Source organism: Arthrobacter sulfonylureivorans, from assembly GCF_047607445.1.
In the GTDB taxonomy this organism is placed as follows: Bacteria; Actinomycetota; Actinomycetes; order Actinomycetales; family Micrococcaceae; genus Crystallibacter; species Crystallibacter sulfonylureivorans_A.
In genome coordinates this window covers 1-56,931 of record NZ_JBLKRT010000024.1, presented here as the reverse complement: position 1 = coordinate 56,931, position 56,931 = coordinate 1, and the positions used below count along the sequence as shown (strand labels likewise).

General features: G+C 66.7%; 52 protein-coding genes and 1 riboswitch (1 of these 53 only partly in view). Of the genes, 24 read left to right on the top strand and 28 right to left on the bottom strand.

Annotated elements, in window-relative coordinates; all coding sequences use genetic code 11:
• Both ACMX2H_RS12565 and ACMX2H_RS12560 read left to right on the top strand, forming a co-directional pair.
• Positions 1-278 carry the 3' portion of a YciI family protein gene (locus ACMX2H_RS12565; protein WP_414960818.1) on the top strand. The gene continues 166 nt to the left of window position 1, outside the view, so 278 of the gene's 444 nt are visible here — the last part of the coding sequence; its start codon lies beyond the left edge, outside the window; its stop codon occupies positions 276-278.
• Positions 279-423: 145 nt separating this feature from the next.
• Positions 424-1,680 (top strand): RNA polymerase sigma factor, encoded by a 1,257-nt coding sequence (locus ACMX2H_RS12560; RefSeq protein ID WP_414960830.1) that lies wholly within the window; start codon positions 424-426, stop codon positions 1,678-1,680.
• Positions 1,681-1,720: 40 nt separating this feature from the next.
• On the opposite strand, the gene ACMX2H_RS12555 is transcribed toward ACMX2H_RS12560, so the two are convergent.
• Genes ACMX2H_RS12555 through ACMX2H_RS12545 form a run of 3 tightly spaced genes read right to left on the bottom strand, consistent with a single transcriptional unit; the run spans position 1,721 to position 5,301 of the window.
• The gene (locus ACMX2H_RS12555; protein WP_414960817.1) at positions 1,721-2,626 is read right to left on the bottom strand and encodes a MaoC family dehydratase; all 906 of its coding nucleotides are present in this window, start codon (positions 2,624-2,626) and stop codon (positions 1,721-1,723) included.
• The gene (locus ACMX2H_RS12550) at positions 2,623-3,963 is read right to left on the bottom strand and encodes a 3-oxoacyl-ACP reductase (protein ID WP_414960816.1); all 1,341 of its coding nucleotides are present in this window, start codon (positions 3,961-3,963) and stop codon (positions 2,623-2,625) included. The genes ACMX2H_RS12555 and ACMX2H_RS12550 overlap by 4 nt, the downstream gene beginning before the upstream one ends.
• Entirely contained in the window at positions 3,964-5,301 is a 1,338-nt protein-coding gene (locus ACMX2H_RS12545; RefSeq protein WP_414960815.1) for an acetyl-CoA C-acetyltransferase, read from the bottom strand.
• Between the two features lie 80 nt (positions 5,302-5,381).
• Between ACMX2H_RS12545 and ACMX2H_RS12540 the strand changes: the two genes are divergently transcribed.
• The 7 genes from ACMX2H_RS12540 (at position 5,382) to ACMX2H_RS12510 (ending at position 16,451) form a co-directional block, all read left to right on the top strand.
• Positions 5,382-6,152 (top strand): TetR/AcrR family transcriptional regulator, encoded by a 771-nt coding sequence (locus ACMX2H_RS12540; RefSeq protein ID WP_414960814.1) that lies wholly within the window; start codon positions 5,382-5,384, stop codon positions 6,150-6,152.
• Positions 6,153-6,228: 76 nt separating this feature from the next.
• On the top strand, positions 6,229-8,337 hold the full coding sequence (locus tag ACMX2H_RS12535; RefSeq protein WP_414960813.1) for an acyl-CoA dehydrogenase family protein: 2,109 nt from the start codon (positions 6,229-6,231) through the stop codon (positions 8,335-8,337).
• A 128-nt stretch (positions 8,338-8,465) separates the two neighbouring features.
• Entirely contained in the window at positions 8,466-9,929 is a 1,464-nt protein-coding gene (locus ACMX2H_RS12530; protein ID WP_414960812.1) for a DUF3375 domain-containing protein, read from the top strand.
• On the top strand, positions 9,926-10,849 hold the full coding sequence (locus ACMX2H_RS12525; protein WP_414960811.1) for a DUF4194 domain-containing protein: 924 nt from the start codon (positions 9,926-9,928) through the stop codon (positions 10,847-10,849). The genes ACMX2H_RS12530 and ACMX2H_RS12525 overlap by 4 nt, the downstream gene beginning before the upstream one ends.
• 2 nt (positions 10,850-10,851) lie before the next feature.
• Positions 10,852-14,178: an ATP-binding protein gene (locus ACMX2H_RS12520; RefSeq protein WP_414960810.1), complete on the top strand. Its 3,327-nt coding sequence runs from the start codon at positions 10,852-10,854 to the stop codon at positions 14,176-14,178.
• Positions 14,179-14,280: 102 nt separating this feature from the next.
• A complete protein-coding gene (locus ACMX2H_RS12515) occupies positions 14,281-15,780 on the top strand; it encodes a sensor histidine kinase (RefSeq protein ID WP_414960809.1) in 1,500 nt (499 codons plus the stop codon).
• Positions 15,777-16,451 carry a response regulator gene (locus ACMX2H_RS12510; protein ID WP_136786770.1) on the top strand — a complete coding sequence of 225 codons (675 nt, stop codon included), beginning with the start codon at positions 15,777-15,779 and terminating at the stop codon, positions 16,449-16,451. Before ACMX2H_RS12515 ends, ACMX2H_RS12510 begins: the two co-directional genes overlap by 4 nt.
• Positions 16,452-16,505: 54 nt before the next feature.
• Here ACMX2H_RS12510 and ACMX2H_RS12505 read toward each other — a convergent pair whose 3' ends face one another.
• Positions 16,506-18,482: an APC family permease gene (locus ACMX2H_RS12505; protein WP_414960808.1), complete on the bottom strand. Its 1,977-nt coding sequence runs from the start codon at positions 18,480-18,482 to the stop codon at positions 16,506-16,508.
• Between the two features lie 155 nt (positions 18,483-18,637).
• Between ACMX2H_RS12505 and ACMX2H_RS12500 the strand changes: the two genes are divergently transcribed.
• On the top strand, positions 18,638-19,084 hold the full coding sequence (locus tag ACMX2H_RS12500; RefSeq protein ID WP_414960807.1) for a protein-tyrosine phosphatase family protein: 447 nt from the start codon (positions 18,638-18,640) through the stop codon (positions 19,082-19,084).
• Here the strand turns inward: ACMX2H_RS12500 and glgA are convergent.
• Positions 19,063-20,259 carry a glycogen synthase gene (gene glgA / locus ACMX2H_RS12495; RefSeq protein WP_414960806.1) on the bottom strand — a complete coding sequence of 399 codons (1,197 nt, stop codon included), beginning with the start codon at positions 20,257-20,259 and terminating at the stop codon, positions 19,063-19,065. The two genes, ACMX2H_RS12500 and glgA, sit on opposite strands and share 22 nt — an antisense overlap.
• 101 nt (positions 20,260-20,360) lie before the next feature.
• On the opposite strand from glgA, the gene glgC reads away from it, so the two are divergent.
• The 3 genes from glgC to pepN all read left to right on the top strand — a co-directional run bounded on the left by glgC (position 20,361) and on the right by pepN (position 25,583).
• Positions 20,361-21,650: a glucose-1-phosphate adenylyltransferase gene (gene glgC / locus ACMX2H_RS12490; RefSeq protein WP_414960829.1), complete on the top strand. Its 1,290-nt coding sequence runs from the start codon at positions 20,361-20,363 to the stop codon at positions 21,648-21,650.
• A 24-nt stretch (positions 21,651-21,674) separates the two neighbouring features.
• Complete coding sequence (locus tag ACMX2H_RS12485) at positions 21,675-22,793, top strand: YeiH family protein (protein ID WP_414960805.1); 1,119 nt, start codon at positions 21,675-21,677, stop codon at positions 22,791-22,793.
• Positions 22,794-22,955: 162 nt separating this feature from the next.
• Positions 22,956-25,583 (top strand): aminopeptidase N, encoded by a 2,628-nt coding sequence (pepN, locus tag ACMX2H_RS12480; RefSeq protein WP_414960804.1) that lies wholly within the window; start codon positions 22,956-22,958, stop codon positions 25,581-25,583.
• Positions 25,584-25,610: 27 nt separating this feature from the next.
• Here pepN and ACMX2H_RS12475 read toward each other — a convergent pair whose 3' ends face one another.
• The 7 genes from ACMX2H_RS12475 to ACMX2H_RS12445 form a co-directional block, all read right to left on the bottom strand.
• Positions 25,611-26,672, bottom strand: coding sequence for a lipoate--protein ligase family protein (locus tag ACMX2H_RS12475; RefSeq protein ID WP_414960803.1), 1,062 nt, complete (start codon positions 26,670-26,672; stop codon positions 25,611-25,613).
• 332 nt (positions 26,673-27,004) lie between these two features.
• Positions 27,005-27,340 (bottom strand): DMT family transporter, encoded by a 336-nt coding sequence (locus ACMX2H_RS12470; RefSeq protein ID WP_414960802.1) that lies wholly within the window; start codon positions 27,338-27,340, stop codon positions 27,005-27,007.
• Positions 27,341-27,350: 10 nt separating this feature from the next.
• The gene (locus tag ACMX2H_RS12465) at positions 27,351-27,665 is read right to left on the bottom strand and encodes a DMT family transporter (protein ID WP_414960801.1); all 315 of its coding nucleotides are present in this window, start codon (positions 27,663-27,665) and stop codon (positions 27,351-27,353) included.
• Positions 27,666-27,675: 10 nt separating this feature from the next.
• A riboswitch (guanidine-III (ykkC-III) riboswitch) is annotated at positions 27,676-27,741 on the bottom strand.
• Positions 27,742-27,883: 142 nt separating this feature from the next.
• Positions 27,884-28,465: a TetR/AcrR family transcriptional regulator gene (locus tag ACMX2H_RS12460; RefSeq protein WP_414960800.1), complete on the bottom strand. Its 582-nt coding sequence runs from the start codon at positions 28,463-28,465 to the stop codon at positions 27,884-27,886.
• The gene (locus ACMX2H_RS12455) at positions 28,452-29,633 is read right to left on the bottom strand and encodes an ABC transporter ATP-binding protein (RefSeq protein ID WP_414960799.1); all 1,182 of its coding nucleotides are present in this window, start codon (positions 29,631-29,633) and stop codon (positions 28,452-28,454) included. Before ACMX2H_RS12455 ends, ACMX2H_RS12460 begins: the two co-directional genes overlap by 14 nt.
• Positions 29,630-31,225, bottom strand: coding sequence for an ABC transporter permease (locus tag ACMX2H_RS12450; protein WP_414960798.1), 1,596 nt, complete (start codon positions 31,223-31,225; stop codon positions 29,630-29,632). The genes ACMX2H_RS12455 and ACMX2H_RS12450 overlap by 4 nt, the downstream gene beginning before the upstream one ends.
• A 4-nt stretch (positions 31,226-31,229) precedes the next feature.
• Positions 31,230-32,279: an iron ABC transporter substrate-binding protein gene (locus ACMX2H_RS12445; protein WP_414960797.1), complete on the bottom strand. Its 1,050-nt coding sequence runs from the start codon at positions 32,277-32,279 to the stop codon at positions 31,230-31,232.
• 241 nt (positions 32,280-32,520) lie between these two features.
• Between ACMX2H_RS12445 and ACMX2H_RS12440 the strand changes: the two genes are divergently transcribed.
• Positions 32,521-32,847 carry a hypothetical protein gene (locus tag ACMX2H_RS12440; RefSeq protein ID WP_414960796.1) on the top strand — a complete coding sequence of 109 codons (327 nt, stop codon included), beginning with the start codon at positions 32,521-32,523 and terminating at the stop codon, positions 32,845-32,847.
• 3 nt (positions 32,848-32,850) lie between these two features.
• On the opposite strand, the gene ACMX2H_RS12435 is transcribed toward ACMX2H_RS12440, so the two are convergent.
• The 5 genes from ACMX2H_RS12435 to ACMX2H_RS12415 all read right to left on the bottom strand — a co-directional run bounded on the left by ACMX2H_RS12435 (position 32,851) and on the right by ACMX2H_RS12415 (position 36,358).
• Complete coding sequence (locus tag ACMX2H_RS12435; RefSeq protein ID WP_414960795.1) at positions 32,851-33,348, bottom strand: hypothetical protein; 498 nt, start codon at positions 33,346-33,348, stop codon at positions 32,851-32,853.
• A gap of 219 nt (positions 33,349-33,567) precedes the next feature.
• Entirely contained in the window at positions 33,568-33,825 is a 258-nt protein-coding gene (locus ACMX2H_RS12430) for a type B 50S ribosomal protein L31 (protein ID WP_414960794.1), read from the bottom strand.
• A gap of 149 nt (positions 33,826-33,974) precedes the next feature.
• The gene (locus ACMX2H_RS12425) at positions 33,975-34,781 is read right to left on the bottom strand and encodes a TrmH family RNA methyltransferase (protein ID WP_414960793.1); all 807 of its coding nucleotides are present in this window, start codon (positions 34,779-34,781) and stop codon (positions 33,975-33,977) included.
• The gene (locus ACMX2H_RS12420; protein WP_414960792.1) at positions 34,778-35,554 is read right to left on the bottom strand and encodes a sulfite exporter TauE/SafE family protein; all 777 of its coding nucleotides are present in this window, start codon (positions 35,552-35,554) and stop codon (positions 34,778-34,780) included. Before ACMX2H_RS12420 ends, ACMX2H_RS12425 begins: the two co-directional genes overlap by 4 nt.
• A gap of 15 nt (positions 35,555-35,569) precedes the next feature.
• On the bottom strand, positions 35,570-36,358 hold the full coding sequence (locus ACMX2H_RS12415; RefSeq protein ID WP_364647777.1) for an ABC transporter ATP-binding protein: 789 nt from the start codon (positions 36,356-36,358) through the stop codon (positions 35,570-35,572).
• Between the two features lie 107 nt (positions 36,359-36,465).
• Between ACMX2H_RS12415 and serB the strand changes: the two genes are divergently transcribed.
• Together serB and ACMX2H_RS12405 are read left to right on the top strand one after the other, a co-directional pair.
• Entirely contained in the window at positions 36,466-37,359 is an 894-nt protein-coding gene (gene serB, locus ACMX2H_RS12410; protein ID WP_136786825.1) for a phosphoserine phosphatase SerB, read from the top strand.
• Positions 37,360-37,521: 162 nt separating this feature from the next.
• Positions 37,522-39,408, top strand: a complete 1,887-nt coding sequence (locus ACMX2H_RS12405) for a transketolase (protein ID WP_414960791.1) — start codon at positions 37,522-37,524, stop codon at positions 39,406-39,408.
• A gap of 408 nt (positions 39,409-39,816) precedes the next feature.
• Here ACMX2H_RS12405 and ACMX2H_RS12400 read toward each other — a convergent pair whose 3' ends face one another.
• Together ACMX2H_RS12400 and fabG are read right to left on the bottom strand one after the other, a co-directional pair.
• Complete coding sequence (locus ACMX2H_RS12400; protein ID WP_414960790.1) at positions 39,817-40,569, bottom strand: SDR family oxidoreductase; 753 nt, start codon at positions 40,567-40,569, stop codon at positions 39,817-39,819.
• Positions 40,570-40,830: 261 nt separating this feature from the next.
• On the bottom strand, positions 40,831-41,553 hold the full coding sequence (gene fabG / locus ACMX2H_RS12395) for a beta-ketoacyl-ACP reductase (RefSeq protein ID WP_414960789.1): 723 nt from the start codon (positions 41,551-41,553) through the stop codon (positions 40,831-40,833).
• 131 nt (positions 41,554-41,684) lie between these two features.
• Between fabG and ACMX2H_RS12390 the strand changes: the two genes are divergently transcribed.
• From ACMX2H_RS12390 to ACMX2H_RS12380, 3 genes are read left to right on the top strand one after another with little or no spacing between them, the layout of a single operon-like run.
• Positions 41,685-42,263, top strand: coding sequence for a DUF3099 domain-containing protein (locus ACMX2H_RS12390; protein ID WP_414960788.1), 579 nt, complete (start codon positions 41,685-41,687; stop codon positions 42,261-42,263).
• Positions 42,260-42,511, top strand: coding sequence for a hypothetical protein (locus tag ACMX2H_RS12385; protein WP_136786791.1), 252 nt, complete (start codon positions 42,260-42,262; stop codon positions 42,509-42,511). Before ACMX2H_RS12390 ends, ACMX2H_RS12385 begins: the two co-directional genes overlap by 4 nt.
• Positions 42,512-43,414 (top strand): SURF1 family cytochrome oxidase biogenesis protein, encoded by a 903-nt coding sequence (locus ACMX2H_RS12380; protein WP_414960787.1) that lies wholly within the window; start codon positions 42,512-42,514, stop codon positions 43,412-43,414.
• 108 nt (positions 43,415-43,522) lie between these two features.
• On the opposite strand, the gene ACMX2H_RS12375 is transcribed toward ACMX2H_RS12380, so the two are convergent.
• Complete coding sequence (locus ACMX2H_RS12375) at positions 43,523-45,121, bottom strand: ABC-F family ATP-binding cassette domain-containing protein (RefSeq protein ID WP_414960786.1); 1,599 nt, start codon at positions 45,119-45,121, stop codon at positions 43,523-43,525.
• A gap of 146 nt (positions 45,122-45,267) precedes the next feature.
• On the opposite strand from ACMX2H_RS12375, the gene ypfJ reads away from it, so the two are divergent.
• Positions 45,268-46,170 (top strand): KPN_02809 family neutral zinc metallopeptidase, encoded by a 903-nt coding sequence (gene ypfJ / locus ACMX2H_RS12370; protein WP_414960785.1) that lies wholly within the window; start codon positions 45,268-45,270, stop codon positions 46,168-46,170.
• 139 nt (positions 46,171-46,309) lie between these two features.
• On the opposite strand, the gene ACMX2H_RS12365 is transcribed toward ypfJ, so the two are convergent.
• From ACMX2H_RS12365 to ACMX2H_RS12335, 7 genes are all read right to left on the bottom strand, one after another.
• Entirely contained in the window at positions 46,310-47,101 is a 792-nt protein-coding gene (locus ACMX2H_RS12365) for a Pr6Pr family membrane protein (protein ID WP_414960784.1), read from the bottom strand.
• A 167-nt stretch (positions 47,102-47,268) separates the two neighbouring features.
• Positions 47,269-47,598 carry a metal-sulfur cluster assembly factor gene (locus ACMX2H_RS12360; RefSeq protein WP_127512512.1) on the bottom strand — a complete coding sequence of 110 codons (330 nt, stop codon included), beginning with the start codon at positions 47,596-47,598 and terminating at the stop codon, positions 47,269-47,271.
• 2 nt (positions 47,599-47,600) lie between these two features.
• The gene (sufC, locus tag ACMX2H_RS12355) at positions 47,601-48,362 is read right to left on the bottom strand and encodes a Fe-S cluster assembly ATPase SufC (RefSeq protein WP_414960783.1); all 762 of its coding nucleotides are present in this window, start codon (positions 48,360-48,362) and stop codon (positions 47,601-47,603) included.
• 58 nt (positions 48,363-48,420) lie between these two features.
• Complete coding sequence (locus tag ACMX2H_RS12350; RefSeq protein WP_414960782.1) at positions 48,421-48,780, bottom strand: non-heme iron oxygenase ferredoxin subunit; 360 nt, start codon at positions 48,778-48,780, stop codon at positions 48,421-48,423.
• Positions 48,780-50,063, bottom strand: coding sequence for a Fe-S cluster assembly protein SufD (gene sufD, locus ACMX2H_RS12345; RefSeq protein WP_136786798.1), 1,284 nt, complete (start codon positions 50,061-50,063; stop codon positions 48,780-48,782). Before sufD ends, ACMX2H_RS12350 begins: the two co-directional genes overlap by 1 nt.
• A complete protein-coding gene (sufB, locus tag ACMX2H_RS12340; RefSeq protein ID WP_205754503.1) occupies positions 50,063-51,547 on the bottom strand; it encodes a Fe-S cluster assembly protein SufB in 1,485 nt (494 codons plus the stop codon). Before sufB ends, sufD begins: the two co-directional genes overlap by 1 nt.
• Positions 51,547-52,317 (bottom strand): helix-turn-helix transcriptional regulator, encoded by a 771-nt coding sequence (locus tag ACMX2H_RS12335; protein ID WP_414960781.1) that lies wholly within the window; start codon positions 52,315-52,317, stop codon positions 51,547-51,549. Before ACMX2H_RS12335 ends, sufB begins: the two co-directional genes overlap by 1 nt.
• 223 nt (positions 52,318-52,540) lie before the next feature.
• Here ACMX2H_RS12335 and ACMX2H_RS12330 point away from each other — a divergent pair, with 223 nt between their 5' ends.
• From ACMX2H_RS12330 to ACMX2H_RS12315, 4 genes are all read left to right on the top strand, one after another.
• Complete coding sequence (locus tag ACMX2H_RS12330) at positions 52,541-53,491, top strand: ABC transporter ATP-binding protein (protein WP_414960780.1); 951 nt, start codon at positions 52,541-52,543, stop codon at positions 53,489-53,491.
• Complete coding sequence (locus tag ACMX2H_RS12325; RefSeq protein ID WP_414960779.1) at positions 53,488-54,234, top strand: ABC transporter permease; 747 nt, start codon at positions 53,488-53,490, stop codon at positions 54,232-54,234. Before ACMX2H_RS12330 ends, ACMX2H_RS12325 begins: the two co-directional genes overlap by 4 nt.
• Positions 54,235-54,238: 4 nt before the next feature.
• On the top strand, positions 54,239-55,174 hold the full coding sequence (locus ACMX2H_RS12320; RefSeq protein WP_414960778.1) for a COX15/CtaA family protein: 936 nt from the start codon (positions 54,239-54,241) through the stop codon (positions 55,172-55,174).
• Between the two features lie 507 nt (positions 55,175-55,681).
• Entirely contained in the window at positions 55,682-56,545 is an 864-nt protein-coding gene (locus tag ACMX2H_RS12315) for a neutral zinc metallopeptidase (protein WP_414960777.1), read from the top strand.
• Positions 56,546-56,587: 42 nt separating this feature from the next.
• On the opposite strand, the gene ACMX2H_RS12310 is transcribed toward ACMX2H_RS12315, so the two are convergent.
• The coding region (locus tag ACMX2H_RS12310) for a hypothetical protein (protein ID WP_414960776.1) at positions 56,588-56,931 on the bottom strand (344 nt) is incomplete at its 5' end.

Sequence of the window (56,931 nt, the reverse complement as noted above, 5' to 3'; positions counted from 1 at the left end):
CCTTCGTCGTTGACTTCTCGGAAGAGCCGCCGATCGTCACCGACGGCCCGTACGGCGAAACCCATGAGCTGTTCAATGGCTTCTGGATTGTCCAGGTGTCGTCCAAGGAAGAAGCTGCGGAGTGGGCGAGCCGCTGCCCGCTGGGCCCCGGCTCCAAGCTGGAGGTGCGCCGCGTGACCGAGGCCGCAGACTTCGCTGAGTTCTCCGACAACGAATACATCCAGAAGGAGGAGGGCTGGCGGGAACAAGAAGCGAAACTGCGCGCGGAGAACGCCTAGCATCCGCGCGGCGGGAGGGTCAGCCGTGGCAGGGACGGAGAAGGCGCGGGCCGAGGCTGCCGAGCGGGAGGAGGCTGCCGATCGCTCGGCGACAACCGAACGCTCGGCAGTGCTCGAGCGGGAGGCTGCGACTGAGCGCTCGGCAGTGCTCGAGCGGGAGGCCGCGACCGAGCGGGCAGCTGCGGTCAGGCGCCGTCTGGATGCCGTGTGGCGCATCGAAGGTGCCCGGATCGTCGCAGCGCTGGCCCGGGCCACCGGGGACGTGGGGGTTGCCGAGGACCTGGCGCAGGAAGCCGTCGCCGATGCGCTGCGCCAATGGCCAGACGCCGGCGCGCCGCGCAATCCCGCCGCCTGGCTGACCGCGGTGGCCAAGCGCAAAGCCATTGATGGCTGGCGGAGGGCCGACCGCCTGGACGAGCGCTACCAGGAGCTGGCCCGCGGGCTGCAGGACGAAGACGCCCCAGGCTGGGACCCGGTTCCCGACGACGTGCTGCGGCTGGTCTTCACCGCCTGCCACCCCGTGCTCTCCCGGGAGGCGCAAGTGTCGCTGACCCTGCGGATTGTCGGCGGCCTGTCCAGCGAGGAAATTGCCCGGCTCTTTGTGCTCCCGGTGGCCACCGTCCAGCAGCGCATTGTCCGCGCCAAGAAAACCCTGGCCGCAGCGAAGGTCCCGTTCGAGGTGCCGGAACCGAATGAATGGGGACCGCGGCTAGGCGGCGTGCTGCGGGTGATCTACCTGATGTTTACCGAAGGCTATGCTGCCACCTCCGGGGAACGCTGGATCCGGCCGGACCTGGCCGGCGAGGCCCTGCGGATCGGGCGGGTCCTGGTGTCGCTGGTGCCCCGGGAACCCGAGGCGCACGCACTGGTTGCCTTGATGGAACTGCAGGCATCGCGCTTCGGCGCCCGCACGCGGCCGGACGGCACCCCCGTCCTGTTGGCCGATCAGGACCGCACCCGGTGGGACCGTGCCCAGATAGGCCGTGGCCGCGCCGCGCTGGCGCGGGCGGACCGGCTGGGCCGCGGTCGCGGCAGCTATGCGCTGCAGGCGGCCATCGCCGAGTGCCATGCGGTGGCGCCCAGCGTCGAACGAACCGACTGGGCGCAGATCGTGCTGCTCTATGAGGCGCTCGGACGGATTGCGCCCAGCCCGGTGGTCGAACTCAACCGGGCCGTGGCCGTCTCCATGGCCACCGGGCCGGCCACGGCACTGGCCATCGTCGATGACCTGGCTTCGGCGGGGGCGCTGCCCGGATCGCATCTGCTGCCCAGCGTCCGGGCCGAGCTGTTGGCCCGGCTCGGCCGGTCGCACGAGGCGCGGGCCGAGTTCGCCGCCGCAGCCGCCCTGGCCAGGAACGACCGTGAACGCGAAGTACTCGAACGCAAGGCGGCCGCCACCTGAGTTGTTGGTGCGCTGAACCGGCGCTTGCACGGATCGTGCGCTAGCTGTCTTCCGCTGAGAGGGTGTTGACGCTGCCGGTGAAGTGAAGCCGGTGGCTGCGCTCTCCCCAGCCGGAGAACTCGGATGATTCCCACGACCCGTTTCGTTCCGTGTCATGGATCCGTACGGCCACCGTGGCGGGGAGGAAGACCGGAGCAGCGAAGTCGATGCGCCAGCTGAAAGGTTCGCTGGCCGTGGCCTCCACGCTGGTCAGTACCCGCGATGCCAGATACATGCCGTGCGCGATGGACCGCTTGAGCCCCAGCATCTTGGCCGATACCGCGCTCAAGTGGATGGGGTTGAAGTCGCCGGATACACCCGCGTACTCACGGCCCGCCTCGGGTCCCAGGCGCCACCGTGCCGTCGGCTGCGGCGGGATGAAATCGGTGCGTTCCGGCCTGAAGGCCTTGTCCAGGCCGGGCAGGTACACCGCCTTGGCCAGATAGTCCGAGACGCCCTCCCACACGGTTTCGCCTCCGGCCTCGATCCGGGTGTGAAGTTCCACCTGGGTGCCGGCGTGGTGGCCGCGCAGGCCTTCGGCCCAGGCCGTCACCGTCAATGGTTCGGTGAAGTGGACCGGCCGCAGGTGGTTCACCCGGTTGGCCAGGTGCACCATGCCCAGCAGCGGGAGCGGGAAGTCCTGCCGTGTCATCACGCTCATCGCCACCGGAAAGGCAACGGAGTGCAGGAACACCGAGGGCAAGGTGTCCCGCACGGTGCCGTGCATCAGTTGCTGGAAGCCGCTGACCCGTTCCGGGGCGATGTGCACGCCGTCAACGGTGTGCCGCACCGCGGGGAGCTGCTCGGTCTGCTGGCCGACGCCGAGCTTGTGCCGCGCCGCTGTGGACGCTGCCGTCAGGTACAGCCGGGAGAGCGTGGGCATCTCCCCCAGGATGACCTCGCTCATGCGCCCACCATGCTCTGGCCGCAGACGCGCAGCGTCTGGCCGTTGATCCCGCCCGCGGCATCGCTGGCCAGGAAGGCAACGGCTTCGGCCACGTCCAGCGGCCTGCCGCCCTGCTGCAGCGAGGACAGCCTGCGTGCCACCTCGCGGGTCAGGAACGGCATCCGTGCGGTCATGTCCGTCTCGATGAAGCCGGGGGCCACAGCGTTGATGCTGCCGCCGGCGTCGGCAAAGGCGGCCGCCGATGCGCGGACCATGCCGATGATGCCTGCCTTGGAGGCGGCGTAATTGGTCTGCCCGCGGTTGCCGGCGATTCCGCTGGTGGAGGCCAGCGACACCACCCGCGGAGCTTCGCGGAGGACGCCCGAGGCCAGCAGTTGCTCGTTCATCCTCAGCTGGGAGGAGAGATTGACCGCGATCACCGAGTCCCATTTTGCCTGGTCCATGTTGGCGAGCAGTTTGTCCCTGGTGATGCCGGCATTGTGCACCACAATATCCAGCCCGTGGTTCCGCTCCGCCGCATGCGCGGCGATCTTCTCGCCGGCGTCCGGCGCGGTGATGTCCAGTTGCAGGGCGGTGGCACCCACCCGGTTGGCCAGGTGGGCCAACTGTTCCCCGGCTGCGGGAACGTCGACGGCGATGACCTTGGCGCCGTCACGGTGCAGGGTCTCGGCGATGGCTGCCCCGATCCCGCGGGCGGCACCGGTAACGACGGCGACCTTGCCAGCCAGCGGACGGTCCGGCTCCGCCGGCAGCGCGGCAGCGCCTACGCCAACCGCCAGGAACTGCCCGTTGACGTAGGCGCTTCGGCCGGAGAGCAGGAAGCGCAGGGCCCCGAGGACGGCAGGAGCGCCGGCATCCACGCCCTCGCTCAGCAGGATCCCGTTGCCGGTGGCTCCGCCGCGCAGCTCATGGGCCAGCGACCGCAGGGCACCGTCCACCGCCTGGCGGGCGGCGGCTCGGGCGGGCTCGCCGGTGCCGGAAGCGGGGCGCGAGACCGTGACGACCCGGCCGCCAGGAGCCAGGGCACGCAGGCTGGCGCCTGCGGTGAGCATCGGGTCCGAGAGTTCTTCCGGCGACTCAAGTTCGTCGAGCACCAGCACTATGCCGCCGAGCCGTTCCTTCGGCGCCACGTGCCGTCGGACATCCAGATCCCAGCCGAGCATTTCCTTGGCCAGCACGTCGGCGCCGGCCCCGGAGCCCAGCACCAGGACGGGCCCGGGCAGCAACGGTGTGCCCGGCCGGTAGCGGCGCAGCACGGCTGGCTGGGGCAGTCCCAGTTTCTTGGCCAGGCTTTTCAACGGCCCGGCGTTGACCAGGTCCAGGTAGCGGTCCGCCATTTAGTTTGCCTCCAGAATGGCTACCACGCCCATGCCACCGGCGGCGCACACGGAGATCAGGCCGCGGGTGCCGCGGGACTCGGCGTCGGCCTTTTCGCGCAGCATCTTGGCGAGGCTGGCGACCAGCCGGCCGCCGGTGGCGGCGAACGGGTGTCCGGTGGCCAGCGACGACCCGTTGACGTTCAGCCGGGTCCGGTCGATCGGGCCCAGCGGCTTCTGCAGGCCCAGCTTGTTCCGGCAGAACTCTTCGCTCTCCCAGGCCGCCAGATGGCACAGCACCGTCCCGGCGAAGGCTTCATGGATCTCGAAATAGTCGAAGTCGGCAAAGGTCAGGCCCTGCCGGGCCAACAACCGCGGCACGGCGTAGGCCGGCGCCATCAGCAGGCCCTCCTTGCCGTGCACAAAATCAACGGCCGCGGCTTCGGAGTCGACGACTTCGGCCAGCACCGGAAGGTCATTGCGCCGCGCATAATCCTCCGAGCCGAGCAGCACGGTGGAGGCGCCGTCGGTCAGCGGGGTGGAGTTGCCGGCGGTCATCGTCGCCTCGGCACCCAGGTTCTTGCCAAAGACGGGCTGCAGCTTGGCCAGTTTCTCCAGCGTGGTGTCCGCCCGCAGGTTGGAGTCCTTGGCCAGGCCGCGGTACGGCGTCATCAGGTCGTCGAAGAACCCGCGCTCATAGGCGGCCGCCAGGTTGCGGTGGCTTGCCAACGCCAGTTCATCCTGCGCCCCGCGGCTCACGTTCCACGCCGCCGTGGTGAGAGCCTGATGCTCCCCCATCGACAGGCCGGTGCGCGGTTCGGCAGTACCGGGCGCGTTGGGCGCCAGATCCTTGGGACGCAGTTTGGCCAGAGCGGTGAGCTTCTGCTGCACCGATTTGGCGCGGTTCAATTCCAGCAGCACCGCCCGGAGCCCCTCGCTGACGGCGATCGGCGCATCCGAGGCGGAATCCACGCCGCCGGCGATGGCGGATTCGATCTGGCCGAGCTTGATCTTGTTGGCCAGACCCACCACGGTTTCCAAGCCGGTGGCACAGGCCTGCTGCAGGTCATAGGCGGGCGTTTCCGGAGACAGCGCGGAACCGATGACCGCTTCACGGGTGAGGTTGAAATCGCGGGAGTGCTTCAATACAGCGCCGGCGGCCACCTCGCCGATCCGTTCGTCCTGCAGTCCGAAGCGCGCCACCAGGCCGTCCAATGCTGCCGTCAGCATGTCCTGGTTGCTGGCCTGGGTGTAGGCCCCGTTGGACCGGGCAAATGGAATGCGGTTGCCGCCGATGACGACTGCCTTGCGCAGGACGGTGGCGGGACGGGTGCCGGTGGCGTCGGGTGAAGCGGCCATGAAGGCTCTCCTCGTGAATCGGGTGCAGGTCGGATCGAAGTCAGTTACCGTTACCAAGCGTACCTGATACGCTGGGTAACGTGAATAGCGCCACAGTCCGCCCCGCGGCTTCGCCCGGGCCCGACGGCCGCTCCGCCCGCTGGGACCGCCACCGGACCGAACGCCGCCGGGAACTGATCCGTGCTGCCCGCCATGCCGTGCACCGGCTGGGCCCCGACGCTTCGATGGAGGACATCGCAGCGGCTGCCGGGACTTCGAAGCCGGTTTTCTACCGCTACTTTGGCGACAAGGCAGGGCTGCAGCAGGCCATGGGCGAGGTGGTGGTGGGCCGCATGCAGGCCAGGCTGCAGGAAGCCGCTGCCAGTGCGACCACACCGCAGGAAGGCCTGACCGCCATGGTCTCCGTCTACCTGCAGATGGCGGAATCCTCGCCGCACGTGTACGCGTTCGTCACCCGGGATGCACCCTTTGACCCGTCGGTTCCGCAACCGCTGCACGGCGAACCAGCGCCGCCCGCTGCTGCCCCGGAGACCGGCAGCTCCGCAGTGCTGCACGATTTCTTCGCCAACGTGACGGCGATGATCGAAGCCCCGCTGCGCGGTCACCTGAGCGCCTCCGCGGACAGCGCCGCGGAACTGGCCGCGGCATCCTACTGGCCGCGGGCCGCCATCGGCATGGTGCGCGCCGCCGGCGAACGCTGGCTTGCCGCACCCGATGACGGCAGCAAACCAAGCCGGGAGCTGATGACCACCATGCTCACCCAATGGCTGCTCCGCGGAGTGGCTCCCGGCCGGACGGAGCCGACAGCGGCGTCCGGTCCCCCGGCAGCAGCCGGCCATTCCGCACACTGAGCTGCGATGCTGCCGCCGGTACCGTTGCAGCCACTTTGACCATCCGACCCTATCCGTGACCACCGAAGGAACCCCGATGACGTACACCCCCACTGCCGAAACGCCGGAACCGGTTGAAGACAGCGGCGCTACCGTTGACGTGGCCGGGCTCGGCGAAGCTCTGCTGGGCCGCTGGGCCGAGGTCCGCAAAGCGGCCCGTGACCTCGCCGGCCAACCGGAGCTCCACCGGATCGACGGACTGCCGATGGATGAGCACCGCGAACGGGTGGTGGGCCAGTTGAAGTACCTGGTGGACGCCGGGGCCGTGCACCGCGCGTTCCCGCGGCGGCTGGGCGGCGAGGACAACCACGGCGGCAACATCGCCGGTTTCGAGGAACTGGTCACCGCCGATCCCTCGCTGCAGATCAAGGCCGGCGTGCAGTGGGGCCTGTTCGGCGCCGCTGTGCTGCATCTGGGCACCCGGGAGCACCACGACCGCTGGCTGCCGGACATCATGAGCCTGAAGACGCCCGGCGCTTTCGCCATGACCGAGACCGGCCACGGATCAGACGTTGCCAGCATCGCCACCACCGCCACCTACGACCCGGCAACGCAGGAATTCGTCGTCCACACCCCGTTCCGCGCAGCGTGGAAAGACTACCTGGGCAACGCCGCCAACGACGGCCTCGCCGCGGTGGTGTTCGCCCACCTGATCACCCGCGGGGTGGACCACGGCGTCCATGCGTTCTACGTCCCCATCCGGGACGAGCAGCGCGCTTTCCTGCCCGGCATCGGCGGCGAGGACGACGGGTACAAGGGCGGCCTGAACGGCATCGACAACGGACGGCTGCACTTCGACCAGGTCCGGATTCCGCGCACCAACTTGCTGAATCGGTACGGCGACGTGGCCGAAGACGGCACCTACTCCTCCCCCATCGCCAGCCCCGGCCGCCGCTTCTTCACCATGTTGGGCACCCTGGTGCAGGGCAGGGTCTCGTTGGACGGCGCCGCGGTGGCTGCCAGCAAGGTGGCACTGGCCATCGCCGTCCGCTACGCCACCGAGCGGCGGCAGTTCAACGCCTCCTCGGACACGGCCGAAGAGGTGCTGCTGGACTACCAGCGCCACCAGCGCCGGCTGCTGCCCCGGCTGGCCACCACCTACGCGGCGTCGTTCGCCCATGAACAACTGCTGCAGAAGTTCGACGACGTGTTCTCCGGTGCGCATGACACCGACGAGGACCGGCAGGATCTGGAGACCCTGGCGGCGGCACTGAAGTCGCTCAGCACCTGGCACGCCCTGGACACGCTGCAGGAGTGCCGCGAGGCGACCGGCGGCGCCGGCTTCCTGGCTGAGAACCGGTTCGCCGCCCTGCGCGCCGACCTGGACATCTACGCCACGTTCGAGGGCGACAACACGGTGCTGCTGCAGTTGGTTGCCAAGCGCCTGCTGGCGGACTACGCCAATGAATTCCGTCATGCGGACTTCGGTGTCATGGCCCGCTGGGTGGCGCACCAGGCGGCCGACGTCACCCTGCACCGCACCGGGCTGCGCCAGGTGGCCCAGACCTTCGCGGACAGCGGATCGGAGCGCAAGAGCGCCAACTACCTCAAGGATCCGGAAACCCAGCGCCAGCTGCTCACCGACCGGGTCTCCACCATGGTGGCTGGCATCGGCGGCGCGTTGCGCAACGCCACCCGGCTTCCGCAAAAGGAAGCCGCGGCGCTGTTCAACGAGCACCAGCATGAACTGATCGAGGCGGCCCGCGCCCACGCCGAACTGCTGCAATGGGAAGCCTTTAGCGCCGCGATCGCCGAGATCGAGGACAAGGGAACCCGGCTGGTGCTGACCTGGCTGCGGGACCTCTTCGGGTTGTCGCTGGTGGAAAAGAACCTGGGCTGGTACCTGATGTACGGCCGGCTGTCGGCGCAGCGCGCCCGGATCCTCGGCACCTACATCAACCGGCTGCTGTCCCGGCTCCGCCCGCACGCCCGTGACCTGGTGGATGCCTTCGGCTACGGCCCGGAGCACCTGCGCGCGAAGATTGCCAGCGGCGCGGAGCAGGAACGCCAGCACGAAGCCATGGCGTACGCCCGCACACGGCGCGCCAGCGGCGAAGCCCCGGTGGACGAAAAGGTGCTGATCGCCCGGCGCAAGGCAGAGCAGAAGCTCAGCAAGAACCGGCAGAAGCTGGAAGCCAAGAACTAGGACAACGACGGCGGGGCTCCCCCTGGGCGACACGGCTCGCCTTGGCGGGGCCCGCCGTCGTGAGCGGAGCTGGACCAGCTAAGATTTTCTGGGCCCGATCTTCCCTTCCGCGGGCGGAAAGCATTTCCATGTCCTTCACCCAGAATGCCCTTGCCCGCTGGCAGGAGTTGCAGGCGCTGGCCGCCACGCCCGGGCTTAAGCTCGCCTCCGCCAGTCCATGGGTGCCGGCGCTGTTCAGGACCGCTTTCACCCGCTCCCGCCCGCAACTGCCGTTGGAAGAGTTTCACCGCAGTACCGACTCGTTCCTGGCCGAGCTGCGCCGGGCCGGGGTGGAGCTGCGCGCGGACTGGTCTGCCCGCCAGTACGCCGACGACTGGGTGGCCCGGCGCTACCTGTCCCGGCTGCGCGAGGACGGCCGGTTCGTATACGAACCCACCGAGACCACGGTGCGGTTCCTGGAGTACCTGGACGGCCTGACCGGGACTTCCTCGTCTTTGAACAGCTCCCGGCTGGCCACGCTGCTCACCCGCGTCGAAGCGCTGGCGCATGAGACCGACCCCGACCCCGAGGCCCGAATCGCCGTGCTCCAGGCCGAAATCGCCCAGCGCCAGGAAAAGATCCGCGCGCTGGAAGCCGGCGAAGCACCGGCGTCGCTGCCGGACGCCACCGCGGTGGAGGCCGCCCGCGATGTTTTGGCGCTGGCCGCCGGCCTGCCGGCCGATTTCAAGCGGATGCGCGACGGCCTGGAGCTCATGCTCCACACCCTGCGCGCCGAGATTGTGGAGTCCAACGCCACCAAGGGCATCACCATGGGCGAGGTGCTCGAGGCGGACAAGCGGCTGCGCGGCACCAGCGAAGGCCGGACCTACGAGAGCTTCACGGCCTTCCTGAACGACGAGGAGCAGCAGCAGCGCTTCCGGCAAGCCATCGCCGAGGTGCTCGAGCGGGACTTCGCCGGCGCGCTGGAGGCCGAGGACCGGCGGGCGCTGCAGCGGCTGATGCCCCAACTGCGGGCGCAATCGGCGGAGATCCACCGCATCTACGGGCGGCTCTCGGAGAGCATGCACACCTTCGTGCAGTCGGACGACGTCCGTGAATCGATCCAGCTGCGGCAGACCATCCGGGCAGCCGAGGCCGCCATCCTCAAGTCCCGGCGCAGCCTGCCGGGCCGCCGAGCCGTGATTCCCGCACCCGAACTCTTCGGCTCCGGCTTTGAATCGGTCAGCATGGTCCGGCTCTACGATCCGCAGGACCACCAGGCCCCGGCAAAGCTGCCGGAACCGCCTGCCTTCACCGAAGCGGATATCCACCGCGCGCTCCGTACGCCGCAGGCGGACGCGGCGACCCTCGCCCACGCCGTGCGCACCGCCGTCGAGGCCCGCGGGCCGGTGTCGCTGTCCGAGGTCTATGCCGAGTTGGAACCGCAGCACCGGCACCTCAACAGTCTGCGGTGGCTGCTCCAGCATGCGCTGAATTCCGGGGGCACGCTGAACCCGCAGGCCACCGACACCGTGACCCTGATCCAGATCGACGGCAGCGAACGCACCGCACTGCTGCCCGCCGTCACCTTCACGAAAGCTGCCGAATCATGAACGAGATGACCGAGGCCCGCGTTGCACCCGCCGGAGGCCCGTCCGACGGCGACTGGCCGGACGAATCCCCGGAGCTTCAGGAGTCTGACGGGCTGGACGACGGGCTGGACGCTGGGTTGGATGACCAGGACGGACTGGACGACCAGGACGGGCTGGACAACCAAGAGGGGTTGGACGACCAAGAGGGGTTGGACGACCAAGAGGGGTTGGACGACCAGGAAGGGCTGGAGGACCAGGCTGAACCGGATGCGCCCGCCCGGGACGAGGTCCGGGACGGGCCCGAATTGTTCGACGGCGATACCGGCACCCTGCCGCTGAAACTGCGCCAGGCCCTGATCAGGCTGCTGCGCGGCCCCTACCTGGACGCCTCGTCCACGGACCGCGTCTACGACACCGTGGTGGAACACCGGCGGATCCTGGCGTCCCGGCTCAGCGAACTGTTCCTGCAACTGGTCATTGACGAAGACCGGAAGGTTGCCATGCTGCGCCCGGTACCGATGGCCGAACCGCACACCACCGCCCTGCAGCGACAGCGGGATATGACCCGGGAAGAAACGCTGCTGCTGCTGCGTATGCGCCTGGTGCAGGACCGTCACGCCGGCACCGGAACCGAGCCACTGCTCAGCCGGGCCGACGTCATCGATGTGCTGCAGGACTACGTGGATCCGGAGCAGCGCGATGCCAAGCACGTAGAGGACCTGGCCGACGCCTCGTTGCGCAAGCTGGTCAACGAGCGCCGGCTGCTGCAGGCAACCGAACTTCCGGATGTGTGGGTCATTTCGCCGGCGCTGCCGCTGGCCTTGCCGTTCGAGAACATCGGCGACATCCCGGCGGTGATCAACTCGCTGGCCGGCGATGACCTGCCGGCAGGCAGCGGGCCGGAAACGGATCAGTTGGCTTTCGACGGCGGGGAGGCCTGAGCATGAGCATTGAGACAATCCTGCCGCTGGACGGGCTGCTTAACCCGGGCCAGCACCGGCTCACGTCCGTGCAGTTGGTCAACTGGGGCACGTTCGACGGCGCCCACACCATTCGCGTGGACCGCGCCGGCACGCTCTTGACCGGCGGCTCCGGGGTCGGCAAATCCACCATCTTTGACGGCATGCTGCAGGTGTTGGACGCCCGGCCCAAAATGAATGAGGCCGCGCAGACCAGCTCCGGCCATGCATCCGAGGAACGGCGTACCGCGTTCAGCTACATGCGCGGGCGGCTGGGTGCGACTCCGGCCGACGGAGATGCTTCGCAGACCGCCACGTTCTACCAGCGCCCCGGCGCCATCTGGTCTGCGGTCTGCCTGACCTTCGACAATGCGCTGGGCCAGACCACCAGCCTCTCGGTGATGCTGGACCTGCCGGCCAACGGCACCGAACACAATGTGGGCCGTTTCTACGTCCTGCACAACAAGCCGCTGGACATCCCCCGCCTGGAGTCCGGCATGGCGGGCCGGTTCAGCAAAACATCGCTGGAGGCGCTGCTGCCGGGCAGCCAGGTCTTCGATTCGCACAAGGCCTTCGCGGAACGTTTCCGGCAGGCGCTGGGCATCGACCAGGAAAAGGCGTTCGGTCTGCTGCGCACGCTGCAGACCGGCAAGGGCCTGGGCGGCACCGTCAACGACTTCTTCCGCAACCACGTGTTGGATACGCCGCGGACGCTGGCGGCGGCCGAAGAAGCAGTGCAGGACTTCAGCCATCTGCGCAGCATCAGGCGGCAGCTGGAACGGGTCCGGCAGCAACGCGACCTGCTCGCTCCGGTGCCGCGGCTGCACCAGCTGCTGCAGGAGACACAGTCGCAGCTGGATCGCAACATCCTCTTGGCCGACGTCGCGCTGCCGCTCTACCGGCGCCGTCTGGCACTGGAATGCCAGGACCGGCAGATCGAGCTGTTGGGCGCGCAGGCGGCCACCGCAACAGCGGAGCTGGCAGAGACCGAAGCGGCACGCGCCGCGCTCAAGGAGAAAACGGCCCGGCTTTCCGCGCGGTACGGCAGCGAAGGCGGCGCCGCCGTCGCCACCTTGGAGCGCGAGCTGGCCGCAGCGCAGTCCGAACTGCGCGCCCGCCAGTCGATCGAAGATTCCTTCCGGGCCGAAGCTGAGGCCGCGGGCCTGGACGCCGACTTCAGCCCCGGCGGGCTGGCGGCAGCGCGCAGCCGTGCCGCGGTGCTGGTCAAGGAGCTGCTGGCAGAAGCCGAGTCCGTCCGGGAACGCAGCAACGACGCCCAAGGCGAAGCCTGGAGCCTCAAGGGACAGATCCGGGCACTGGAGCAGGAAATTGAGTCCTTCCGCCGCCGCACCAGCAACATCCGGCCGGAAAGCCTGGAACGCCGGCGCCAGATCTGCGCCGCGACCGGCATCACCGAAGAGGAACTGCCTTTCGCCGGCGAGCTGATCGATCTTGACCCTGCCGAGGCCCGCTGGCGGCCGGCAGCCGAGCGCGCGCTCCGCTCCCTGGCTTCGGCGCTGCTGGTGCCCGGCGACCGGATGAACGCCGTCACCCGGTACTTGAACGAGCACAATATCCGCGGCTTCCTGCGGATCATCGATGTCAGCGCTCCGCTGGACGGAAAGGCCGAGGCCGAGGCGGACGACCTGGTCACCAAGCTGGTTACCAAGGACACCGCGATGGGCCAGTGGGTCCGGCGCAAGATCACCGCGCATTACGACTACGTCTGCGTCGAGGGGCCGGAGCAGCTCGCCGGTGTCTCCCGCGGCGTGACCTTGGGCGGTGCGGTCAAGCGCAGCAGCAGCACCACCGAGAAGGACGACCGGCACACCGGGGCCTCCGACCACCTGCTGGGCTTCGACAACCGGGACAAAATCGCCGCACTCGCCACCCGGCTGCTGGAACTGCGGGACACCTACGGCACCGCGGATTCAGAATCGGCCGAACGCGCCCGCGAGCAGCAGGACCTTGGCCGGCGGCTGGCCGCGGCCAAAGCAGTCGCTGCCGACACCCGGAGCTGGGAGGAGATCTCCGCCGCTGCACATGCCGCAGCAGTGGCTGCGGCGGCGGAACGCTTGGAGCAGGCGAGGGACGCCAACACGGACCTCGAACAGTTGCGGTTCGAACTGGAAACGGCGGAGCTGGACCTCACGGCCGCGACGGAGAAGATCGGGGTGCTCAAGGGCGAAGCCGCCCGCTTGTCCACCGGGCTGGCTGCCGCGCGCCAGCGCCGCGACGGCTTGGCCGGCAGCGGCGAACCTGCCGGAGCGTTGACCGAGGAACTCGCGTCCGAACTTGGCGCATTGTTCGCCCCGCATGGCGAAGTGACCGACCTGGAGTTCCTCGGCGATGTCTGTACCAGGGTGGAGCGCGAACTGCTGACGGCCCGCGGCACGCTGGAACGGACCAAGCTGGAGGCCGGCAACCAGTTGGTGAAGATCTTCGAGTCGTACAACCGGCAGTGGGGGTCGGACTATGGGACCTCACTGGACGCCGCCGCCGACTATGAGGCCCGCTACCACGACATAGTGGGCGAAGGCCTGCCGCAGCGCGAGGCAGAGTTCCGCGAGTACTTCAACAACCGCACGTACGAACGCTTCAGCGACCTGCTGCAGTTGCTGGACGAAGAACGCCGGAGCATCGCATCCCGACTGCAGCCGCTGAACCAGATCCTGCGGCGGGTGAACTATCACGCGGACAGCCACCTGCAGATCGAGATTGCGAACGCAGTTCCGGACGCCTCGCACAAATTCCGGACCGACCTGAAGAACGCGCTGCCGGTCATGGGCCGGCGGCAGACCGGCGATGACATGGACGCCCGCTACCTGGCCCTGGACCGCATCGTTGAGCGGCTGGCGTCGGAGGACGAGCGCCGCTGGCGTGCCGAGGTCTTGGATGTGCGGTCGCACGTGGACATCACCTGCACCAACGTGCTGGCGGACGGCCGCGCGTACACCAACCTGCAGGCCAGCCTGATGTCCGGCGGCGAGGGCCAGCGCTTCACCGCGTTCATCATGGCCTCCGCCCTGGCCTACCAGCTTGGCATTGCCGGCCAGGGCTTCAGCACCTTCGGCACGGTCATGATGGACGAGGCGTTTGTGAAATCGTCGCTGGCGTTCGCCGAGGCCAGCATCAACGCGCTGCACGAGTTCGGTTTCCAGCTGCTCTTGGCGGCTCCGGAGGACAAGGTGGACCTGGCCCGCTTCCTCGGCTCGGTCACGGAAGTCCTGCGCGACGAATCCGCAAACCGCTCCGGCATCCTGGAACGCGGCCGTTCACTCGCCCGACCGGTGGACATCGTCCTGCGCTGATCCCTCCGGCTGGGGCTACGCGCCTGAACGACGACGGCGCATCGATCATGCGTTCCGCCCGGGAACCGGCGTTGCCGGACGGCGCGGTGGTATGACTAGGGCATGTCGAAGGTGAATACGGGAATGCCCGGCTGGCCGTCTCCCCGGTCGCTGAGCGTCCGGAGGGTGGTGGCCGGCCTGGTGCTGGCCGTTGTGCTGCCCGCCGGCCTGCAGTTCCTGCTGCTCCAGGTGTGGCACGCCAATCTGACCACCGCGTCGCTGGTCCAGCTCACCGGAACTGTCGGCGTGGCGCTGGTGGGCGGCATCTGGCCCGCGCTGTTGGCCGCCCTATGGAGCAGCCTGCTGCTGAACTTTTTCATGACTGAGCCCACCGGCCAGCTGTTGATCCATGACACTGCCATGGCCGTGGCTTTGGTCTGTTTTGTCGCCGTCGCCGGGGCCGTGGCCTGGGTTGTGGACGTGTCCGCCCGCCGGGCCGCACGGGCCCGCCGCGCTGGCGCCGAGGCTTCAGCATTGAATGAGCTCACCCGGGTGGCGATCGCCACCGAGGACCCGCTGTTGAGCCTGTTGGAACAGGCCCGCCAAGTGTTCAGTGCCGATGCGGCCGCCCTGTTCGTGCGGTCCGCCGGCGGCGACACGGGTGCCGGCGAAGATTCCGGCTGGCTCCTGCTCGCCGGAGCCGGACCGCAGCTAGGCTCTCCGGACGCAGCCGACACCGTCGAGCGAGTGGATGACAACACCGTCATGGCCCTGCTCGGACCCCGCCTGACTGCAGATGAGGGCCAGTTGTTGAAGGCCTTCGCCGCCCAGGCCACAGCATTGCGTGCGCGCCAGCAGCTGATGGTCAGCCGGCTCGAAAACGAACGCTTGGCCCAGGACAACCTGATGCGCGGTTCGATCCTTCAGGCCGTCAGCCATGATTTGCGCACGCCGTTGGCCGGCATCAAATTTTCGGTCAGTAGCCTGCTGCACGAGGGCGGTTCGTTCAGCACCGAAGAGCAGCGTGAGCTCCTGCAGACCACCGACGCCTACGCCGACCAGTTGGGGCTGCTGGTGGAGAACCTGTTGGACATGTCCCGCATCAGCAGCGGATCGGTGGGGCCAATGCCGGGGCCGGTCCAATGGGAAGACGTGCTACCGGGGGCGCTGCGTGGAGTCCCGCCGGAGTCGGTGATCTTCCACATTCCGGAGGACTGCGCACCGGTCGAGGCAGACGCCGGGCTGTTGGAGCGGGTGATTGCCAATCTGGTTGAAAACGCGGACCGACACGCCCACCCGTCGGCCATCACGCTGCAGGCGGGGGAACTTCCAGCAGCAGGCGGCCGTGCGCACGGCGAGTTGCGGATCATCGACGCCGGAACTGGTCCGCTGCCTGAGGATCTGGAAGAGATGTTCAAGCCCTTTCAACGGATGACCGACTCGGGCGAAGATGCCGGCGTTGGGTTGGGTCTGGCGGTCGCCCGGGGTTTGACGGAAGCGATGGGCGGAACCTTGCACGCCGAACGCACCGCCGGCGGAGGGCTGACGATGGTGCTGCGCCTTCCGCTGGCCGGTTCCCGTGCAGCTTCCGACGCCCGCGGCATAGGGCAGGAAGAACGGTGACAACCATCCTGGTGGTGGAAGACGAGCGCCGCTTGCTGCGGGCGCTGCAGCTCGCGCTGCGGGCCAATGGCTATGCGGTTGTCGCCGCACCCACAGGCAGCAGCGCGCTGGCGTCGCTGGCCGAGGGGCCGGTCGACGCCTTGGTTCTCGATCTGGGATTGCCGGACATGGACGGGGTCGAGATCATCCGCCGTGTCCGGTCCGGCGCGCAGACCCCGATCCTGGTGTTGTCCGCGCGCCACGCCTCCGCCCAAAAGGTCAGCGCCCTGGATGCCGGCGCCGACGACTATGTGACAAAACCGTTCGGACTGGACGAACTGCTCGCACGCTTGCGGGCACTGCTGCGCCGCGGCCAGGCCGGTACCCAGGACGACGTGGTGGAGGCTGCTGGCTTCACCCTCAATTTTGCCGCGGGCCGGGCGGAGAAGCAGGGAGCCGCCGTGAAACTCACACCGACGGAATGGAAGATCCTCGAGGTGCTGACCCGGCAGCCCGGCAGGCTGGTGCCGCATCGGCAGGTGCTGGAGCACGTGTGGGGGCCCGCCTACGTCAAGGAAACCCAGTATTTGCGGGTGTACATCGCGCAGTTGCGCCGGAAGCTGGAAGCCGACCCGGCCCGGCCGCAGCATCTGATCACCGAGCCGGGGCTCGGCTACCGATTCGATCCCTGAGCCGGACCGGCCGGCCTGCGGGCACGGCCTGCGGGCAGCGTTCGCGGGCATCGGCTAGCCAACATGCACCCAGGGACGGTTGGTCACATCCGGTACGGCTTCACGCAGGATTTCCCGGGTGACCGGAGCGATTTCCCCTTCGCCGAAGACCAGGAAACGCAGCAGGTTGCTGATCGGGTTGCCCTCCGTCCAGCGGAAGTAGACATGCGGCATCAGCCCGGTGATGTCGCGGATGTGCAGCAACACCGAGGCGATGGTGTTGGGCACCACGGGACCGTGGACCTCAAGGATGTCGTACCCGTGGCGGCGCACACCGTGCACCTCCAATTCTGTCTCGAAGTCCGAGGAGTCGTCGACGATGACTTCCAGGAACACCGGCACCTCGTCGGCCGGCAGGTTATTGACCGCACGGGCCGCTGCCAGCTTCTTGCGGTAGGCCTCCGCGTCCAGCCGTTTCGGCTCATGGGCGATGAACAGGAGCGGCCCTGTGTCGGACTGGGCGATCAGCTCTACCGCACGTTCGTCGAAATGGACGTGGGTGGCATGCAACTCGAACGAGCGCCTGGTCCGCGAGATGAAGGAGATGACCACAATGCCAAGGATGAACAGTGACGCGATGCGGATGCCTTCGGGCCGCTCCACGATGTTCGCTGCCGTGGTGTAGACGAAAGCCGCGGTGACCGTCCCAAAACCCCAAACGAGCCGTCGCTGGCCTCGAGACCGTGCCGAAAGCGTGACTGCCGCGGCGGCGGACGTGATCAGGACCAGCACACCGGTGGCATAGGCCCCGCCCTGCGCATCGACGTCGGCGTCAAAGACCACCGTGACGAGAAAAGCGATGGCGCAAAACACCAAAACCAACGGGCGTGAGGCCTTCGTCCACCCGGGTGCCATACCGTAGCGGGGCAAATACCGGGGCACCACATTGAGCAGACCGGCCATTGCCGACGCCCCGGCGAACCAGAGGATGGTGATGGTGCTGGCGTCATACACCGATCCAAACACCGGTCCCATCAACTCATGCGCCAGATAGGCCAAAGCCCGCCCGTTGGCTGCTCCCCCGGGCTGGAACTCCTGCGCCGGGATCAGCAGGATGGACACGAAACTGCTCGAGATCAAGAACCCGCTCATGATGAGCGCCGCGGTGGTTAGCAGCCGCCTGGTCCCGTGGATCCTGCCCGCCAAATGGTCCCCGTCCGCCTGGCTGCTGGCGCGGATCTGGGGCATGACGGCCACCCCGGTCTCGAACCCGGACAGACCCAGGGCGAGCTTGGGGAAGACCAGCAGGACGACGGCGACGATCAACAGCGGATTGCCGTAGGACGCCGTCAGCACCTGCCACCAGTCGCCTACCACCAGCGGGTGCGTCAGCACGTCAGCCAGGCACACCGCCACCAGGACCGCGTTTAGTGCCAGATAGGCGCCGACCACGACGACGGCGACTCCGATCGCTTCACGGAACCCGCGCAGAAACACCGCGGTCAGGGCACCCAACAGAACCAGCGTGATCGCCACATTCTGGCCTGCCAGCCAGTGCGGCAGCAGCGGATTCTCGATCAGGTGGGCGGTGGCGTCCGCGGCGGACAAGGTCATGGTGATCATGAAGTCCGTCGCCACGAACCCCAGCAGCGCCAGCACGAGCAGTTTCCCCCGCCAGCGCGGCAACAGCCGTTCCAGCATGGCAATGGATCCGGAACCGTGTGGACTTTCCTCCGCCACCCGACGGTAAACGGGCAACGCGCCGCACAAAGTCACGAGGACCACCAGCATGGTGGCCAGCGGCGAGACGGCGCCGGCAGCCAGTGCAGCAATGGCCGGTTGGTAACCGAGCGTTGAAAAGTAGTCCACGCCGGTCAAGCACATCACCTTCCACCACGGGTGACCGTGTTCACGCGCATCCACTGTCCCGTGCGGGCCAAGCTTCACCCCGCTGGCGGCCGGCAGGTCGTGCAGCATCCAGGCCCGCAACCGCACTGCCGGACGCGCCCTGGGCGCTGACGGATCAAAAGGAGGCAAACTCAAGGTGGTCATTGGACGAAACCCTTTCAAGACGGCCCTTTTGAGGACCCGTTGTCACGGTAAACGTGTTCCGGCCGGCGGCACGCAGTCTTAACAACTTCTTGATACCGGCCGCCGCGGATTCCCCCCGGCTCCCGGATGCGCTGATGGAGGACTAAAGTTCTGCCATGGGAACGCCGTGGGATCCCACGCTTCCAGGCGTGTTGCGGCTGCCTTCGGGGCGGCTGGTGCGCGGACGGGCTCTATACAAGCCGATGCCGGCAGGCCCGGCACCCGAGTTTGCGCTCTACCTGAAGCACGGGCGGCCGCTGCCCACCGAATGGGAGCAGCGGTGGGTGCGTTGGCGTGACCTTCGGCTGCCCGATGACTTTCACGATGCCGCAGCCGCCTTCCGCGAGGCCTGGCTGCGGGCACAGCATGAGCGGGTGGAGGTAGCCTGTCTCGCCGGACGCGGCCGGACCGGCACGGCTTTGGCCTGCATTGCCATCCTGGACGGTGTGCCGCGGGCCGAAGCCGTCGAATACGTCAGGGCGCGCTATCGTCCCGGCGCCGTCGAGACCCCGTGGCAGCGTCGCTTCGTGCGGAGCTTCCCTCAGCCCAGTACGCTGCGGTAGACCTCCAGGGTCTTGCCCGCGATGGAGTCCCACGAGAAGTGCTCCTCGGCGCGCCGGCGGCCGGCCTCGCCCTGCCGGCGGGCTGCTGCCGGGTCGGCCAGTGTGCGGTTCAACGCAGCGGCGAAATCGCGCACGAACTGTTCCTCATCCAGCGGGGTTCCCGTTCCGTCGGAGACCTGTGCCAGCGGAACCAGGGCGCCGGTGACGCCGTCGTCGACCACCTCCGGGATGCCGCCGGTGGCGCTGGCCACCACCGGCGCGCCGCAGGCCATCGCCTCGAGGTTGACGATGCCCAGCGGCTCGTAGATGGACGGGCAGGCGAAGACGGTGGCATGGCTGAGCACCTGGATCAGTTCGGCGCGCGGGAGCATCCGCTCGATCACCACGACGCCGTCCCGGGATTCGCGCAGTCCCGCGATCAGGGCGTTGACCTCGGCGGCCAGTTCGGGTGTGTCGGCGGCGCCGGCGCAAAGCACCAACTGCACTTCCGGCGGCAGCAGTGCGGCAGCACGCAGCAGGTACGGCACGCCCTTCTGCCGGGTAATCCTGCCCACGAAGACCACGCTGGGCCGGTCCGGGTCGATGCCCAAGGCGCGCACGGCGTCGTCGTTAAGGTCCGGCTTCCACTGCTGCACGTCCACGCCGTTGTGGACCACCTGCACGCGGTCCGGGTCCACGTCCGGGTAGCAGCGGAGAATATCCTGACGCATCCCGGCCGACACCGCAATGACGGCGGCCGCCGCCTCATAAGCGGTGCGCTCTGCCCAGGAGGAGAGCCGGTAGCCGCCGCCCAGCTGCTCCGCTTTCCAGGGCCGCAACGGCTCCAGCGAATGGGCGCTCAGCACATGCGGGACATGGTGCAGCAGCGAGCCCAGATGCCCGGCCATGTTGGCGTACCAGGTGTGTGAATGGATCAGGTCAGCGCCGGCAAAGCCGTCCAGCATCTGCAGGTCGACGCCGAGAGTCTGCACCGCCGGGTTCGCCTCCTTCAGCCCGGCCGGAACCGGATAACTGCGCACCGTGGCGCCGTGAAAGCCGGACGGCCGCTCAGCCCCGAACGCATGCACGTGCAGGTCCAGCCTTCCGGCCAACACGCGGCTGAGTTCGGCCACATGCACCCCGGCCCCGCCGTAGATCTCCGGCGGGAATTCTTTTGTCACAATGTCTACGCGCACGAAACCTAACGTAGTGCACGCCGGAGGCTTCCTCTACTGTGAGGTGGAGGGGGATGTCACGTTTCGGCCCCGAAAGGCCGCAACGACTGTGAAGGGGGAAAATCGTGGCACAGAAGAAGGTCCTGGCCGTTGTACTCGCCGGCGGCGAAGGAAAGCGGCTGATGCCGCTCACGGCAGACCGGGCCAAGCCAGCGGTGCCGTTTGCCGGCAGTTACCGCCTGATCGACTTTGCGCTGTCCAACCTGGTGAATTCCGGCTACCGGCAGATCGTGGTGCTGACGCAGTACAAATCGCACAGCCTCGACCGGCACATCTCCGAAACCTGGCGGATGGCAGCCCAGCTGGGCAACTACGTGGCTTCGGTGCCGGCGCAGCAACGGCGCGGCAAGAGCTGGTTCCTGGGCAGCGCCAATGCGATCTACCAGTCGCTGAACCTGATCCACGATGCCAAGCCGGACATCGTCGTCGTGGTCGGCGCGGACCACGTCTACCGGATGGACTTCTCCCAGATGGTGGAGGAACACATCGCTTCCGGTGCTGCCGCCAGCGTGGCCGCGGTGCGCCAGCCGCTTGCGCTGGCCAACCAGTTCGGCGTCATCGAATCGGAACCGGATGCGCCCACCAAGATCCGGGCGTTCGTCGAGAAGCCGGCCACGACTGCCGGGCTGGCCGATGATCCGCACAGTTTCCTGGCCTCGATGGGGAACTACGTTTTCAACACCGACGCCCTGCTGCGGGCGTTGGAAGCCGATGCCGAGCGGCTGGACACCGACCACGACATGGGCGGCGACATCATCCCCTACTTCGTGGAGCGCGGCGAGGCGGCGGTTTACGACTTCACGGCCAACGATATTCCCGGCTCCACCGGGGCGGACCGGCAGTATTGGCGCGACGTCGGGACGCTCGATTCCTACTACGAGGCGCACATGGACTTGATCAGTCCGCTGCCGGCCTTCAATCTGTACAACCTGCAGTGGCCGATCTACACCCGCCAGTCCGTCTCTCCCCCGGCAAAGCTGGTCCGCGGGGTCAGTGGCGCCGCCGGTACGGCCCACGACTCCATCCTCTCCCAGGGCGTGGTGGTTTCCGGGGCCGAAGTTACGGAGTCGGTGCTGGCGACCGACGTTTTTGTGGCCGAGGGTGCCCAGGTCCACGGCAGCGTACTGATGGACAACGTGACCGTGGGCGAAGGCGCCGTGGTCCGCAAAGCCATCGTGGACAAGAACGTGAAGATCCCGGCCGGGGCCACTATCGGGGTGGACCCGGAGTTGGATCGCGCCCGCGGTTTCACGGTGACAGATTCCGGCCTGACGGTATTGAGTAAAGACGAACGCGTCCTGCTCACCACTCGGACCTCGACCGAATCTGTCAACAAAGCTGCAGGCTTGTAGAGAGAAGAACAAAACCCCAGCATTGTGAGACTCCCCCAGCAGACGGACAGCACGCGCTCCCGCGCCGCAGCCCAAACGCCTTCGGCCCACTTCTGGTCCCGCAGCGGACGCTGGCTGCACCGGGCCGGGCCAGGACTTGCCCTGGCCGCAGCGGCCGTGGTCCTTTCGTTTGGGCTGCACTGGCTGCTGCCCGTAGTGCCGGTGATGAGCTTTGCCGTCGTGCTGGGGATTCTGGCCGCCAATGTACCCCCGACTGCGGCCGTGATCAGCGGCCCGGCCCGACCCGGGCTAGCCTTCTGCGCCCGCACGCTGATGCGCGCCGGGATCGTGCTGCTCGGCGCCCGGTTAGCGCTGTCCGATCTGGTGGAACTGGGCTGGTTCGCTCTGGTGCTGGTGGTGCTGGTGCTGCTGCTCGCGTTCGCCGGAACCTACCTGCTGGCGCGCTGGCACCGCCTGCCCGGCGACCAGCCGGTGCTGCTGGCTGCCGGCTTCGCCATTTGCGGGGCTTCGGCCATTGGCGCCATCGCCGCTGCCCGCGGCAGCCGCCCGCAGGACAGCCTGATGCCCGTCGCCCTGGTCACCTTGTGCGGGACGCTGGCCATCGGGGTACTGCCGGCCGTCATGGCCGTCAGCGGGATGCCGGCGGAAATGTTCGGCTTCTGGACCGGTGCGTCCGTGCACGATGTGGGGCAGGTGGTCGCCACCGCACAAAGCGCAGGCGCAGCGGCGCTGACCATCGCCGTCGTCGTTAAACTGGCGCGCGTGGTGATGCTTGCGCCACTGGCGGCCGGCGTCGCGGTCCACCGGCGCCGCACGGCCAAAACGCGCCCTGACGAGGACCTGGATTCCGAGGGCGCCGGTGCGCCGCGGAAACAACCCCCCGTGGTACCGCTGTTCGTCCTCGGTTTCCTCGCCTTGGTGCTGCTGCGCAGCACGGGATGGCTGCCGCAGCCCGTGCTGGACGGCACCGCCCTGGTGCAGGAAATCCTGCTGGCCGCGGCCCTGTTCGGGCTGGGGTCTGCCGTCCGTGTCCGGGAACTGCTCCGCTCCTCGCTGCCGGCCATCTCCACCGCGCTGCTGTCCTGGCTGCTGATCGCCGGGCTGGGCCTCGGCGCCGCCTGGCTGGCCATGGCCGCCGGTTGACGCACGCCGGTATGGCCGGTGGGCCAACCTACGGCCGCGGCCAGGGAACGCACGTCCGGTAGACCGCCCCGCGGCCCCGGCCAGGTAACGCATGGCTGCGGGCTGACACACGCCGCCGTGGCCAGCCGGGCGGACGGGCCCCCGCATGGTTAAATGGGCCGGATGACAAACCAGAACCTCAGCCGCGCCGAAGCCGCCGCCCGGTCAGCCGCCCTGCAGGTGGACAGCTATGAGGTCTCGCTGGACCTGCGCAACGCCGAGGACCAGAGCGAACCCGGCTTCCTCTCCAAGACCGTCATCACCTTCAGCTGCAGTGAACCGGACTCAACGGTGTTCGTAGATTTCATCCACGGCGGCGTCCACTCGGTGCTGCTCAACGGGCGCCCGCTGGATCCCGCCGAGGTGGTGGACGGTTCGCGCATCCTGTTGCCCGGGCTGGAGGCGCAGAATCAGGCCACCATCACGGGCACCGCCCTGTACAGCACCAGCGGCGAAGGCATGCACCGGTTTGTCGACCCTGCCGACGGGAAAACCTACCTTTACACCCAGTACGAACCGGCCGACGCCCGCCGGGTTTTCGCCAACTTCGAACAACCCGACCTGAAGGCCTCCTTCACCTTCCATGTAGCCGCGCCGGACAGCTGGACCGTTGCCTCGAACGCGGCCGTCGCCTCCACCGAACCCCTGGCTTCCACCCCCGGCCATTCCGTCCGTCGCTTCGAGCCGACGCAGCGCATCTCCACCTACATCACCACCGTCCTGGCCGGGCCCTACCATGCAGCCACGGACCGGTGGCACCGGCCGCTGCCCGACGGCGGCGAACTGCGGGTGCCGCTCGGTGCCTACTGCCGTGCCTCGCTGGCCGATGCCTTCGACCCGGACCAGATTTTCGCGGTCACCAAGGCCGGCCTCGACTTCTTCCACGACCTCTTCGACTACCCGTACCCGTTCGGCAAGTACGAGCAGGCATTCGTCCCCGAGTACAACCTCGGCGCGATGGAAAACCCAGGCCTGGTCACCTTCACCGAGGCCTACGTGTTCTCCTCCCGCGCTACCGACGCCCAGTACCAGGCCCGGGCCAACACCATCCTGCACGAGATGGCGCACATGTGGTTCGGTGATCTGGTCACCATGAAGTGGTGGGACGACCTCTGGCTGAAGGAGTCCTTCGCCGACTACATGGGTGCCCTCGCCTCGGCCGAGGCCACCCAGTGGAGCAACGCCTGGATCACCTTCGCCAACCGGCGCAAGGGCTGGGCGTACGTGCAGGACCAATTGCCCACCACCCACCCCATCGTCGCCGACATCCACGACCTGGAAGCGGCCAAACAAAACTTCGACGGCATCACCTATGCCAAGGGCGCCTCGGTGCTCAAGCAGCTGGTGGCCTACGCCGGCTTCGACTCGTTCATCGGTGCCTCGCGCCGCTATTTCCGCGAACACGCCTATGGCAACACCTCGCTGGCCGATTTCCTCGCAGCCTTGAGCGCGGCCTCCGGCCGGGACATGGAACAGTGGGCGCACCAGTGGCTGCAGACCGCCGGCATCTCCACCCTTGCCCTGGACCTGAACCACGACGGCGGAGCAATCACCGCTGCCGCCATCGTCCAGCATGCGGTGGACCCGGTAACGGACGAACCGGCGCACCGCCCGCACCGCTTGCGCCTGGGGTTCTACAACCCGGATGCCTCCGGCCGGCTGCTCCGCACGGACCAGCTGGAGCTGGACGCGGCCGGTCCGCGCACTGAGCTTCCACAACTGGCCGGCAGGGACCTGCCCGCACTGCTGCTGCTCAACGACGACGACCTGACCTACGCCAAGGTGGTCTTCGACCAGCGCTCACTGCACACCGTGCTGTCCTCGCTGGACCGGCTCGACGATCCGCTGGCCCGCGCCCTGTGCTGGTCCAGCCTCTGGAACATGGCGCGCGACGGGCTGCTCCCGGCCGCGGCGTACGTGGAAGCCGTGCAACGGTTTGCCCCCGCGGAGACGGAGAACAGCGTGCTGCAGGTGGTCTTGGACTGTGCCAAGACGGCCATGGACCGCTACGCCCCGGCAGCCCACCGGCCGGCGCTTCGGCAAGCATTTCTCGCTGCTGCCCGGCGGCAGGTCGAAGCCGCCGACGCGGGTAGCGACCAGCAACTGACCTGGGCGAGGGCGTTGGCCGCGGTGGCGCGTGCTGAGGACAGCCAGGCCCCGTTCCTGCGCGACCTGGTGGAGGGCCGCGTGGTGGTGGACGGGCTGACCGTTGACACCGATTTGCGCTGGCGGTTCTGGCAGGCGCTGGCCGCCACCGGCCACGCTGCGGCGGCTGAACTCGACGCGGCGCTGGAGGGCGACCGGACTGTCACTGCCCGGGCCGGCCATCTGGCTGCCTTGACCGCCCGGCCGGATCCGGCGGTCAAGGCGGAAGCGTGGCGCACGGCGGTGGACACGGACTCGCTATCCAACCAGCTCCTGGACGCCACGATCGACGGGTTCTGCCAGGGGCCACCTGCCCTGCTCGGCGGGTACGTGGACCCTTACTTCGCGGAACTTGTCCGCATCTGGTCGTCCAAGAGCATCGAGATCGCGGCCCGACTGGTCCGCGGGCTCTACCCCGCCGGGCAGGATCTGGCCGCGGGACAGACGCCTGCCGGGCACCCCGTCGTCGTCCGCACCGATGCCTGGCTGGATGCCAACAGCGATGCTCCCGCGGCGCTGCGCCGCATCGTCATCGAGCAGCGGGACCATTTGCTCCGGGCACTGCGCGCCCAGCAGGCGGGCACCGCTACGGAGAGCGGCGGCTAAACCGGCCCCGAAGTGTTGGCGGCAGCCTTACGGCACGCGGTGCAGCCACTCGTCGGTGCTGAACTTGGTCTCCACGAGTTCACGGGCCATGGCCAGCTCGTCGTCGGAGAATCCGCTGTCCACTGCGGCATAGCGGTCCTTGAACGTCCGGATCATAACGTCAATGATCTCTTCCCGGCTCAGGCCGGTCTGCCGTCGCAGCGGGTCAACGCGCTTCTTGGCGCTGGTAATGCCCTTGTCGGAGATTTTCTCCTTGCCGATCCGCAGTACGTCGGTCATTTTGTCCGCGTCGATGTCGTAGGACATGGTCACATGGTGGAGCATCCCGCCGTTGGCCAACCGCTTCTGTGCGGCGCCGCCGATCTTGCCTTCCGGCGTCGCGATGTCGTTGAGCGGCTGGTAGAACGCCTTGATGCCAACCTTCTCCAGGGACGCCATGACCCACGCATCAAGATACGCGTAGGAAGCTTCAAAGCTCTGTCCGTCCACCAGTGTCTGCGGCAGGTAGAGCGAGTAGGTGATGGCATTGCCCCGCTCCATGAACATGGCCCCGCCGCCACTGATCCGGCGCACCACGGTGATGCCGTGCCGTTCGACTCCATCCGGGTCCACCTCATTGCGCACCGACTGGAAGCTGCCGATCACCACAGAGGGGGTCTCCCACTCCCAGAACCGCAGGGTGGGCGGCCGATTCCCGGCGCCTACCTGACGGGTCAGCACCTCATCCATCGCCACATGCATGTGCGTGGGCAGCGGAGTAGGGCCAATGACCTGCCACTGGTGGTCCAGCCAGCCGGTGGCCTTGTTCAGGGCCCGGCGCACGGCCACGGCAACGGCGTCGGCGGAAAAGCCGAACAGCTGGGCGTCGGACCGCAGCGCAGCGGTGATGGCTGCGGCATAGTTGGCGTGGCTGCTTTCGGTGCTCATGCCGTCCAGCGCCGTATTGATGTCCGCCAGCGCTTCGTCCGGTTCCAGAAAGAAATCCCCGCTGACCGACGGACCGACGATCTTCTGGTCCACGACGTCAAAATCGACAACCACCAGCTTGCCGCCCTGGACCTTGTACTCTCCGTGGCGATGGTCGGACATACACGCTCTCCTTGCTCAAGGCGGCCAGGTTGCCGCCGACGGTTCAGCCGGCGGTGGCCAATGGCCACCCCAGTCATATCACGGCCGGGCTTCCCGGACCGGGCCTGCATCAGGAGGCCCGCAGGCTCAGCTCACAGTACCCAGCGTTCTCCCAGCCGCTGCCGGGGCTTCACCCAGAACCGTCCCGTAGTGTCATAGACACCTCATCACGGTGCGAGTGAAAGAGGGACCGGACGTGCCCGGTCCAAGCGCCGGCGGGGATGGAGTGACTCCCCCAACTTCTCCATCACCCGCCGGCCGCTTTTTCATGCCCGCTTTTGATGCCCGCTTGTTCAGGCAATCTCGTCGCCCTTGCCGTCAACGAGCTTAAGCCCAATGACGCAGCCGATGATGCCCGCGACGAAGAGCAGCTTCAACACGCTCGCCGGTTCTCCGCCAAAAAGCATGGAGTAACCCACGGTCAGCGCCGCCCCCGTGCCGGTCCAGACCGCGTAGGCGGTGCCCAGCGCGATGCCGCGCATGGCATAGCCCAAACCCAACATGCTCAGCGTCACCGTCACGAAGAACACGATGGTGGGCAGCGGCTGGCTGAAGCCATCCGACAGGCTCAGCGCCGTGGCCCACACGGCTTCCAGGACGGCGCTGATCAACAGAACAACCCAATGCATGCTGAGCCCCCTAACCGATCGCCTTGAGGCCGACCACGCAGCCGATGATGCCCAACAGCAGGGCCACACGGATCAGCGATGCTTTCTCGGCCCCGGTAACCATGGCGACGGCGGCCGTCAGCACGGCACCGATGCCCACCCAGACCGCATAAGCGGTTCCTACGGGTATGGCGGTCATGGCGTAGGCCAGTCCCGCCATGCTCAACGCCATGGCCACCACAAAAATGATGGACGGCCACAGCCGGCGGAAGTTTTTGGATGCGCCCAACGCCGTGGCCCACACGGCTTCCAAGACGCCGGACAGGATAAGAATGACCCATTCCACGATTGATTCCTCTGGCCAGTCTTGTCGCGCACCGGGTACTGAACCGTCGTCCGGAGACCTAGGAAAGAGGTCTTGATCTCAAAATAGCAAAGCACGACGCCGATGCGCAGCTTTGGTGGCCGAGCTCACCAGCGCGCCGCCGGGCAGGGCGGCGTACGTGCCGGGTGGAGGATCAGTGTGCCCGCCGTAGTGCAGGCCGCCCGGGCTCTGGCAATTGTTCACCGGGATCCGTCATTGCCCAGCAGGCCTGCGACGAGCGCGTCGATAACATCATCGTTTGATGTGCCCGGGTCCAACGGGTTGGTGAGCCGGTCGAACAGCAAACCGTCCACCGCATAGTGGAAGAGCGCGACTTGCCGACGGCCGCCGGGAAGCCCGGCAGCGGTGCTGAAAGCGATGTCGGCCTCAAAGGCGGTCCGCTGCCACTCCCCCAGGACGGCAGCCACACTTGGGCGCCGTGTGCTCTCCAGGCGGAGCTCGTACAGAGCCAGCGTGACCTCGCGTTCGGCGGTCAGCCGACGCACAATATCGCGTAGATAATCGGCGAAATACCCGCTGCCGGATGGCTCGGCTGCGAGCCGTTCGAGGACTTCCGGGTCCGGGGCGAGCCGCTCGCCTATACGGTCGACGAGGCCGGCGATCAACGCATCCCGGCTGCGAAAGTAATTCGACGCGGTCCCCGCGGGGACGGCTGCTTGCTCGTCGATCGCACGATGCGTGAGTCCGCGCGAGCCTTCGCGGGCGAGAACTGCCAGCCCGGCGTCGGCGAGCAGTCGTCTCCGCTGCTCATTCTTGGCCATATTCCCTTTCCTGCGGGAAGGCCACGCCTTCGCCGACCACCCGCAGGCAGAGCTCAGTACCGGGTTTGGTGATCGACGCGTTCCAGTGCCGGATGGTGATGATCTCACCGCCGCCGGGGTACCGATGCCCGTTCCCGGAGGCGGCGCGGTGCGGCGCATTGCTCTCGGCAAGTTTAATCCGGACGGTGGTTTCCGGGCCGAAGTAGTCGGTGTCAACCACCACTCCTCGGATCGGACCGTCGGGCGCAATACGGATCTGCTCGGGTCGCAGCATCAGCTGGACCTTGCCCTGCGCCGGCGGCCGGCGCACCGGGACTCCGCCCAGTGAGCAGGTTGCCAGGGAACCCTCCATCCACGCGTCCAGGATCACCGCGTCGCCCAAGAACTCGGCCGTGGCCCGGTCGGCCGGCCTCGTATAGACCACGAAGGGGTTGCCAATCTGTGCCAGTTTTCCGGCGCGCATGATCGCTACCTGGTCCGCGAAGGAGAGTGCTTCGGCTTGGTCGTGGGTTACCAAGATGGTGGTGACGCCGGCTTCGCTGAGCACCTTAGCGACGGCGCGGCGGGTGGCAACGCGGAGCCCGGCGTCGAGTGCCGAGAACGGCTCATCGAGGAGCATGAGTTCGGGTTCCCGGGCCAGCGCCCTGGCCAAGGCAACCCGCTGCTGCTGGCCGCCGGACAATTGGTGCGGCCGCCGCTTCGCCATCGCGGCATCCAAGGACACCATCTCGAGCAGGTCGCTGACCCGTGCGTTCACGGCCCGCCGACCGCCGTCGATTTTCCCGGCGTTGAGGCCGAAAGCAATGTTTTGCCCCACCGTAAGATGCGGAAAGAGCGCTCCGTCCTGCGCGACGTAGCCGACGTGGCGCTTGTGGGCAGGAATCCAGACGCCGTTTCCGGCCACGGGCAGGCCGCTAAGGCTGATCGACCCGGCGTCCGGATGTTCAAAACCGGCGATCAGCCGCAGCAGCGTGGTTTTGCCTGACCCCGAGGGGCCCACGATCGCAGTGGTTCCGCCTTTGGCTACGGAAAGGTCCACGCCTTTGAGCACAGACTGGGAGCCGAAGTTCTTGGTGACCCCGGTGATCTCCAAATGCGTGTTGGTGGTCGGCGCCACGGAGGGCGCGACGCGAAACGCGGGGAGCGCGGATGGGTGTTGTTCGGTCACTGTCCGGCCACTTTCTTGGACTGTTGGAAGAGCAGGTACGTCATCGGTGCCGAGAGCAGGATCATCAGCAAGGCGTAGGGGGCGGCGCCGCTGTAATCGATCTCGCTGCTCTTGCTCCAGAACTCGGTGGCAAGCGTCCGGGTTCCGTTCGGCGAGAGGAGCAGCGTGGCCGTCAGTTCGTTGACGATGGCGAGGAAGACCAGTGCGGCACCGCCGGCAGCAGCCGGTGCGGTAAGGCGCAGCGTCACGCGAACAAACGACGTCAACGGCGCTTTGCCAAGCGACTGCGCCGCTTCGTCGAGTTCCTTCGGCGCCTGTGCCAGCCCCGAGCGGAGGTTGACCAGTGCCCGGGGAAGGAAGAGCAGCACGTAGGCGGCGACCAGCACGCCCGCCGTTTGGTAGATCCCGGGGACCGCCCGGATGGTTACCGTGACGAAGGCCAGGCCCACCACGATGCCGGGCAGCGAGCTGGTCACGTAGTTGGAGAGTTCCAGTAGCTTGCTGAACCCGCTGGGCCGTCGAACTGCCAAGTAGGCCATGGGAAAGGCCACCACTGTGGTGACGGCAGCGCCAACGGCCCCGTACATCAGCGTCTGCAGCAGCGCCGGCAGGAATTCGTCGGCCGCCCAGACCTCGGTCCCGCCGGCGATAATCCACCGCAGCACGAACCAGACGGGCACTCCGAAGGCCAGCACCGTGACAGCCGTCAACGAGAGCTGCGCCGGCAGCTGGTAGTGGCGAAGCGGCAGCCGCGTGGCCTTCGCCGGCGCGCCCGAGCCAATCCGGGCATAGCGTGCGGTGCCGCGGCTCTTCACCTCGGCCAGCAGCAGAATGAGGCAGAGGAACACCAGGACGCTGGCCAGCATGTTGCCGGCGGTGCCGTTGAAGGTCGATTGGAACTGGACCATGATCGCGGTCGTGAAGGTGTCGAAGCGGATCATGGCAAAGGCGCCGTACTCCGCCAACAGGTGCAGGGAGACCAACAGCGCCCCTCCAGTGAGGGCGATGCGGAGCTGCGGGAGCACAACGCGGAAAAAGACGGCCCACGGCCCCAGCCCGAGTGACGCGGCGGATTGTTCGATGGCCGGATCCAGGCGCCCCAGGGCCGCCGCCGCCGGTATGTAGACCAACGGGAAGTAGGACAAGGTGGCGATGAGCACGCCGGACCAGATTCCCTCCAAGGACGGAATCGCGGAAACCCACGAGTAGCTGTTGACGAAGGCCGGAATGGCCAACGGGGCGGCCAGCGCGACCGCCCACCAGCGGTGACCGCGCAGCGTGGTGCGCTCCACCAGCCACGCCCCGCCGGCACCCAGGACGAGGCACAGCGGAACGGTGATGACGGTGAGCATGACGGTGTTCAGCAGCAACTCGCCAACACGCGGGCGGAAAATGAGCTCGACGGCGGTGTCCCAGCCGGTGGCTACCGTCATGTAGGCGACGTATCCCAACGGGATGAGCGAAAACAGGGCGATCAAGACGGCCAGCAGGGACACCGCCGAAACCCCGAAAGGCGGGCGAAGGCGCTTGCCCCCGCCCGCCGTCGTGCTCCCCGTATCAGTCGTACCGGGAGACGATAGATCAGTCGTCACAGAACTACAGTAATCCCGCCTGGGTCATCAGATCCGCGACCTGGGTGGAGTTCAGCTTGGCCGGGTCCACGGTGGGGGCCTCAAGGTCCTTGATCGGAACCAAAGCCTCGTTGGAGTCCACCCCCGAGCCGACGGCATATTCGAACGACGTGCCGTCTTTCAGGATTTCCTGGCCCTGCTTGCCGGTGATGAACTTCAGGAATGCCTGCGCGTCCTCGGCCTTCTTGGAGGACTTCAGCACTCCGCCGCCGGACACCGAGACGAAGGCGCCCGGGTCCTGGTTCTTGAAGTAGTACGGCGTGACGTTGTTGGAGTTCTCGCCGGTCTCGGCCTGGTCACCGTAGTAGTAATAGTGGTAGATGAGCGCCGCGTCGACTTCACCGGCGTTGACCGCCTTCATGGCGGTGCTGTTGCCCTTGTAGGCCTTGTAGTTTTCCTTCATGCCGGCAAGCCACTCCTCCGTGGCGGCCTCGCCCTTGAGCTCAAGCAGGGCGGAAACAATGGCTTGGAAGTCGGCGCCGGTCGGCGACGCGGCCCACTTGCCCTTCCACTCAGGGTTGGCCAGATCCAGCATGGACTTGGGCAGCTTGTCTTCGCTGATCTTGTTCTTGTCATACACCAGAACGGTGGAACGGGCCGCGATGCCGGTCCACTTCCCGGTGGACGGACGGAACTCGGCGGGAACCTGGTCGATGGTGGCCTGGTCCACGTCGGCGAAGAGCCCGGCGTTCTCGACCTGCGTCATGGCAGGAGAGTTCTCGGTCAGGAACACGTCGGCCGGTGAAGCGTCGCCTTCCTGGATGATTTGGTTGGACATTTCGGTGTCGGAGCCCTGACGGACGGTAACCTTGATACCGGTTTCGGCGGTAAAGGCGTCGATCCATTCCTGGGCCAGGCTCTCGTGCTGGGCGTTGTAGACAGTGATGCCGTCGCCGGCGGCGGCGGATCCGGACCCTGCGGAGTCAGAGTCGGGGTTCGAACCACAGGCTGCGAGGCCGAAGACAGCGGTGGCAGCTACGGCGATGCCGACCAGAGCGTTCTTGCGGAGCTTCATGAGGGAGCTTCTTTCTGCAAACAGTGAGGGGGACCTTTGGGCCCTCATCGAGCTTAGGTTAGCCAAGCCTAAGCAGCAAAACCGAAAGCCCGACTTTTCTGCAGCGTTGATTTTTATGACGCACCGCAGGGCCTCGGACTCGACCGGCTGGCCTTGGCCCGTCCGGGGCATGCACAGGGCCAAGCGCAGCGTGGCGCCACCGCACTACCCTTCATTCGAACAGGTGTTCTATATTTGAGGGATGGAGCGGGACGCACTGGCGAAGATTGCCGCCCGTTACGCCCGGCGGGCCGAGCCGCTGTCCCTGACGCCGGAAGAGCTGGATCTTGAGCACTGCCACGTGACCCGCGTAGTGCCCGGCGTGCCGGTGTGGGCGTGGATCCGTTTTCCGGGGAGTGCCGAACTGGTCCCGGGTGAGGCGTTTGGCTGGACATCCCGCGCCGTTGAAGTCGCGTGGCAGGATGGCGGGAACCGGAGGGTTACCTGGGTCTGGGCGTCCGCCGTGCGGCGGCGCAATGATCAGGTCCGGAAAACGGCCTTGGGCGACAGAACCGGCCAGAGGCCGTGACGCCTACTCCCCCGCGGTGCAGTACAGCTGCAGTTCGGCTTCGCCGTCCCGGATATAGTGCAGCCCGGTAAACCCGTGCCCACCGCCGAACCGGGATGCCAAGGACGAGCCGTCCTCCAATTGGTACAGCATGCTGGCCAGCGTCTTCCCCTCGGCATTGCTGATGGCCAGTGAGACTGCGCGGCCGTCCGGGGCTTCCCCGATGTAGCTGCCGGACAACCTATAGGTGCCCGTCGACAATTGCTGTCTGGTTGCGGCCATCCCGTCGAACCGGGGCAGGACCAACTGTGCGGCCTCTTCTCCAGCACTGCTGCCGGCGTCCGGACGGAACTGCGTGGTGCAGGCAATCTCAGCCGGAAGCTGTTGTGGGCCGGCTGCGCAGCCGGCTAGCGGCAGCGCGAACACGGGCAGCAGGCACAGCGCGGCAAGAGCCCGCGGTCCGGAACCGGTTCCCGGAAGCCGACGCGCGGGGACCGCGTTGCTTCCGTCAGCTGCCGTCATGGCAGCAGCCTAGCGTCAGAGCCGGCTTCCACCCACATTCCCGCCGTCGGGCCTCACAGTCGGCATTGCCGACAGGCCGTTTACGCCGCCCGTCCAGCCGCTACTCTCAGCCACCGTTCCCGCCGTCGAGCCCCACAGCCGGCCCACCGTCACGGCCCGCTAAGCAGCAAAACCCGCACCAGACGGTGCGGGCTTTGCTGAACGGCTTGGGGCGAAGAGTTACTTCTTGGCGCCAAAGCCCTTGAAGCGTGCGTTGAAGCGCTCCACACGGCCGGCGCTGTCCATGATGCGCTGCTTGCCGGTGTAGAACGGGTGGGACTCCGAGGAAATTTCAACCTCGATCAGCGGGTAGCTGTTGCCGTCTTCCCACTCCACCGTCTTGCTGGACGTAGCGGTGGACTTGGTCAGGAAGGAAACGCCGGAGGCCAGGTCGCGGAAAACAACCGGGGCGTATGCCGGGTGGATATCAGACTTCATAGTTGTACCTTTTCTACACGCCCCTGGATTTTGCCAGCGACTTTAAGGATGGAAAGATGGCAGCCCCATCGGGGCCAGCACACAACTCTACCGCATTCGCGGGGCTGGCGTCGAAGCGACACGTTAGGTTCGCCCCAACGAACCGAAGACTAGTCCGGGCGGCAGGCCCAGAAGGCCACGGCACTGGCCGCGGCAACATTGAGCGAATCGACCCCGGCCCGCATCGGGATCATCACGGTCAAGTCCACCCGCTCCAGCGTCCGAGGCTGCACGCCGGCGCCCTCGGTGCCCAGCACCAAGGCCAATTTGTCGAAAGTGCGTCGCTCGAGTTCGTCCAGGGTGATGGCGTCGTCGGTCAGTTCCAGCGCCGCCGTCGTGAATCCCTCGCTGCCCAATACTGCCAGTCCAGCAGGCCATTCCGGGAGCCTGGCCCACGGGATCTGGAAGACCGTGCCCATCGAGACCCGGATGCTGCGTCGGTACAAGGGGTCGGCGCACTGTGGGCTCAGCAGCACGGCGTCCATACCCATGGCGGCGGCGGACCGGAAGATCGCGCCCACGTTGGTGTGGTCCACGATGTCCTCCAGTACTGCCACCCGGCGGGCGCCGGCCAGCACCTGGCGCGCGGACCTCGGCGCAGGCCTGTGCATGGCGGCCATGGCTCCGCGGTGCAGATGGAATCCGGTGATCGCCTCCAGCACGTCCGGCGTTCCGATGAACACCGGTACGTCCGGGAATCGGTCAATCACATCGCGGAGGTCGTCCAGCCACTTGTCGGTCAGGAAGAAGGACCGCGGGGTGTGCCCGGCCGCAATCGCCCGGCGTAGGACTTTGGAACTCTCCGCGATGTACATTCCCTCCGCGGGTTCGCGGCGGCGGCGCAGGGCGGTGTCGGTCAACTGTGTGTAGTCAGCCACCCGCGGGTCGTCAGCGGAGTCCAGTCGGACCAGGTTCATGCGAAGAGATTCCTGACCAGCACCACCAGCGCAACTAGGCCCAGTGTCACGATCACGCCGCGCAGCACGACCGGCTTCAGCCGGCGCCCCACGGCGGATCCAATCAGCGCGCCGATCAGCGAACTGACGGCGATCACCAGGACCACCGGCCACTCGATCCGGTCGAAGGCGAACAGCATGTAGGAAATCGCCGCAATGATGTTCACGCCGAGCACCAGCACGTTCTTCATGGCGTTGGCCTGCTGCAGGGTGCCGTGCAGGAAGACGCCGAGGATGCCCACCAGCAGTACGCCCTGGGCGGCCACGAAGTATCCGCCGTAGACCCCGGCGAAGTAGACCAGTGCCAGCAATAGCCACGGCTGCGGGCGGGTTCGGGCCTGGGCCGCTTGCCGGTCCCGCACCCAGGCCTGCAGCTTAGGTTGGAACACGACGAAGAACAGCGCCACCACGATCAGGAAGGGCGCGGCGATGCCGAAGACTTCCTCGGGCAGGTGCAGCAGCAACCACGCGCCGGTGATTCCGCCCAGCAGCGATGCCGGCAACAGGATGGCCACGGTGCGGCGCAGCCCGGCCAGTTCCCGTCGGTAGCCGTACACCCCGCCCACATTGCCAGCGATCAGGCCGATCGCGTTGGAAATGGTGGCCGTCACCGGGGCGTAGCCCAGCGCCACCAGGACGGGGAAGGTGACCAGCGTGCCGGATCCGACGATGCTGTTGATCGTGCCGGCCCACAGCCCGGCCAGCCCAATCAGGGCAGCGTTGAGCAGATCCATCGGGGCAGGGACCGCCTAGGCGCGCTTGGCTACGGCAGTGTAGCGGCCGTCGTCGTGCTTGAGGCTGAGGGGCATGTCGAACGCGGTGCTGAGGTTGTCTTCGGTCAGCACCTCGGCGATGGGACCCTGCGCCACCACGCCGCCCTCGCGCAGCAGCAGGGCGTGGGTAAAGCCCGGCGGGACCTCTTCCAGGTGGTGGGTGACCAACACCAGTGCCGGCGCGTCCTCATCCTTGGCCAGTTCGCTCAGCCGCTCCACCAGGTCTTCGCGGCCGGCCAGGTCAAGCCCGGCGCCGGGCTCGTCCAGCAGCAGCAGCTCCGGATCGGACATCAGCGCGCGGGCGATCTGCACCCGCTTGCGTTCGCCTTCGCTGAGCGTGGCGAAGGTGCGGTTCATGAAGGTGGACATCCCCCACGCGTCCAGCAGGCGGAAGGCCCGGCGCTCGTCCATTTTGTCGTACTGTTCACGCCAGCGGCCGGTCACACCGTAGGAGGCGGTGACCACCACGTTGAGTACCTGCTCATGCTCCGGGATCTGGTTCGCCAACGCGGCGGAAGCCAGGCCGATCCGGGGCCGGAGCTCGAACACGTCCACCTTGCCCATGGTCTCGTCCAGGATGCCGGCAATGCCGCGGGTGGGGTGCAGGCGCGCACCGGCGATCTGCAGCAGGGTGGTCTTGCCCGCCCCGTTGGGGCCCAGCACTACCCAGCGCTCCCCCTCCTTGACCTGCCAGTCGACGCCGTCCAGCAGGGTTTTCCGCCCGCGGACAACAGTGACCCCGGCAAACTCAAGTACATCGCTCATATCAGTAGACAGTAGGCTAAAACGCGTAGTAATCGCCAAACGCGACGCCGGAGCCTGCCATGATGGATCCGGCCATCCCCACCAGCTTTGCGCAGAACGGAACCATCATGCCCTCGCTCCTCCGCGTAGTCTCCTACGGCCGGGAACTGCCCGATGCCTACCTTGCCGCCGTGCAGGCCGCAGTCACCGGGGCCGGCGGAAAGATCGTTGAACTGGAGAACGCGGCCAACGACCGCTTCCAGGTCACCGTGTTGACCGTGGAGTACGACGGCGGCGCCTCCGACGGTCTCGCTGCTTTGCGGGCGGCGCTGGCCCCCGTGCTCGTCGGTGAACTGGGCACCGCGGTGATGGACGCGTCGCTGGCCGGGACGGAGCGGAAGCTGCTGCTCATGGACGTGGACTCCACGCTCATTCAGCAGGAAGTGATCGAGCTGCTGGCGGATCACGCCGGCAAACGCGACGAGGTTGCCGCCGTGACGGAAGCGGCGATGCGCGGCGAACTGGACTTCGCCGAAAGCCTGCATGCCCGCGTGGCAACGCTGAAGGACCTCCCGCTGGACGTGATCGAGCGGGTGCGCGAGTCCCTGCTGTTGACGCACGGCGCCAAGGAACTGGTGGAGGCCTTCCTGGCCGCCGGCCATGCGGTGGCGGTTGTCTCCGGTGGCTTCAGCCAGATCCTGGACCCGCTGGCCGAGGAACTGAACCTCACGTACTACCGCGCCAACCTGCTCGGCACCGACGCGGACGTGCTGACCGGCACGGTGCACGGCGATGTGGTGGACCGCGCCGCGAAGGAAGCTGCGCTGCGCGAATGGGCCGCGGCGGAGAACATCGACCTGGCCCAAACCATCGCCATCGGCGACGGCGCCAACGACCTGGATATGCTGGCCGCTGCGGGGCTGGGTGTTGCCTTCAACGCCAAGCCTGCCGTCCGTGATGCGGCTGATGCCGCCATCAACCTGCCCTATCTGGATGTGGCGCGCTATTTCGCCGGAGTCTGAGGCGCGGTCGGACTTCACCGCTTGCTGACCGGGGAGGCAACCTCCGCTCTGTCGCCGGGCCACGTACGGGAGTAGGGTCGGTTTGGTCATCCCCGGACAGTGCTGCCGATGAGTGCAACGGGGGCCGGGATTCCCTGAACCTTCCGTGAAGGAGAGTCAGCGATGAGCACCGAGTCCGCATCCACCACCTGGGATCCAAGCCTGGCGGAGCGCTGCCGCGCCCTGGCTGCGCAACTGCGGGTGGATTCAATCCGCGTCACCAGCCGGGCCGGGTCCGGCCACGCCACCTCCTCGCTGTCCGCCGCCGACCTGATGGCCGTGCTGTTGGTGAACCATCTCCGCTATGACTGGCAGCGTCCCGAGCTGGCCGCGAACGACCATCTGGTCTTCTCCAAGGGACATGCCTCGCCGCTGCTCTATGCCGTCTTCCGTGCCGCCGGCGCCGTCGACGAAACCGAGCTGCTCGATACCTACCGTCAGCTCGGCGGCAGGCTGCAGGGCCATCCCACTCCTGCCCTGCCGTGGGTGGACGTGGCGACCGGATCCCTCGGCCAGGGGCTGCCCGACGCCGTCGGCATTGCCCTGGCCGGCAAGTACCTGGACCGGCTGCCCTACCAGGCCTGGGTGCTGTGCGGCGACAGCGAGCTGGCCGAAGGGTCCATGTGGGAGGCCCTGGACAAGGCCGCCTACTACCGGCTGGGAAACCTTACCGCCATCGTGGACGTCAACCGGCTGGGCCAGAACGGACCGACCGAGCTGGGCTGGAACCTGGACCGCTACGCCGACCGGGTCAGGGCCTTCGGCGCGCAACCGCTGCCCATCGACGGCCATGACCTGGGCGCCATCAATGACGCCCTCGCCACCGCCCGGGCCACCACCGACCAGCCCAGCGTCATCTTGGCGCGGACCATCAAGGGCAAGGGCGTTCCCGAGGTGGAAGACAAGAACGGCTGGCACGGGAAGGCGCTGCCGGAGGACATCGCCGAACCTGCCATTAAGGCGCTGGGCGGACCCACCCAGATCCGGATCGCTACCCAGGCGCCGGCCTCCGGCGTGCCCGCCATCAAACCCAACCCGGCGGCCACCGTCAAACTTCCCAGCTACACCGTGGGCGACGCCGTCGCCACCCGGACCGCCTTCGGCGACGCGGTCTCTGCGCTGGCCGCCCGGCCCGAGGTGGTGATGCTGGACGGCGAAGTGGGGAATTCCACCAAAGCCGGTGAGTTCAGCAAGGCCGCGCCGGACCGCTTCTTCGAGATGTTCATTTCCGAACAGCAAATGGTGGCTGCCGCGGCCGGGCTGTCCGTGCGCGGATATGTGGCGTTCGCCGCCAGTTTTGCGGCCTTTCTGGTGTCCCGCGGCTACGACTTCATCCGGATGGCCGGCGTCTCAGAGTTGAACATCCGCCTGGTCGGCACCCATGCGGGCGTCGAGATCGGCCAGGACGGGCCTTCCCAGATGGCTCTTGAGGATCTCGCGGCCATGCGCGCGATCCACACCTCCACGGTCCTCTATCCGGCCGACGCGCCTTCCACGGCCCGGCTCGTCCAGACCATGGCGGACACCCCTGGCATCTGCTATCTAAGGGCCACCCGCGGCGACTACCCGGTGCTCTACGAGCCGGACGAGGAGTTCCCTCTGGCCGGCGCAAAAGTTCACGGAGCCTCTGATGACGACGCCGTCACGCTCGTCGGCGCCGGAGTCACCGTGCATGAATGCCTTGGTGCAGCCGCCCAACTGGCCGATGAAGGCATTGCCGCCCGCGTGATTGACCTGTACTCGATCAAGCCGATCGACCAGGAAACGTTGCTGGCCGCGTGCCGGGCCACCGGCGGTCGGATCATCACCGTTGAGGACCACTATCCCGAGGGCGGCCTCGGGTCAGCGGTCGCCGACGCGCTAACTGAGGCTCAGGTCCCGGAACTCGAACTGGTCCGCCTGGCCGTGCAAGGACTGCCCGCCTCCGGTGAGCCAGCGGAACTGTTGGAGGCGGCAGGCATCTCGGCCCGGCACATCGCGGAGGCTGCACGCAGCCTGGTCCGCGGCTAGCCTGTTAGCCGCAGAAGGGTTGCCATGCGCCGCCTCTTAGGCCGCCAGGGAGGCCTCGGCGGCCGGGCAGGGCCATTCCACGAGCCGGACAAAGTTGCCGTTCTCGTCGTATGAGCAGTCCTCACAGATTGCCGGCGCCGGCATATCGTCGCAGGCGTCGCAGCGCCCGCACGCATTCGGTTCCATGAAATCAAACCCGACCCCGCGGGAATGTGCCTCAGCCATTTTCGCTACCTCCTGAATATCCAAGGTTGCGGCCAACGTAGCACCCGCTACGGACAGCTTTGAGGATTTTGGGCCGGCATGCCCGGCATTGCCGCGTCACGGCGTCCACCCACTGCGGTCGGAACCGCGGTGGGTGGCCACCGATCCATCAGCCGCCGTCAACAACGTAGCGCCTGCCTACCCCTAGCCCTGGGACTGCTGGAAGGACCCGGCCCCGCCCACGTATTCGGTGTGACCGGAGGGCACGTCGGCGGTGACCATCTTCGCCACCTCTGCCCCGAACTCTTCCACGGAGTACAGCTTCCCGGCCTCGGCACGGCGTGCCTCGAGCGCGCCCGGGCGTGCGCGGTCCAGCAGGGTCGCGGTCACGGTGCCTTCGATCATGTCGCCGGAAACCACCACCAGCCTGATGCCCTTGGCTTCCAGTTCCGGCAACAGTTCGCGCAACGCATCCTCGCCGGCGCGCTTGCTCAAGGCCACCGGCTCGTATTCCGGCATGGTCGGCACGGTGCGGATGAAGTGCGCCTGGTGGCTGGTGACAAAGACCACCCGGGAGCCTGCCGGCATCACCGCGACCGCAGCCTTGAGCATGTTCACTTGGGCATCCCGGTTCAGACGCAACGCGTAGTCCTCGCCCATATTCGTCTCCATGCCGCCGGAGGCGTTGAGCACCAGCACGTCGAGGCCGCCGAAGTTCTGCTGGGCGGCGTCCACGAGTGCCTGCGAGCCCTCTTCAGCAGTGAGGTCGGCAGCGACAGCGACGGCGCGGCCGCCCGCTTCCTCGATCTGCGACACGACCTTGTTGGCCCGCGGAGCCTTCTGGCGGTAATTGACCACTACCGCTGCGCCCTCGGCGGCGAGCAGTTTGGCCACTTCGGCCCCGATACCGCGGGAAGATCCGGTGACGATTGCTGCTTTTCCATCCAGTGCGCCCATGGCTGCTCCTTCAAATTCTCACTGAGTTCTCTGTGGTGTTCCGGCCGGCCGTTGTAGGAAACGCTTAACCGGATAAGGCTTCGGGTTCCATCTTGCCAGTCCCCGAAGCCTTATCCGTTGTAGAAAGCCCACAAAACCCGGGCGGCCCACCTGCACCGCGGACCTCCCACGTGCAACGCGGGCCGCCCACCTCCAGTACGGGCGGTCGACCTGCCCCGCAGGCCGCCCACCTTCAAAACGCGGGCCGGCCTGCTTGCCGGCTTAGTGGCCCATACCCAGTCCGCCGTCCACCGGGATCACCGCGCCGGAGATGTAGGCAGCTTCGTCGCTGGCAACCCACCGGACCACCTTGGCCACTTCCTCGGGTTCGGCGAAGCGGCCCGCAGGGATTGAAGCCAGGTAGCTCTTCTGCGTGTCTTCCGGGAGCACAGCGGTCATTTCCGTGTTGACGAATCCCGGCGCCACCACGTTGGCGGTGATGTTGCGGGAGCCGAGTTCGCGGGTCAGCGACCGTGCGATGCCCACCAAGCCGGCCTTGGAGGCGGCGTAGTTGATCTGGCCGGGCGACCCGTAGAGCCCCACTACTGAGGAGATCAGCACCACGCGACCCTTGCGCAGCCGGATCATCCCCTTGGAGGCACGCTTGATCACCCGGAACGCCCCGGACAGGTTGGTGTCCACCACGCTGGTGAAGTCTTCTTCGCTCATCCGCAGCAGCAGCGTGTCGCGCGTGACGCCGGCGTTGGCCACCAGCACCTCCACCGGACCGTGCGCTGCTTCGACCTCGGTGAAAGCAGCATCCACGGACCCGGCGTCCGTGACGTCGGCCTTTACACCCAGAAGTCCTTCGGGCACCTCGCCGCTGCGGTAGGTGATCGCTACCTTGTCGCCGTTCGCTGCGAAGGCCCGGGCGATGGCCAAGCCGATGCCGCGGTTGCCTCCGGTGACCAGCACGCTGCGGCCGGTCTGCTGTTCGTTGCTCACACTTACCTCCAAGAAGCTGCTGTTTTCCTATGGAATCCTAGCCCGGGAGGTCCTGCGGCAGGGGACTCGTTGCGTCGGCTTTAGACATTCAGGCCATCGTGGGAGAATTGATACAGCCCTGATGGAGTGTGATGAGCAAGCAGCCTGACGAAAAACCGGAAGTCCTGAGCATTACGGACGTCCCCGAAAGCCACACCGACGAGATGCACCGGCGCATGGTCAAGTACACGCTCGCCATGGGCATCCGGTTGGCCTGCTTGCTGCTCTTCTTCTTCATCGACGCCTGGTTCCGCTGGTTCTTCGTGGCCGGCGCCGTCTTCCTGCCATGGATAGCCGTGATCATCGCCAATGGCGGCAGCGACAAATCGCACCTGACACACAGCACCGCACTGCTGGACCAAGCTCCGCTCCCGGAACTGGAAGCCCCTACAGCCAGTGACGACAGCGGAAAGAACGAGGACGGCGACTTCCTGACCGGGGTGGTTATCGACGACATGGGGCAGCATCCGGCGCCGGCACAGAGTTCCGCATCCACCGTGCCGGGACAACGGGCGTCAACAGATCCGGTCGCAGACGAACCGCAGGCATCAGCGGGCGCAGCCGGTCCAGCGCCCAGTACCACAGAACAAGAGCACTATGACCAATCGGCGGCCTTCATGGGAAGCCTGAGCCCCGTGGTCAAGCGGCGCCGACGGAAGACCGCCGCATGAACCTCTTAGGCCAGCTCGGCGGTGCAGCAACCGCCGAGACACTGATTTGTTCGCGGAAGGGCTGCCGCGAGAACGCCCAATGGCAGCTGCTCTGGAACAATCCGAAAATCCATACCCCTGAGCGCCGCAAGGTCTGGCTCGCCTGCGACGGGCATCGCGAGTGGCTGCAGGACTACCTGGTCCAGCGAAGTCTGTGGAAGGAAACGCTTCCCTTGGAAGAACCCGCTATACCGGAAAGCGGTGCCTGAATGTCCTATCGATTCCTGCTCAGCGGCAAGTGGCTGGGCTGGTTGCTGATTGTTGCCCTGCTCGCCGCGGTCTGCGTGATGCTGGGCAACTGGCAGATGGACCGCCGCGACCAAGCGCGCGCCACCATCGCCGCCGTCGAGACCCATTACGACGCCGACCCGGTGCCGTTCAGCGATGTCCCAAAGATTTTCAGCACGGCCGACGATTCGGTCGAGTGGACTCCAGTGGTCCTCAATGGCGAGTACGACGCCGCGAATCAGCGAATTGTGAGGAACCGGCCGCTGAACGGCCGGCCAGGATACGAAGTACTCGTCCCGCTCCGGCTCAAGGACGGGCCGACAGTCATCATTGACCGTGGCTGGCTGCCGATCGGCAACAACCAGGCCGGCTACCCGGACGCCATTCCGGCCGCTCCAACGGGCGAGGTCACCGTCGTCGCGCGCGTTAAGCCGGGCGAAGGGGCGGTCAGCCGCGGTGCCCCCGAAGGACAGCTCGCATCCATCAACCTGGATGCCTATGCGGCCGAACTGGGCTACCCGATCTACACCGGCAGCTACGGCTTGATGGCGGCGGAGTCCCCCGCTGCTGCCGATCAACCGGTGCAAATCCCGAAACCCGCCATTGATGAAGGCCCGCACCTTTCCTACTCCATGCAGTGGTACGCCTTCGGCGTTCTCCTGTTCGTCGGTTACGGCTACGCTGCCCGGCAGCACGCGCACCACGGCCGGTTGACCGAGGAAGAAGAAGCCTTGAGCGGCTACCATCAGGCCAATCCGGCCCCGCGCGCCGCTGTAGCCCCGAAGCGCCGCCGCAACCGGCCCACGTCGGAGGAAGAGGAAGACGCCCTGCTGGATGCCCAAGGCTTCCGCACCGACGGCTCCCTGCTCAGTCGAGACGACTGAACTCCAGCGCTGCCGGAACCGGAATTGCTAAGGCGCGCATCGCCGAAGCGAGGGACGAGCGGAGGTGTCTAAGCGCCGTGCAATTTCGGTTCGAGGCTGTGCGGCGGTTTAGGCCAGCGTGACCAGGTCCAGGTAGTCCTCGTTCCAGAGGTCCTCGACACCGTCCGGCAGCAGCACAACACGCTCCGGATTCAGGGCCTCGACCGCGCCTTCATCGTGACTGACCATAACGACGGCGCCGCTGTAGTTGCGCAGCGCCCCCAGGATCTCCGCGCGGCTGGCCGGGTCCAGGTTGTTGGTGGGCTCATCCAGCAGCAACACGTTCGCCGACGAGGCCACAATCGTAGCCAGCGCCAGCCTGGTCTTTTCGCCGCCGGAGAGCACTCCGGCCGGCTTGTTGACGTCGTCGCCCGAGAAGAGGAAGGAACCGAGGATGTTGCGCACCTCGGCGTCCTGCAGATCCGGGGCGGCGGTGCGCATGTTCTCCAGCACGGTCCGTGCCACGTCCAGAGTGTCGTGTTCCTGGGCGTAGTAGCCGATCTTCAGGCCGTGGCCGGGCAGCACATCGCCGGTGTCGGGGGTGTCCACGCCGGCCAGCATGCGCAGCAGCGTGGTCTTGCCAGCGCCGTTCAGACCCAGAATCACCACGCGGGAGCCCCGGTCGATGGCCAGGTCGACGTCGGTGAAGATCTCCAGTGATCCATAGGACTTGCTCAGGCCTTCCGCGGTGAGCGGGGTCTTGCCGCACGGTGCCGGGTCCGGGAAGCGCAGCGCCGCCACCTTGTCTTGGGCCCGGACCTCGTCCAGGCCGCTGAGCAGCCGTTCGGCGCGCTTGGCCATGTTCTGCGCCGCCACGGCCTTGGTGGCCTTGGCGCGCATCTTATTCGCCTGGTCCATCAGGACCTGGGCCTTCTTTTCCGCGTTGGCCCGCTCGCGCTTGCGGGCGCGCTCGTCTGTTTCGCGCTGCAGCAGGTAGCGCTTCCAGTTCATGTTGTAGATGTCGATGGTGGCGCGGTTGGCGTCCAGGTGGAAGACCTTGTTGACGGTCGCTTCCAGCAGGCCGGTGTCGTGGCTGATCACGATCAGCCCGCCCTGATGGTTCTTCAGGAACTCGCGCAGCCAGCTGATCGAGTCGGCGTCAAGGTGGTTGGTCGGCTCGTCCAGGAGCATGGTTTCGGCGCCGGAGTAGAGGATCCGGGCGAGCTCCACGCGGCGGCGCTGGCCACCTGACAAGGTGCTCAGGGGCTGGTTCAGGATCCGCTCCGGCAGGGCCAGATTGGAGGAAATGGCGGCTGCTTCGGCTTCCGCCGCGTAGCCGCCGCCGGAGATGAATTCGGCTTCCAGCCGGTCGTAGCGGCGCATCGCCTTGGCCTGGACCTCGGCGTCGCTGCTGGCCATGTCCGCCTGTGCTTTGCGGAGTTTGCGGGTGACCACGTCCAGACCGCGGACCGAGAGGATGCGGTCGCGGGCGAGCTGTTCCATATCCGGGGTCCGGGGATCCTGCGGCAGGTAGCCGATCTCTCCGTTGCGCACCACGGTACCGGCGGCGGGCAGGCCCTCGCCGGCCAGAACCCGGGTCAGCGTGGTCTTGCCGGCGCCGTTCCGGCCCACCAGCCCTACTTTGTCGCCTTTATCCACACGGAAGGACACCGCCTCCATGAGCAGGCGGGCTCCTGCACGCAGCTCAAGATCATTGACTGTAATCACAGTGGCGGCCTTTCAAGAGAGTGCGGGACGAGATGCCCGGGCGCCGTCCAGGACGGGACGGGGCGGAAATCAACCTTTCCAGTCTACCGGCATCGGCACACCTCCCCCACCGGGCCGACCGCGGGCAGGACCGTTATTGTTGGCTCATGAGTTTCTCCCGCGGCTCCCGGTTGGACACGTCCCAAGTGCAGGACCGCCGAGGCGGCCTGGGCGGCAAGATCGCCATTGGCGGCGGCGGTCTTCTGGTGCTCATTGCCAGCTTGCTGGGTGTCCCGGCAGACGTGCTGGAGGGATTCGGGCTGGGCGGCAGCGGCCAGGAACAGCAGCAGGCAGGCGGACTGGGCCTGCAGCAGGAATGCCTCACCGGTGCCGACGCCAACGAACGCACCGATTGCCGGATCGTCGGAACGGTCAATAGCCTCAATGATTTCTGGGCCGGCTACCTGCCCCGCTACAACATGCAGTATCCGGCCCCGCAGACTGTCCTTTTCGACGGCGGGGTGAGCACCGGCTGCGGCAGTGCGAGCAGCGCCGTGGGCCCGTTTTACTGCCCACGTGACCAGACCGCCTATTTCGACACCTCGTTCTTCGCTGAGCTGACCAGCCGGTTTGGCGCCAGCGGAGGACCGTTGGCGGAGGAGTATGTGGTGGCACACGAGTTCGGCCACCACATCCAGAATCTGACCGGGGCCATCGACTACTCCCAGCAAGATCCGCAGGGTCCGGAATCCGGCGCGGTCCGGGTGGAACTCCAGGCCGATTGCTACGCCGGCGTGTGGGCAGCGAACGCGACCGAACAGATCGACGAGCGGACCGGCGAGCCCTTTATGCAGCCGCTGACGGAGCAGGACCTGCGGGACGCTCTTTCCGCCGCCGCCGCGGTGGGCGACGACCGCATCCAGCAGTCTGCCACCGGGCAAGTCAATCCCCACACCTGGACGCACGGCTCCAGCGAGCAGCGCCAGCGCTGGTTCCTGCAGGGCTACCAGACCGGCGATGCCGGCCGCTGCGACACTTTCTCCGCGACGAACCTCGATAGGCCCGCCTGAGTCAGCCCACACCCAAAAGCGGCCCGCCTGAACCTCGCCCGGCAGCCGCCTCAGTCGATCACGCGCGACGGCGGCCCTGAGAATCTGAGCGGCCCAAGAACATCGCTGTAGGGCCCTCTAGTGCATGGTCCGGCTAGTGCTACAGGTCCCGCGGATCGACCGGATCCGGCTCGCGGACGCCCTCGGCGAAGGGCGGGCCGTCCGAATTATTGCCCGCAGCGGAGTCGGGCGGACCGAAGCCCGGCAGATAGCCGTCGGGCTCCCGACCCATCGTCGAGTCCAGCAGCAGGAAAACCATGGTGGCTCCCAGCCACAGCAAAATCAGACCGATGCCCATCATCAGCAGCTGCCCCGGTGCCGGAGCCGGTCCGGCGGCATAGGGCAGCCAGCCGGTGATCGCGCCCCTGAGGCCAGTCCAGAGCAGCCAGAAACCCGGGAAGACCAGCGCGAAGGTCACAGCACCGGTGCTGATTCGGGGACGCGGACCGAAGATCAGCCAGCCGGTCACTACAACCACCGGCAGCGCGTAGAGCAGCAGCCGGTCCGCCATCACCCCGGCCACGGTCAGCTCAGCTGTGTCGGGCAATCCGCGGAAGGGTGTGAACTGGGCCAGGAAGACCAGCAGCATGGCTGCCAGCGTGCCCGTCCGTGCCGCACGCCAGAATCGTCCCCCGGCCATTGCCGAGTCCATCAGCAAGGTCAGGCTCACCACGAAGACCAGCAGGGCCGCCTGGACACCCGCGGCGCTGGCGTAGTTCCACCACGCATGCGCAGGCGCGGCAGCATATCCGGGCGACGCAGGCACGGCGGTAATTCCGAGGGCGATGCCCACCACCGCCAGCAGGGCCGTCAGCCCGTGGAAGGCCGCAGCGACATGGACCTCGTCATAGCGTCCGCGTCCCTGTGCCTTCCCAACGGTCGATACACCCATATGCCGATCCTAACGCCGCCGCCGGGGACCAGACAGAGCCGCCGCCGCCGGGCACCAGACAGAGCCGCTGCTGCCGAGGCCCAGACGGAAGACCACACGCAGGAACAGACAACGGCGGACCAGCCACCCGAAGGTGACCGGTCCGCCGTCGTTAGTCATGCAGAAGATCAGATATTGAAGCCGAGCGCCCGCATCTGGTCGCGGCCGTCGTCGGTGATCCGCTCCGGACCCCACGGCGGCATCCAGACCCAGTTGAGGCGCCACTCGTCGACGACGCCGTCCAGCGCCTTGCCGGTCTGCTCCTCGAGGACATCGGTGAGCGGGCAGGCGGCGGTGGTCAGCGTCATGTCGATCAGCAGGGCACCGTCGTCGGCGTACTTCAGCCCGTAGAGCAGGCCGAGGTCCACGATGTTGACGCCCAACTCAGGGTCGATGACGTCCTTGAGCGCTTCCTCGACGTCCTCCAGGGACGTCTGCGGGGCATTGACTTCAGTCATAATTAGGCCTTTGCAGGGGTCAGGTAGCGGTCGTAGCCCTCTTCTTCGAGGCGGTCGGCCAGTTCGGGGCCTCCCTCTTCGGCAATGTGCCCGTCCACGAAGACGTGCACGAAGTTGGGCTTGATGTAGCGCAGGATGCGCGTGTAGTGGGTGATCAGCAGGGTGCCCATGGCGCCGTCCGCGTGCACCCGGTTGTGGCCTTCGGAGACCACCTTGAGCGCGTCCACGTCCAGACCGGAGTCGGTCTCGTCCATGATGGCGAATTTGGGCTTGAACAGTTCAAGCTGAAGGATCTCCACACGCTTCTTTTCGCCGCCGGAGAAGCCTTCGTTGACGTTGCGCTGAGCGAAGTCGGCGTCGATGCGCAGCTGGCTCATCGCTTCCTTGACGTCCTTGGTCCAGTGGCGCAGGCTCGGTGCCTCGCCGTCGAGCGCGGTCTTGGCGGTGCGCAGGAAGTTGGTCATGGTCACGCCGGGTACCTCGACCGGGTACTGCATGGCCAGGAACAAGCCGGCGCGGGCACGCTCGTCCACGCTCATGGCCAGCACATCTTCGCCGTCCAGCGTGATGCTGCCGGAGTCCACGGTGTAGCGCGGGTGGCCGGCGATGGTGGAAGCCAGGGTGGACTTGCCGGAACCGTTCGGGCCCATGATGGCGTGGATTTCGCCGGTGTTGATCGTCAGGGAGACGCCTTTGAGGATCTCCTTGCTGCCCTGCTCGGTGTCAATGCTGACGTGCAGGTCCTTGATTTCAAGAGTAGACATCTGTCTGCTTTCTCCTTTGCGCCCGGTGAGGGCGGGCGTAAGTTCGCGTGTTGAAGTTTTAGTTGAGGTCCGGAGCTGGCGCCCCGTTGAGGACGTTCGTGACGTCGACGTAGACGCTGTCGCCGTCGAGCGTCAGCGCGAACACCGGGACGGGTTCGAACGCCGGCAGGCTCAGCGGCTCGCCGGTGCGCAGATCGAACTGGGAACCATGGCCCCAGCACTCGATCGTGCAGCCTTCGACGTCGCCTTCGGAAAGTGAGACGTCCGCGTGCGAACAGGTGTCCCCGATGGCATGCAGTTCGCCCTCGGAGTCCCGGACGATGGCTACCGGATAGTCATCGACCAGGATGCGCACCGCCTGATTGACCTGTACGTCCGAGGCGTTGCACACCAGTTCGCCGCGCGGAGTTTCGCTCATTAGAGGTTGCCCGCCTCGAGTTCGCGTTCCAGCGATGCGTTGAGACGCTCTTCCAGGGCGGGAACCCGGATCTGCTGGATGATCTCGTGGAGGAAGCCGCGCACCACCAGTCGGCGGGCGACGTCCTCGGGGATGCCGCGAGCCATCAGGTAGAACAGGTGCTCGTCGTCGAAGCGGCCGGTGGTGCTGGCGTGGCCGGCACCTTCGATCAGTCCGGTTTCGATTTCGAGGTTCGGCACTGAATCGGCGCGCGCGCCGTCGGTCAGCACCAGGTTCCGGTTGGCCTCGTAGCTATCGGTGCCCTCGGCTTCCTTGCGGATCAGCACGTCGCCCACCCAGACGGTGTGCGCGTTCTTGCCCTGCAGGGCTCCCTTGTACAGCACGCGGGACTTGCAGTTGGCGACTGCGTGGTCCACGAACAACCGGTGCTCAAGGTGCTGTCCGGCGTCGGCGAAGTAGAGACCGAACATTTCGGCGTCGCCGCCGGTGCCGGTGAAGCGGGTGGACGGGGTCACGCGGACCAGATCGCCGCCGAGGGTGACGGTCACGTGCTTGAACTTCGCGTCGCGGCCCACACGGGTCTGCTGCGAAGAGGCGTGAACGGCGTCATCGGCCCATTCCTGCACCGAGACAACGGTGAGGTCAGCGCCGTCCTGCACGTCGATCTCCACGTTCTGGGAGACGGTTGCGCTGCCCTTGTGGTCCAGCACCACCACGGCCTTGGAGAACTTTTCGGCCACGATGACCACGTGCTGGGCGGAGAGTTCGGTGCTGGTGCCCTCAATCACGACGGCGACGCCGGTCTCCAACTGTGCCTCGGCCGGAATGGTCACCACGGTGGCTTCCTTGAAGGCCTCCCAGGCAGCCGCCGAGACACGGTCCTCCGGAATGCCGGCGACGCCGATGCGTGCGTCATCCCGGCCGACGGTTTCAACGACAACGCCGGCGGGCAGCTCTGCACCCTCGGGACCGCTGACGGTGACGGTCGGTGCGGTACCGACCAGTGCGTCGCTTTGCAGGCCGCGCAGCCGCTTGAGCGGGGTGAACCGCCAGTCTTCCTCGCGGCCGGTCAGCTGGCCGAAGTCGTCCGCCTTGTACGAGGTCAGACGGCCGGCACGTGAACTGTCCGGGACCCCGACGCCGCCGCCGTGGCTGTGGCTCTTGGCGCTGGCACCCGCCAGCGGACCTGCCGCAGCGTTGAGCGGGGAGAGGTTTTCGCCCTCTTCGGTGAATCCGTCGATGGCCGGAGCACCGATACGTGCCTTCTCAGTGATCTCAGTCATTAACCTACGGACCCTTCCATCTGCAGTTCGATCAAGCGGTTCAGCTCAAGTGCGTATTCCATCGGCAGTTCCCGAGCGATCGGCTCGATGAAGCCGCGCACGATCATGGCCATGGCCTCGTCCTCGGGCAGACCACGGGACATCAGGTAGAACAGCTGCTCTTCGCTGACGCGGGACACGGTTGCCTCGTGGCCCATGGTGACGTCGTCTTCACGGACGTCGATGTACGGGTAGGTGTCGGAACGCGAGATCGTGTCCACCAGCAACGCATCGCAGACCACGGAGTTCTTGGTGTTCTTCGCGCCCTCGCGAACCTGAACCAAGCCGCGGTAGGCCGAGCGGCCGCCGCCGCGGGCCACAGACTTGGCCACGATGGCACTCGAGGTGTTCGGGGCAATGTGGACCATCTTGGAGCCGGTGTCCTGGTGCTGGCCCTCACCCGCGAACGCGATGGACAGCGTCTCGCCCTTGGCATGTTCGCCGGTCAGGTAGACAGCCGGGTACTTCATGGTCACCTTGGAACCGATGTTGCCGTCGATCCACTCCATTGTGGCGCCCTCGTGCGCAATGGCGCGCTTGGTCACCAGGTTGTACACGTTGTTCGACCAGTTCTGGATCGTCGTGTAGCGGACGCGGGCGCCCTTCTTCACAATGATTTCGACGACGGCGGAGTGCAGCGAGTCCGACGTGTAGATCGGTGCCGTGCAGCCTTCGATGTAATGCACGTAGGAATCTTCGTCGGCGATGATCAGGGTCCGCTCGAACTGGCCCATATTCTCCGTGTTGATCCGGAAGTAGGCCTGCAGCGGAATCTCGACGTGGACGCCCTTGGGCACATAGACGAAGGAGCCGCCGGACCAGACCGCGGTGTTCAGCGAAGCGAACTTGTTGTCACCCACCGGGATGACCGAACCGAAGTACTCCTGGAAGATCTCCGGGTGTTCCTTCAAGCCAGTGTCGGTATCCAGGAAGATCACGCCCTGGGCCTCCAGGTCCTCGCGGATCTGGTGGTAGACAACCTCGGACTCGTACTGGGCGGCGACGCCGGCCACCAGCCGGTTGCGCTCCGCCTCGGGAATGCCGAGCTTCTCATAGGTATTGCGGATGTCTTCGGGCAGCTCTTCCCAGCTGCCCGCCTGCTTCTCCGTGGAGCGCACAAAGTACTTGATGTTGTCGAAGTCGATACCGGACAGGTCGGCACCCCAGGTGGGCATCGGTTTGCGGTCGAAGTACTTCAGGCCCTTCAGGCGCAGGTCCAGCATCCACTGGGGCTCGCCCTTCTTGGCTGAAATGTCGCGGACGACTTCTTCATTCAGGCCGCGGCGTGCATTGGCGCCGGCGGTGTCCGCATCGGACCAGCCGTACTCGTAGTTACCGATGCCATGAAGCTCGGGGTTTTTTTCCAGGATTTCGGAAATGGTGGTGTCGGCTACATCGGTCGTCCCGACCGCGTTCCTCATACTCTGATCCACTTGGTCCGTCATCACGGCCTCTCTTGCAGATTGATGGATACTCGTCTGGTTCCTGTCGCCGGTTCGACGGGTCGAACCGCAGACCTTGTTCGGCCCACCGGGATGTGGGTCGTACAAACATGTCCCCCGCCGGCCAGCGTGGACAGTCGCCTGACATCCACTCCGAGCAGCCGGGAAAAAACTTCAGTTTCGCTGTCGCAGAAATCGGGGAAGTCCGCGGCCAACTGTTGCACCGGGCAGTGCCCTTGGCAAAGCTGGACTGCCAGCATGGTGCTGTGCGGCGCCTTGGATCCAACCACCGTGGTGGATCCGACGAAGCCGTCGGCGCTCAGCGCCTCCGCCAGGGCCTTGGCCCGCTCTTCAATATCCGGCCCCGCTGCTTCCACGATCGGGCGGTAGCGCTCCTCCATGTCTCGGTACCGGTTCCGGGCAAACTCTGCGACCGCTTCGCTGCCGGCCGCCTCACCCAGCGCTGCCAACGCCGTACGGGCGATGTCCAGGTAGTCGTCACCCAGCCGGGTCTGACCCTGCCTGCTGAGCACGTACTTTCGGGCCGGACGGCCGGCGCCGGTGGCGGAATTGGCGGTGAGCTTGACCTCGATCAAGCCCTTGCGGGACAGGGCATCAAGGTGACGCCGGACGGCCGCCGGCGTAAAGCCGAGGATCCTGCCGAGATCCGCCGCACTGACGGGTCCGTGTTCCAAAACGGCATTCAAGACCCGGTCCCGCGTCCGCTCTTCGGACTCGGGCGCCTGGGCACGCAAAGAAGCACTACTGGTCATGGAATACACAACACAATCATGACGTATTCTGTTCCGCCCCACCAGTAAGGCAGTCCTTAGCCCAGCCGGCCCTCACTGGACCGACTGGCTCTGGTCTGCGGTCGGGCACCTCTGGCCCGCTCCGCCGTCCCTGACTGGGCTGGCCATCCTTTGCCCGGAAGTCCGCCCTTGGCCCGGTCGGCTCTCCTTAGCCTGTCCGCTCTACGTCCCGTAGAATGTTCGGGTGCCTAACTCCGAACCCTGCCTCGACATCCAGGGACTCGTGAAAGATCTGGGGCCAGTCGAGGCCCTGGATAACAAGATGGTCCGCGTCATCGACGGGGTCCATCTTCGCGCCTACCCCGGGCAGGTTACCGCACTTCTCGGACCTAACGGCGCCGGCAAGACCACTACCCTCGCCTGCGCGCAGGGCCTGATGCCCCCTAACGGCGGGACCGTCCGACTCCTCGGCCAAAATCCCTACCGGGCGGGAGCAGAGCTCCGCAGCCGCGTGGGCGTCATGCTCCAAGAAGGCGGGCTCCCGCAAGCCATCCGGCCACTGGCGCTGCTGCAGCACGTCGCTGGGATGTACCAGAACCCGCGCAGCGTGAACGAACTGGCGGAACGGCTTGGCATTCAGGGCTTCGCCAACACCCCCATCCGCCGGCTATCGGGCGGAGAGAAGCAGCGGGTGGCCCTGGCGGCCGCCCTGGTCGGCGATCCGGAAGTCCTCTTCCTCGACGAGCCCAGCGCGGGGCTGGATCCGCAGTCCCGTGCCGTTGTCTTCGATTTGATTCAGGAGCTGCGTGCCGAGGGCCTTGGCATTATCCTCACCACGCACCTCATGGACGATGCCCAGCGATTGGCCGACTACGTCTTCATCATCGACGCAGGCCGGACCGTCGTGCACGGCACCGTCGCGGAACTGACCGCCGCCACGGACGAGAGCACCGGCGTCGAACGTTTGCTGACCTTTGACGCGCCCCCGGGGCTGGCCTTCGCCCTGCCCGAGCCGTTCGCCGCCGTCGAAACGGTTCCAGGCCGCTACACAGTGGCCGGCCAGCTGTCCCCAGCGCTGCTGGCCGCGTTGGCCGCGGAATGGGCGGCCCACAATGTTATGCCGGCGTCCATTCATATGGCCCCCCGCTCGCTTGAGGATGTCTTCCTCGATATCTCCGGGAAGGATCTGCGATGAGCGCTCCAGCCGCTTTGATCCGCCGGATCGCCCTTCAGGGCCGCTACGAAACGATGGGCATGCTGCGCAATGGCGAACAGTTGTTGATTGCCATCATCCTTCCGCTGCTGGCGCTGATCGGCCTTACCGTGACACCGCTGCTCGACACTTACACTGACGATCGCATCGCCATGGCAGCTCCAGGGGTCTTGGCGTTGTGCACCGTGTCCACTGCACTGACCGGGCAAGGGATTGCCACCGGCTTTGATCGCCGCTACGGCGTGCTGCGGTTCCTGTCCACCACCCCGCTGGGGCAGAGCGGTTTGATTCTCGGAAAGATCATCGCCGTGCTGGCCGTCATGGTCATCCAGGTTGTGGTGGTGGGCGGGACCGCTCTGTTGTTCCTCGGCTGGCAGCCTGCATTGGGCGGCTTGCTGCCGGCGGCCGCGCAACTGGTGTTGGGCGCCGCAGCCTTCACCTCGCTGGGCCTGCTGATTGCCGGCACGGTCCGGCCGGAGGCCACACTGGCCATTACCAACCTGCTCTGGGTGCTGCTGGCAGCTGCTGGCGGTATCCTCTTCCCGGTGGCCAGTTGGCCCGACGTTTTCGAGCCCGCCGCCCACCTGTTGCCTTCGACTGCCCTAGGCGACGCGCTGCGCAGCGCCCTGATCGACGCGCAGTTCAATCTCACCGCATCAATCGTGCTGCTGGTCTGGACCGTAGTGGCCAGCCTAGCCGCCATCCGCTGGTTCAAATGGAGCTAAGTCAATGACCACCGCCACCCCCAAGTCCCGCGATCTCCTGGACCGGCTGCCGACCTCCGTCAACCGAACCGTCCATGGCTTGGCCATTGCGTCGCTGGTATCGCAGATCGGCATCATCATCACCGGCGGCGCCGTGCGGTTGACCAAGTCTGGCCTTGGCTGTTCCCAGTGGCCCAACTGCGTCCCCGGCTCCATGACACCGACGCCGGAAATGGGCATCCACGGTCTGATTGAATTCGGAAACCGCACGCTGACCTTCATCCTCGCCATCATCGCGGTCGCCATGCTGGTCTCGCTGTGGCGCATGCGCCGGCAGCACCGCACCCTGTTCGGCTTGGCCGTGGGACTGCTCTGCGTGATCCCGGTGCAAGCCCTGATTGGCGGAATTACCGTTTGGACCGGATTGAATCCGTGGGTGGTCAGCCTGCACTTCCTGGCCTCTGCCTCCCTCGTGGCGGTGGCCACCCTGCTGGTCAACCGAACGGGAATGTATTTGCGTGGTGGCACGGCCGTGGCCGTCGCTCCCGTCCCCAGCATCCAGCGCACGCTGGGCTGGACCATCGCCGCTGCCTCCGCCGCCTCCATCGTGCTTGGCACCATCGTTACCGGCACCGGCCCCCACGCTGGCGATGCCAGCGCCCCCCGCCATGACTTCAACGCAGACCTCGTCACACGGATCCACGTGGTGCCGGTCTACCTGCTGGTCGCTGCCACCGTCCTGGCGTTGGTGCTCGCCTACCGTTACGCAACCGCGCAGCCACTGCGCACCGGCCTGTGGTGGCTGGCCGCCGTGATCGTGCTCCAAGGCGGCATCGGCTACCTGCAGCACTTCACCGGCCTGCCCATCGGCTTGGTCTTGCTGCACATGCTCGGCTCAGCGCTGCTCACTGTGGCTGCGACGAACGTGTGGGACCGTTCGACGGGCAAGTTCCCGCTCTAGCCTTAGTAGGCGAACGAGTCGCCCTTAGTAGGCGAACGAGTCAGCCAGGTACGGAATGCCGGTCGGGTCGACAAGCGTCACCCTCTATCGACGCCCCTGATCATGATGGATCAGTAGCGATGGAGCAGCGGCACAGTACTGGCTGGCAGGCTGAGCCAGCCCGGGCAGCCCCGTGATCCCCTAAGTGGCCAGCGGCGAGATCCCGGGTTCGTAGGGGGATTATGGCCCGTGTAATTGTTCGCCATCCTGAGCCAGCTGCGCCCCATCGCAAGTACCTCCCGGAACGGCTCTGAACCCAGCGGCGGGACTCGACCCGGCATCCCTAGGGGCCTCGGTTAGGCCTCTGCGCCAGTCCCGGCTGAGCACTCCGAATCGGTGAAGTGTTTCATCTAAATCTCTGAACCGGTTGTTTCTCCTCTGCCCCTTGTACCCCTTTACCTGTAGGTGATATCCCGGTCGGAACTCCATCTCGATGAGGATCATACTGTTGGAAAGTCGAGTGAGGTCATGACTGGTGAAACCAAAAACAGATGGGGCGTGATTGCTGGTCTCGTGCTGGCAACGACCCTAGCATTATCCGGATGCGGAAGTTCCGGCGCTTCCGGCTCTTCGACCGCCAATCAGGGCTGGGCGGACTCCGCAGAAATAGGATCCGGAGTGGACGGGGGTGGTACCCCTATCGAGGGGCCCGGTGTGCAGGCACTCGGCCATTATTCGCAATACGTTCATAGGCTGCCAGCGGAAGTAGCGGGGGAAGATGCTTCTGATGCAGGCCCGGCCGCAATCTCCACGTACGCCATCACCTCAGAGGAGTTGGCCGATATTCAGACAGCCCAGGCGATCACGGACCAGTTCTGGCGCACTCATTGGAGTGAACTATTCACCGGGACATACACGCCGCCAACGGTCGTTGGACTATACGATGGCAGAAACCCAAGCAACACACCCACTTGCGCGGGCAAACCACTTCTACCGGACAACGCCTTCTATTGCATTCCTGAGGATTACGTGGCCTGGGACGCTTCGCTCATGGAGCGCGGATTCCAATTCGGAGACGCTTGGCCTTACTTGGTCATCGCTCACGAATGGAGCCATGCAATCGCGAACCGGCTCGCCCCCAGCCTCCGGTCCCAGGCCTATGAGCTGCAGGCTGACTGCTTGGCCGGCGCGACCCTGTACGGTGCGGCTGCAGATGGAACTCTCATTCTTGAACAAGGTGACCAGGAAGAACTGGTTACTGCGCTGAGTTCCCTCGGCGGAAACACCCCCTGGACGAGCCCGCAGGACCATGGCAACTCCGCCGAGCGGGTTGCGAACTTCAATGTCGGACGCACCGGCGGCGTGCTGGCATGCCTACCGTCGCAACAGTAAAGATCTGGCCAACAGGTCTGACCTCTTTCGAGTCGTTTGGCTTTAGAAGGGTGGCGGGTCGTGCTGTTGGTTCGGTGACGGCCCGTCGTGCAGCCGATCGGTTGCCGGTGGTTCGTTCCGGTGGTCTGCTGCTTGCTTCTTGTGGACCGGGTGCCAGGGCGGCAGCCGACCGTCGTCGTTGGAGCTGCCTGCTGGCCCCGGTCCCGTCGGCGGGTGAACGACCAAGGGTTCGATGCGTTGCCTGTGGTCTGTCGGAAGCGCGGCGGTAACGGAGGGCGGGTAGGCGGGTTGGCCGGGCGTGGTGTGGTCTTCGCCGGGCCGGTCGGTGTAGGTCCGGCCGGCCGGGGTGGTCACGGTGAACACGCCGGGCGTGGGCTGTGTCATTT

Coding starts and splice junctions, on each gene's coding strand:
- ACMX2H_RS12420 (WP_414960792.1), bottom strand. CDS start 35,554: ATGGATCTGCTCAACGCTGCCCTGATTGGGCTGGCCGGGCTGTGGGCC.
- ACMX2H_RS12415 (WP_364647777.1), bottom strand. CDS start 36,358: ATGAGCGATGTACTTGAGTTTGCCGGGGTCACTGTTGTCCGCGGGCGG.
- ACMX2H_RS12325 (WP_414960779.1), top strand. CDS start 53,488: ATGAGCGCTCCAGCCGCTTTGATCCGCCGGATCGCCCTTCAGGGCCGC.
- ACMX2H_RS12430 (WP_414960794.1), bottom strand. CDS start 33,825: ATGAAGTCTGATATCCACCCGGCATACGCCCCGGTTGTTTTCCGCGAC.
- ypfJ (WP_414960785.1), top strand. CDS start 45,268: ATGAGTTTCTCCCGCGGCTCCCGGTTGGACACGTCCCAAGTGCAGGAC.
- ACMX2H_RS12460 (WP_414960800.1), bottom strand. CDS start 28,465: ATGGCCAAGAATGAGCAGCGGAGACGACTGCTCGCCGACGCCGGGCTG.
- ACMX2H_RS12335 (WP_414960781.1), bottom strand. CDS start 52,317: ATGACCAGTAGTGCTTCTTTGCGTGCCCAGGCGCCCGAGTCCGAAGAG.
- sufC (WP_414960783.1), bottom strand. CDS start 48,362: ATGTCTACTCTTGAAATCAAGGACCTGCACGTCAGCATTGACACCGAG.
- ACMX2H_RS12425 (WP_414960793.1), bottom strand. CDS start 34,781: ATGAACCTGGTCCGACTGGACTCCGCTGACGACCCGCGGGTGGCTGAC.
- ACMX2H_RS12440 (WP_414960796.1), top strand. CDS start 32,521: ATGGAGCGGGACGCACTGGCGAAGATTGCCGCCCGTTACGCCCGGCGG.
- ACMX2H_RS12500 (WP_414960807.1), top strand. CDS start 18,638: ATGGGAACGCCGTGGGATCCCACGCTTCCAGGCGTGTTGCGGCTGCCT.
- sufD (WP_136786798.1), bottom strand. CDS start 50,063: ATGACTGAGATCACTGAGAAGGCACGTATCGGTGCTCCGGCCATCGAC.
- ACMX2H_RS12505 (WP_414960808.1), bottom strand. CDS start 18,482: ATGACCACCTTGAGTTTGCCTCCTTTTGATCCGTCAGCGCCCAGGGCG.
- ACMX2H_RS12380 (WP_414960787.1), top strand. CDS start 42,512: ATGTCCTATCGATTCCTGCTCAGCGGCAAGTGGCTGGGCTGGTTGCTG.
- ACMX2H_RS12360 (WP_127512512.1), bottom strand. CDS start 47,598: ATGACTGAAGTCAATGCCCCGCAGACGTCCCTGGAGGACGTCGAGGAA.
- ACMX2H_RS12520 (WP_414960810.1), top strand. CDS start 10,852: ATGAGCATTGAGACAATCCTGCCGCTGGACGGGCTGCTTAACCCGGGC.
- ACMX2H_RS12555 (WP_414960817.1), bottom strand. CDS start 2,626: ATGAGCGAGGTCATCCTGGGGGAGATGCCCACGCTCTCCCGGCTGTAC.
- ACMX2H_RS12390 (WP_414960788.1), top strand. CDS start 41,685: ATGAGCAAGCAGCCTGACGAAAAACCGGAAGTCCTGAGCATTACGGAC.
- ACMX2H_RS12365 (WP_414960784.1), bottom strand. CDS start 47,101: ATGGGTGTATCGACCGTTGGGAAGGCACAGGGACGCGGACGCTATGAC.
- ACMX2H_RS12525 (WP_414960811.1), top strand. CDS start 9,926: ATGAACGAGATGACCGAGGCCCGCGTTGCACCCGCCGGAGGCCCGTCC.
- ACMX2H_RS12445 (WP_414960797.1), bottom strand. CDS start 32,279: ATGAAGCTCCGCAAGAACGCTCTGGTCGGCATCGCCGTAGCTGCCACC.
- ACMX2H_RS12350 (WP_414960782.1), bottom strand. CDS start 48,780: ATGAGCGAAACTCCGCGCGGCGAACTGGTGTGCAACGCCTCGGACGTA.
- ACMX2H_RS12315 (WP_414960777.1), top strand. CDS start 55,682: ATGACTGGTGAAACCAAAAACAGATGGGGCGTGATTGCTGGTCTCGTG.
- ACMX2H_RS12400 (WP_414960790.1), bottom strand. CDS start 40,569: ATGGGCGCACTGGATGGAAAAGCAGCAATCGTCACCGGATCTTCCCGC.
- ACMX2H_RS12320 (WP_414960778.1), top strand. CDS start 54,239: ATGACCACCGCCACCCCCAAGTCCCGCGATCTCCTGGACCGGCTGCCG.
- ACMX2H_RS12405 (WP_414960791.1), top strand. CDS start 37,522: ATGAGCACCGAGTCCGCATCCACCACCTGGGATCCAAGCCTGGCGGAG.
- ACMX2H_RS12385 (WP_136786791.1), top strand. CDS start 42,260: ATGAACCTCTTAGGCCAGCTCGGCGGTGCAGCAACCGCCGAGACACTG.
- sufB (WP_205754503.1), bottom strand. CDS start 51,547: ATGACGGACCAAGTGGATCAGAGTATGAGGAACGCGGTCGGGACGACC.
- ACMX2H_RS12530 (WP_414960812.1), top strand. CDS start 8,466: ATGTCCTTCACCCAGAATGCCCTTGCCCGCTGGCAGGAGTTGCAGGCG.
- pepN (WP_414960804.1), top strand. CDS start 22,956: ATGACAAACCAGAACCTCAGCCGCGCCGAAGCCGCCGCCCGGTCAGCC.
- ACMX2H_RS12550 (WP_414960816.1), bottom strand. CDS start 3,963: ATGGCGGACCGCTACCTGGACCTGGTCAACGCCGGGCCGTTGAAAAGC.
- ACMX2H_RS12535 (WP_414960813.1), top strand. CDS start 6,229: ATGACGTACACCCCCACTGCCGAAACGCCGGAACCGGTTGAAGACAGC.
- ACMX2H_RS12515 (WP_414960809.1), top strand. CDS start 14,281: ATGTCGAAGGTGAATACGGGAATGCCCGGCTGGCCGTCTCCCCGGTCG.
- ACMX2H_RS12475 (WP_414960803.1), bottom strand. CDS start 26,672: ATGTCCGACCATCGCCACGGAGAGTACAAGGTCCAGGGCGGCAAGCTG.
- ACMX2H_RS12435 (WP_414960795.1), bottom strand. CDS start 33,348: ATGACGGCAGCTGACGGAAGCAACGCGGTCCCCGCGCGTCGGCTTCCG.
- ACMX2H_RS12470 (WP_414960802.1), bottom strand. CDS start 27,340: ATGCATTGGGTTGTTCTGTTGATCAGCGCCGTCCTGGAAGCCGTGTGG.
- ACMX2H_RS12545 (WP_414960815.1), bottom strand. CDS start 5,301: ATGGCCGCTTCACCCGACGCCACCGGCACCCGTCCCGCCACCGTCCTG.
- serB (WP_136786825.1), top strand. CDS start 36,466: ATGCCCTCGCTCCTCCGCGTAGTCTCCTACGGCCGGGAACTGCCCGAT.